The 57,671-nt window shown below is 71.5% G+C and carries 27 protein-coding genes, 1 tRNA gene and 2 pseudogenes (1 of these 30 running past the window's edge); 10 read left to right on the top strand and 20 right to left on the bottom strand.

Going from position 1 to position 57,671, the window contains the following annotated elements; genetic code table 11:
- From AB0P06_RS13555 to mca, 9 genes and pseudogenes are all read right to left on the bottom strand, one after another.
- Positions 1 to 42: the beginning of an MFS transporter gene (locus tag AB0P06_RS13555; RefSeq protein ID WP_363607479.1), read on the bottom strand. It extends 1,536 nt beyond the left edge of the window; the window shows 42 of its 1,578 coding nt (coding positions 1-42); its start codon is at positions 40 to 42; the stop codon falls past the left edge of the window.
- 374 nt (positions 43 to 416) lie between these two features.
- A complete protein-coding gene (locus AB0P06_RS13550; protein ID WP_363607415.1) occupies positions 417 to 11,894 on the bottom strand; it encodes a type I polyketide synthase in 11,478 nt (3,825 codons plus the stop codon).
- Positions 11,895 to 11,896: 2 nt separating this feature from the next.
- Positions 11,897 to 30,508 (bottom strand): type I polyketide synthase, encoded by an 18,612-nt coding sequence (locus AB0P06_RS13545; protein ID WP_363607414.1) that lies wholly within the window; start codon positions 30,506 to 30,508, stop codon positions 11,897 to 11,899.
- Between the two features lie 192 nt (positions 30,509 to 30,700).
- Positions 30,701 to 32,236, bottom strand: a complete 1,536-nt coding sequence (locus AB0P06_RS13540) for a long-chain fatty acid--CoA ligase (RefSeq protein WP_363607413.1) — start codon at positions 32,234 to 32,236, stop codon at positions 30,701 to 30,703.
- A 2-nt stretch (positions 32,237 to 32,238) separates the two neighbouring features.
- Positions 32,239 to 33,528, bottom strand: coding sequence for a 5-aminolevulinate synthase (gene hemA / locus AB0P06_RS13535; protein ID WP_363607412.1), 1,290 nt, complete (start codon positions 33,526 to 33,528; stop codon positions 32,239 to 32,241).
- A gap of 55 nt (positions 33,529 to 33,583) precedes the next feature.
- On the bottom strand, positions 33,584 to 35,167 hold the full coding sequence (locus tag AB0P06_RS13530; RefSeq protein WP_363607411.1) for a long-chain fatty acid--CoA ligase: 1,584 nt from the start codon (positions 35,165 to 35,167) through the stop codon (positions 33,584 to 33,586).
- A 1,107-nt stretch (positions 35,168 to 36,274) separates the two neighbouring features.
- A pseudogene (locus AB0P06_RS13525) lies at positions 36,275 to 36,433 on the bottom strand (DUF255 domain-containing protein); the annotation flags it as partial.
- 42 nt (positions 36,434 to 36,475) lie between these two features.
- Entirely contained in the window at positions 36,476 to 36,667 is a 192-nt protein-coding gene (locus AB0P06_RS13520) for a hypothetical protein (RefSeq protein WP_363607410.1), read from the bottom strand.
- A gap of 48 nt (positions 36,668 to 36,715) precedes the next feature.
- Positions 36,716 to 37,621 (bottom strand): mycothiol conjugate amidase Mca, encoded by a 906-nt coding sequence (gene mca, locus AB0P06_RS13515; protein ID WP_363607409.1) that lies wholly within the window; start codon positions 37,619 to 37,621, stop codon positions 36,716 to 36,718.
- Positions 37,622 to 37,894: 273 nt separating this feature from the next.
- On the opposite strand from mca, the gene AB0P06_RS13510 reads away from it, so the two are divergent.
- Both AB0P06_RS13510 and greA read left to right on the top strand, forming a co-directional pair.
- Entirely contained in the window at positions 37,895 to 38,308 is a 414-nt protein-coding gene (locus AB0P06_RS13510; RefSeq protein ID WP_363607408.1) for a DUF4307 domain-containing protein, read from the top strand.
- A 283-nt stretch (positions 38,309 to 38,591) separates the two neighbouring features.
- Positions 38,592 to 39,092 (top strand): transcription elongation factor GreA, encoded by a 501-nt coding sequence (gene greA / locus AB0P06_RS13505; protein ID WP_363607407.1) that lies wholly within the window; start codon positions 38,592 to 38,594, stop codon positions 39,090 to 39,092.
- 70 nt (positions 39,093 to 39,162) lie between these two features.
- Here the strand turns inward: greA and AB0P06_RS13500 are convergent, their stop codons facing one another.
- The 3 genes from AB0P06_RS13500 to ilvA all read right to left on the bottom strand — a co-directional run bounded on the left by AB0P06_RS13500 (position 39,163) and on the right by ilvA (position 42,531).
- Positions 39,163 to 40,020, bottom strand: a complete 858-nt coding sequence (locus AB0P06_RS13500; RefSeq protein ID WP_363607406.1) for an ABC transporter permease — start codon at positions 40,018 to 40,020, stop codon at positions 39,163 to 39,165.
- A gap of 1 nt (position 40,021) precedes the next feature.
- Positions 40,022 to 41,107: an ATP-binding cassette domain-containing protein gene (locus AB0P06_RS13495; protein ID WP_363607405.1), complete on the bottom strand. Its 1,086-nt coding sequence runs from the start codon at positions 41,105 to 41,107 to the stop codon at positions 40,022 to 40,024.
- Between the two features lie 212 nt (positions 41,108 to 41,319).
- Entirely contained in the window at positions 41,320 to 42,531 is a 1,212-nt protein-coding gene (ilvA, locus tag AB0P06_RS13490) for a threonine ammonia-lyase (protein WP_363607404.1), read from the bottom strand.
- Between the two features lie 122 nt (positions 42,532 to 42,653).
- Between ilvA and AB0P06_RS13485 the strand changes: the two genes are divergently transcribed.
- Entirely contained in the window at positions 42,654 to 43,139 is a 486-nt protein-coding gene (locus AB0P06_RS13485) for a MarR family transcriptional regulator (protein ID WP_363607403.1), read from the top strand.
- On the opposite strand, the gene AB0P06_RS13480 is transcribed toward AB0P06_RS13485, so the two are convergent.
- Complete coding sequence (locus AB0P06_RS13480) at positions 43,136 to 44,290, bottom strand: cystathionine gamma-synthase (protein WP_363607402.1); 1,155 nt, start codon at positions 44,288 to 44,290, stop codon at positions 43,136 to 43,138. The genes AB0P06_RS13485 and AB0P06_RS13480 overlap by 4 nt on opposite strands.
- A gap of 177 nt (positions 44,291 to 44,467) precedes the next feature.
- Between AB0P06_RS13480 and AB0P06_RS13475 the strand changes: the two genes are divergently transcribed.
- The 3 genes from AB0P06_RS13475 to msrA all read left to right on the top strand — a co-directional run bounded on the left by AB0P06_RS13475 (position 44,468) and on the right by msrA (position 47,156).
- Complete coding sequence (locus AB0P06_RS13475; protein ID WP_363607401.1) at positions 44,468 to 46,084, top strand: M48 family metalloprotease; 1,617 nt, start codon at positions 44,468 to 44,470, stop codon at positions 46,082 to 46,084.
- Between the two features lie 40 nt (positions 46,085 to 46,124).
- Complete coding sequence (locus AB0P06_RS13470; protein WP_363607400.1) at positions 46,125 to 46,394, top strand: hypothetical protein; 270 nt, start codon at positions 46,125 to 46,127, stop codon at positions 46,392 to 46,394.
- Between the two features lie 96 nt (positions 46,395 to 46,490).
- Entirely contained in the window at positions 46,491 to 47,156 is a 666-nt protein-coding gene (gene msrA, locus AB0P06_RS13465; RefSeq protein ID WP_363607399.1) for a peptide-methionine (S)-S-oxide reductase MsrA, read from the top strand.
- A 130-nt stretch (positions 47,157 to 47,286) separates the two neighbouring features.
- Here msrA and AB0P06_RS13460 read toward each other — a convergent pair whose 3' ends face one another.
- From AB0P06_RS13460 to AB0P06_RS13445, 4 genes are all read right to left on the bottom strand, one after another.
- Positions 47,287 to 47,778 (bottom strand): DUF1203 domain-containing protein, encoded by a 492-nt coding sequence (locus AB0P06_RS13460; protein WP_363607398.1) that lies wholly within the window; start codon positions 47,776 to 47,778, stop codon positions 47,287 to 47,289.
- A 77-nt stretch (positions 47,779 to 47,855) separates the two neighbouring features.
- Positions 47,856 to 49,193, bottom strand: a complete 1,338-nt coding sequence (locus tag AB0P06_RS13455; protein WP_363607397.1) for an Ig-like domain-containing protein — start codon at positions 49,191 to 49,193, stop codon at positions 47,856 to 47,858.
- Between the two features lie 175 nt (positions 49,194 to 49,368).
- Positions 49,369 to 49,734, bottom strand: a complete 366-nt coding sequence (locus tag AB0P06_RS13450) for a hypothetical protein (RefSeq protein WP_363607396.1) — start codon at positions 49,732 to 49,734, stop codon at positions 49,369 to 49,371.
- Between the two features lie 479 nt (positions 49,735 to 50,213).
- Positions 50,214 to 51,614 carry a cystathionine beta-synthase gene (locus tag AB0P06_RS13445; protein ID WP_363607395.1) on the bottom strand — a complete coding sequence of 467 codons (1,401 nt, stop codon included), beginning with the start codon at positions 51,612 to 51,614 and terminating at the stop codon, positions 50,214 to 50,216.
- 213 nt (positions 51,615 to 51,827) lie between these two features.
- Between AB0P06_RS13445 and AB0P06_RS13440 the strand changes: the two genes are divergently transcribed.
- The 3 genes from AB0P06_RS13440 (at position 51,828) to AB0P06_RS13430 (ending at position 55,487) form a co-directional block, all read left to right on the top strand.
- Positions 51,828 to 52,910, top strand: coding sequence for an SGNH/GDSL hydrolase family protein (locus AB0P06_RS13440; RefSeq protein WP_363607394.1), 1,083 nt, complete (start codon positions 51,828 to 51,830; stop codon positions 52,908 to 52,910).
- Positions 52,911 to 53,021: 111 nt separating this feature from the next.
- Positions 53,022 to 54,242 (top strand): acetyl-CoA C-acetyltransferase, encoded by a 1,221-nt coding sequence (locus AB0P06_RS13435; RefSeq protein WP_363607393.1) that lies wholly within the window; start codon positions 53,022 to 53,024, stop codon positions 54,240 to 54,242.
- A gap of 291 nt (positions 54,243 to 54,533) precedes the next feature.
- Positions 54,534 to 55,487 (top strand): hypothetical protein, encoded by a 954-nt coding sequence (locus AB0P06_RS13430; protein WP_363607392.1) that lies wholly within the window; start codon positions 54,534 to 54,536, stop codon positions 55,485 to 55,487.
- 100 nt (positions 55,488 to 55,587) lie between these two features.
- Here AB0P06_RS13430 and AB0P06_RS13425 read toward each other — a convergent pair whose 3' ends face one another.
- From AB0P06_RS13425 to AB0P06_RS13415, 3 genes are all read right to left on the bottom strand, one after another.
- Entirely contained in the window at positions 55,588 to 55,965 is a 378-nt protein-coding gene (locus tag AB0P06_RS13425; protein ID WP_363607391.1) for a hypothetical protein, read from the bottom strand.
- A gap of 78 nt (positions 55,966 to 56,043) precedes the next feature.
- Positions 56,044 to 56,943 (bottom strand): Bax inhibitor-1/YccA family protein, encoded by a 900-nt coding sequence (locus AB0P06_RS13420; protein WP_363607390.1) that lies wholly within the window; start codon positions 56,941 to 56,943, stop codon positions 56,044 to 56,046.
- 139 nt (positions 56,944 to 57,082) lie between these two features.
- Positions 57,083 to 57,167, bottom strand: a tRNA-Leu gene (locus AB0P06_RS13415).
- Between the two features lie 396 nt (positions 57,168 to 57,563).
- Between AB0P06_RS13415 and AB0P06_RS13410 the strand changes: the two are divergent.
- Positions 57,564 to 57,671, top strand: a pseudogene (locus AB0P06_RS13410) (ABC transporter ATP-binding protein); the annotation flags it as partial.

Genomic DNA, 57,671 nt, shown 5'->3' with positions numbered 1-57,671 from the left:
CAACTGCTGCCTGAACTTCGGCAGCGTTGGAGGCGCAGTCATGAACACCTTCGGATATCGTCGGCGGGAACTTGGCCGACTGAAATATAGGCAGGCCCCACAACACTGTCAAGCTTGGAGTTTCTCGCCAAAGCTATTGCGGCCGAACGGACTATATGCCCGTGTCGGATTTGCATAACGAGCACTTTTGTGTCTCTGGCGGATTTACGAGCAAAGGATTTCACTTCCGCCGGGTTGCGACTGAGCGGACTTTATGGCCCCGGTGGGCCGCCGCACCGCGTCGCCCGGGGGCGCCCGGGGAGAGATGCCGTGTTCGCGCAGTTTGTCCGGCACGGTTGCGCGGCCAGCCGTCCGGTGTGTCCGTCGGTCTCTCGGAGCCGTCGAGGGACCTCGACGGCTCCGAGAGACCGGATCTGTCAATGGCCGCCGAGTGAATCGAGCCAGCGCCGCAGCTGCGCGGCGGTCTCCGGAGCCTGCTCCTCGACGATCGAGAAGTGGTCTGCCTCGATGCGCTCGATCGGTCCGCGGTGTTGCCAGTCGGGGACGGGGTCGACGTCTCCGAAGCCGCTCAACGTCACGGTGGCCCGCAGGTTCAGCGTCGGCGCGGCGATCGGCTTCGCCTCGCGCTCGGGGAATATCCGCACATAACCGCCCATGGCGACCAGGCCGTGGTCGTCGACGGGGATCAGTGCGTTGTCCCGGGACAGGATCTGCCCCAGCGCGTCGGTTAGCACGAGGCGGTTGAGTTCGAGCTCTTCCGGGGAGTAGGTGTCGATCATCGCGACGCCCGCGAGCTCGGCGCCGTCGTCTTCCAGCCGCCGGGCGACCGCATGGGCGAGTGCACCACCGGCCGAATAGCCGATGAGTGCCACCGGGCTCCGATCGAGTTCCGGTGCGACGGCCGCGGCGAGGCTCTCGACCGCCGCCTCCCATGTCGCCGGCAGGTCGTCGCTCGCGCGCATGCCGGGCAACCGCAACGCACTGACCTGCCGCTCGCCGCCGAGTTCGTGAGCCAGGCGGGCGAATTGGTGAGGGCCCGATCCCGCAAGGAACGAGGGGATGCAGATCAGTGCCGGCGCCGCGGCGCCGCGCGCCAGGACCTGCGCGGCCGCGCGCTGTGCGGCGGCTTCCTCGGCGGGGTACGTGGTCATCAGAGCCGAGCTCGCGATCAGCATGGGCAACGCCCCTGCCACCTCACCTCGGCGATGCGCCGCCGACACCAGTTCGGTGATCGTGCCGCGCACACCGGCCGGTGCCTGCTCGACCACGCCGGTGTCGGATTCCTCGATCCGCGATCGCACCAGTTTCGCCACATCGGCGGCGGTCGGATGGTCGAAGATCAGCGCCGATGGCAACGTCAGCCCGGTCAGCTGTGCGAGCCGGTTCCGGAATTCGACGGCACCGAGGGAGTCGAAACCGAGCTCGGTGAACGGCGCCTGCGGGTCGACCGCATCGCCGGACAGGTGGCCGAGGACCGCCGCGGCGACGTTGCGCACCTCTCGTACGATCGCACCGTCGCGGTCGGCGTCGGGCAGTGCGGCCAGTTGCTGCGCCAAGCCGGCACCGGCACTCGCGGCGGCCCGGGGAACCCGGATCATGCCGCGCAGTACCGCGGGCAGTGTGCCGCCGCGCGCCAGGTCGGTGAGCGCCGCCGCGTCCAGCAGTGCCGTCGTCGGCGCCGCCCGATCGGTCGCGAGTGCGCTGTCGAACAGCGCCATCCCGGACTCCGGATCGATCGGGATCAGGCCCAGCCTGGCCCGGATCTGGCGGGCGTACTGCTCGGCGCCGTCCCCGCCGAGTACCCCTGCCATGCCGACGGTCCACAGTCCCCAGGCCAGTGAGTGCGCGGGCAGGCCCTCGCTGCGCCGCAGGCGTGCCAGCGCGTCCAGCGCGCTGTTCGCAGCGGCGTAGTTGCCCTGTCCTTGTCCACCGAGCAGCGGCGCCGCGGACGAGAACAGTACGAACGCCGAAAGATCCAGGTCGCGGGTCAGCTCGTGCAGGTGCAGTGCCGCATCGACCTTCGGTGCCAGCACCCGTGTCGTCTGCGCGGTGGTGAGGGTGTCGAGCGTGCCGTCGTCCAGGATGCCCGCCGCGTGGATGACGGCGGTCAGCGGGGCATCGGTGTCGATGCCGGCCAGCAGGGCCTGGACCGCGGTGCGTTCGGTGACGTCGCACGCCACGACCCGGACGTGGGCGCCGAGGTCGGTCAGCTCGGCGGCCAGTTCGGCGGCGCCGTCCGCGGCGTCACCGCGCCGCGATGCCAGCAGCAGCCGTCGTGCGCCGTGCGCCGCGACCAGATGCCGGGCGACGATCGCGCCGATGCCGCCGGTGCCGCCGGTGATGAGCACCGTGCCGTGGTCGAACGACAGTGGCACGCCCGGTTCGGTGGCCGGCAGCGGCCGCAGTCGCGGCGCCAGGAGCCGACCTTCGCGAACAGCGATGTGCGGTTCGTCCCGGGCCACGGCGTCGGCGAGTGACTTGATCGGCAGGGCGTCGCCGTCATGGTCGATGAGCAGGAACCGGCCCGGGTGCTCGGACTGTGCGCTGCGCACCAGGCCCGCCACGGCGGCTCCGACCAGATCGGGCTCCTCACCGGGAAGTCCGGCGGCCCCGCGCGTCACAATCACGAGCCGGCCGGGGTGTTCGGCGCCTATCCAGCCCTGCAACAGGGCGAGCGCCGTCAGCACGCCGGCGTGTATGTCCGCCGCGCCGGCCCCGGTTCCGCGGGGCGCCGGCCACACCACCGTGTCGGGAGCATCCTGCAGCGCGGCGAGTTCCGCGAGATCGGCACAGCATGCCGGGGGCTCGGGGGCCTCGACGGCCGCCGGGTCGCCGAGCACAACGACGCGCCCGGTGCCCGCTGTGGAAACGGCAGGCACCGCGACCCACTCAAGGTCGAACAACGGTGCCGCGCCGCGCAGCTGGGCCAGCGCCTGCCGCTCGATCGGGCGGACCCGCACCGACTCCATGCTCAGCACGAGGGCGCCGGTCGCGTCAACCGCCTCTACTCGGAAGGTGTTCGGTGCGATGCGGACGATGCGGACACGCAAGGCACCCGCGCCGGACTGCGCCAGCTGGACGCCGTCGAAGGCGAAAGGCAGTGGCACCCGACCGTCGGGCCCGCCCTCGGCAAGAGGGTCGACAGCCGCGTGGAACACCGCGTCCAGCAGTGCCGGATGCAGTCCGAAGGCGGTGGCGCGCGTCGCGGTGTCGGTGTCGAGTGCCAGGTCGGCGAACACTTCCCCGCCACGCGACCACGCGGCGCGAACACCCTGGAACGCCGGGCCGTACCCGAGGCCGAGGTCGCCGAGCGCACGGTACATCTGCTGTCCGTCGACCGGATCGCCCGCGACCGGAGGCCACACCCGGGACCAGCCCGGCGCCGCAGCCGGCGCGGCGGGCGCGAGCAGGCCACGGGCGTGCAGCACCCAGGCATCGGCGGTGCGGAAGTGGATGGCCACGGTCCGGTGCCCATCGGCGTCGGGTTCGCCCACCGCGAGCTGGACATCCGCGCCGCCATCGGTCGTGAGCATCAGCGGCGCCGTGAGCACCAGTTCCGCCAGGCGCGGCACGCCGATCCGGGCACCAGCGGCCAGAGCCAGCTCCACGAATCCGGTACCCGGCATCACGACCACACCGTGGACGGCGTGGTCGGCGAGCCACGGGTGCGTGCGCAGCGAGAGCCGGCCGGTGAACAGCCACTCGTCCTTGCCGGCGAGCTGCACCCGGGTGTGCAGCAGCGGATGGCCGGCGGAGTCGGCACCGGCGAGCGGTGCAGCCGCCTCCGCGGGCAGCAGCCAGAACCGTTCGTGCTGGAAGGGATAGGTGGGCAAGGTGATCCGTGCCTGCGGTCGAGTCCCGAAGTAGGCCGCCCACCGCACCGGCTGGCCCGCGCAGTGCGCGGTCGCCAGCGCGGTGACCAGCTGCTCGGGTTCGTCGACCGCGCGACGGGATCCCGCGACCACCGAGGCGCACGCCGCGAGGTCTGTCGCCACAATGGCGCGGGTCATGGCCGTCAGCACCGCGTCCGGGCCCAGCTCGACGAACAGGCGCACACCCGAATCGAGCAGTGACCGCACCGCCGGGGCGAAGCGCACCGCCTCGCGCAGCTGCCGTACCCAGTACTCGGGCGTGCCCACCGAATCGTCGGCGAATGCGCCGGAAACCGTGGAGCACAAGGGGATTCGTGGCTCGTGGTACGTCAGGCCCGCGGCGACCTCCGCGAACTCGGTCAACATCGGATCCATCAAGACGGAGTGGAACGCGTGGCTCACCCGCAGCCTGCTGGTCTTGACGCCCTCGGCCACCAGCCTCGACTCGAGCGCCGACACCGCCTCGGTGGTTCCGGAGAAGACCACCGCTTCGGGAGCGTTCACAGCAGCCAGCGAGAGCGCCGCGACCGCCGGACCGGCATCACCCGCCGCCAACAGCTCCACGGTCCGCTCCTCCGGCACCGCGGCGGCCAGCATGCTCCCGCCTGTCGGCAGCGCCCCCATCAGTCGCCCCCGGGCCGCAACGAGTCGGCACGCGTCCGACAACGACCACACACCAGCCACATACGCCGCGGCCAGCTCGCCGATCGAGTGCCCGGCCACCACATCCGGCGTCACGCCCAACGACTCGACAAGGCGATACATCGCCACCTCGAACGCGAACAACGCGGGCTGGGTGTACTCGGTGCGATCCAGCAGGGTCTCGGCAGTCGCGCCGTTCGCCGGCGCCGGCGCGACGAGCCCACTCGCCTCCTGCCCGGTGCCGATGGGCTGCGCGCCGAACATCACATCCCGCAGCGAATGCCCCAGGTGCGCGTCGAATTCCGCGCACACTTCGTCGAGCGCGGCCGCGAAAGCCGGGAACGCCCGGTACAGCCCGGCGCCCATCCCGATCCGCTGCGCACCCTGACCGGTGAACAGGAACGCTGTCGTGCCTGTCCGACCGGCGCCGTCGACGATGCCCGGGGCCGGCTCGTCGGCTGCCAGGCGCGCCAAGGCCGCCAGCAACGTCTCCCGGTCCGAGCCCACGACGGCGGCGCGCTGCTCAAGCCGCGCGCGGTGCAGCGCCAGCGTGACCGCGACGTCGGTCAGGTCGAGCTCCGGACGTTCGCGCAGCGCGTCGTGCAGACGGCCCGCCTGGGTCCGCAGAGCGGCAGTCGTCCGCGCGGACAGCAGCAACGGCACGGCCGCCGGGCGCGGTGGATCGACCGGCCGCGGCGGGACCGCGGGCGCCTCTTCGAGGATCACGTGCGCGTTGGTCCCGCTGATCCCGAACGACGACACCCCCGCCCGGCGCGGACGCTCCCCGGCCGGCCACGGCTCGGCCTCGGTCAGGATCCGTACCGCGCCCGCCGACCACTCCACGTGCGGCGACGGCGCGTCGACGTGCAAGGTGGGCGGCAACACCTCGTGCCGCAACGCCTGCACCATCTTGATCACGCCACCGACACCGGCAGCCGCCTGCGCGTGCCCGATGTTCGACTTCAACGACCCGATCCGCAGCGGCTCGGCGCGATCCTGTCCATAGGCGTTGATCAGCGCCTGCGCCTCGATCGGGTCACCCAGCGTGGTACCGGTGCCGTGCGCCTCCACCGCGTCCACCTCGGCCGCGGTCACCCCGGCGTTGACCAATGCCTGCGCGATCACCCGCTCCTGGGACGGACCGTTCGGCGCGGTCAGGCCGTTGCTCGCACCATCCTGGTTGATCGCGCTACCGCGGATCACGGCCAGCACCGGGCGCCCGTTGCGCCGCGCGTCGGACAACCGTTCGAGGGCGAGCATGCCGACGCCCTCGGCCCACGAGACACCGTCCGCAGCACGTGAGAACGCCTTACTGCGCCCGTCCGGTGACAACGCCCGCTGCCGGGAGAACTCCAGGAACAGCAGCGGCGTCGACATGACCGTCACCCCGCCGACTAGGACCAGAGACGTCTCCCCGGCGCGCAGTGCCTGCACCGCCAGATGCAGGGCCACCAGCGACGACGAACACGCAGTGTCCACCGTCACCGCCGGTCCTTCCAGGCCGAGGGTGTAGGACACCCGGCCGGAGACGACGCTGCCGGCCGATCCGGTCGCCAGATAGCCTTCCGCGGCACCGTCGGCGGCGTCGCGCGCCGTGTAGCCGTAGTCCTGGTACATGACGCCCGCGTAGACCCCGGTGTCGCTGCCCCGCAGTGCGGTCGGATCTATGCCGGCGTCTTCGAGCGCTTCCCAGGACGTTTCGAGCAGCAACCGCTGCTGCGGGTCCATCGCCGCTGCCTCACGGGGTCCGATTCCGAAGAAGCCGGCATCGAAATCACCTGCGGTATACAGGAACCCGCCTTCTCGGGTGTAGATCTTGCCGGGTTTGCCGGGGTCGGTGTCGTAGAGGTGGTCGACGTTCCAGCCGCGGTCGCCCGGGATCGGGGTGATCGCGTCGACGCGACCGGCGATCAGTTCCCAGAGCTGGTCGGGATTCTCGACGCCGCCGGGATACCGGCAGCTCATGCCGACGATCGCGATCGGCTCGTCGGCCCTGGGCTTGGCGCCGGTCGGGGCGGGGCGCGGTCGCGTCGGCGCCGAATCGTCGACCTGGGTACGCAGGAAGCCCGCGACGGCGGCGGCGGTCGGATAGTCGAACACCAGCGTGGACGGAAGCTGAACACCCGTGGCGGCGGTCACCTTGTTGCGGAACTCGACTCCGCCGAGCGAGTCGAAGCCCAGTTCCGCGAAGGGTGTTTCGGGGTCGATGGCCTCGGCCGACTCATGGCCGAGGACAGCGGCGGCGATCGCGCGGACCTCATGGCGGATCAGCGCCTCCCACTGGTCGGCGGGGGCGTCGAGCAACCGCTGACGCAACGGGCTGTCGGCGATCCGGCCGCGGGACGGTACATGGATCAGGTCGCGCAGCACCGCGGGCAGCGTGCCGAGCCGGCCCAGCGCGGTGAGGGCGGATGTATCGAGCAGCGCGGTCATCAGCATCGGTTCGCAGGTGGCCAACGCATCGTCGAACATCTGCATGCCGGCGGCCGGCTCGATCGGGGACAGACCAAGGCGCGTGCGGATCTGACGTACCAGGTGTTCGGCCCCCGGGTCGTTCAACGCCTCGGCCATGCCGCGCTTCCACAGCCCCCAGGCCAGCGAATGCGCGGGCAGGCCGGCGCTGCGGCGCGCCTGGGCGAGCGCGTCCAGCACCGCGTTCGCGGCCGCGTAGTTGCCCTGGCCGTGCCCACCGAGGAGTGGCCCGGCGGAGGAGAACAGCACGAATGCCGACAGGTCCATGTCACGGGTGAGCTCGTGCAGATGCCAGGCGGCGTCGGCCTTCGGGGCCAGCACCCGATCCACCTGCTCGGCGGTCAGGGTCTCGATGGTGCCGTCGTCGGCCACGCCCGCGGTGTGCACGACGGCGGTCACCGGTTCGTGCGCCGGTACGGAGTCCAGCAGCGTCGCGACCGCGGCGCGATCGCTGACATCGCACGCGGCGACGCGTACGTCGGCGCCCAGCGCGGTCAGCTCGGCGACCAGCTCCGCGACGCCCGGCGCGGCGGAGCCGCGGCGCGAGACGAGCAGCAGTCTGCGCACCCCGTACCGGGTGACCAGGTGGCGGGCGGTGACGGCGCCCAATCCGCCTGCGCCACCGGTGATCAGGACCGTGCCGGCGCCGAAGGGCTCACCGGTCGATTCGGCGGTGGTCCTGCGGATCAGCCGCGGTGCCAGCGTGGCGCCGTCGCGGATCGCGAGCTGCGGTTCGTCCGTGGCGACTGCGGCGGCGATCCGCTGGTGCAGGTCCGTGAGGTCGTCGTCGAGGTCGACCTGCACGATGCGCCCCGGATGTTCCGATTGCGCACTACGCACCAGGCCGCGGACGGCCGCTGCCGCGGGGTCCGGCGTCTCACCGGGCAGACCCGCGCCGTCACGGGTCAGCACGACCAGTGTCGAGTCGACGCAAGCCGGTTCGGCGAGCCAGTCGCGCAGCACCGCGAGGGCGTTGTGCACGGCGGTGCGGACGGTCGCGGGGACGTCGCCGTCCGCCGACGCCGTTTCGGGCGACCAGACGACGGCCACGCCGGTGCGGCCCCCGGCTGCCGCGAACGCCGCGACGTCCCCGAACGTCTCGGCGCAACCCGCGACGGGCCGGCCGAGTGCGACCAGTTGCCGGTCCGGCACCGCAGCTGCCGTCACCGGCGTCCAGTCGAGAGCGTAGAGCGGGCTGCGGGCACCGGCGAGAGCGCGCGCTTCCACGGGGCGGGCGAGCACGGCGTCGACCGACAGCACGGCGGCGCCGGTGGCGTCGCAGGCGTCGATGCGCACCTTCTCGGGCCCCGAACGGATGATGCGGGCGCGGACCGCGGTGGCGCCTCGCCGGAACACACGGACGCCGCCGAAGGAGAACGGAAGTGGCAGCCTGCCGTCGGGGAGGTCATCGGCGAGTCCATCGATGGCAGCGTGGAAGGCCGCGTCCAGCAGCGCCGGATGCACCCCGAAGCCCGCCGCCCGGACCGCTGTCGTCTCGTCCAGGGCCACCTCGGCGAACACGTCGTCACCACTGGTCCAGGCGGCGCGCGTGTTCTGGAAGTTCGGACCGTAGCCGAATCCCAGATCGGCGAGCCGGTCGTACAGGCGCGTTCCATCGACCGGCGTGCCGGCGGCCGGCGGCCAGTCGGGGTCGGCCCAGGCCGGCGTCACACCGTCGGCGGGGGCGAGAATGCCGGTGGCGTGCAGCGTCCAGTCCGGCTCGCCCGGGTCGGACGGCGCGGTGCCGGTGACGGTGCGCGAGTGGATCGACAGGCGTCGACGGCCGGTGTGGTCGGGATCGGTCACCGAGACCTGTACGTCCACGGCGGCGGCACCGTCGAACAGCAGCGGCGCCGCCAGGACGAGTTCGTCCACGACGGGCAGTTCCAGGCGGCTACCCGCGGCCAGCGCGAGATCCACGAAGCCGGTGCCGGGCAGGAGTACCGCTCCGAAGGCCGTGTGGTCGGCGATCCACGGCTGGTCGGTGATGGAAAGCCTGCCGCTGAACAGCCATTCGTCGCGACCGGCGAGCGGCGCGGCAACGCGCAGCATCGGATGATCGAGCGCGGCGAAACCGGCGCGGCCCACGTCACCGAGCGCACCGTCGTCGGGCTGCACCCAGTAACGGCGGCGCTGGAAGGCGTAGCCAGGCAGGTCGAGGTGGGTGACCGGACTTCCTGGTGACAGCGGCGTCCAGTCGACGGTGGCGCCCGAGCAGTGGGCAGCGGCGAGCAACCGCAGGAACTGGTCGGCCTCGTCGACACCGCGCCGCGACGCCGCCGCGACCAGCGAGCGGGACGCCACCTCGTCGTCCAGTGTCTGGCGGGTCATCGCCGCCAGCACCGCGTCCGGCCCCACCTCGACGAACCGGCGCACGCCGGCGTCGACGAGTGACCGCACCGCCGGAGCGAACCGCACGGCCTCGCGCACCTGCCGCACCCAGTACTGCGGCGTCAGCAGTTCGGGACCGGCCGGCGCACCGGACACCGTGGAGCACACACCGATTCGTGGCGTCCGATACACCACCGACCTGGCGACCTGCTCGTACTCGGCGAGCATCGGCTCCATCAGCGCCGAATGGAAGGCATGACTGACCGCCAGCCGAGTCGTCTTCACGCCCTCCGCCGCCAGCCGGTCCTCCAGTGCCGCGATCGCCGTCGTCTCGCCCGAGAACACCGTCGCCGCAGGCGCGTTCACGGCCGCCAACGAGACCGTCCCGGCCGCGAGCAGTTCCAGCGCCCGCTCCTCCGACACCGCGGCGGCGAGCATCGCTCCACCGGTCGGCAGCGCGCCCATCAACCGACCACGGGCGGCAACGAGCCGACACGCGTCGGCCAGCGACCACACCCCGGCCACATGGGCCGCGGCCAGCTCACCGATCGAATGCCCGACCAGCACATCCGCGGTCACGCCGAACGACTCCAACAGGCGGTACAACGCCACCTCGAACGCGAACAGCGCGGGCTGCGTGAATTCCGTCCGGTCGAGCGGGGCCATGCGCTCGATGTCGCCGACGCCGTTCCCGGCACCACCGGTCCCGCCGAACATGACGTCGCGCAGCGACACCCCCAACAGGGCGTCGAGTTCCGCGCACACCTCGTCGAGGGCGGCGGCGAACACCGGGAACGCGGTGGCCAGCCCCGCGCCCATGCCGACACGTTGCGCGCCCTGACCGGTGAACAGGAAGGCCGTCTCGCCGGTGGCGGCAACACCTGACACGACATGCGGGGAGGCCGAACCCGTGGCCAAGGCCGTGAGGCCGGCGAGCAGACCGGCCCGGTCGGCTCCGAGCACCGCGCCGCGCCGACCCAGCCGAGCACGCGCAGTGGTCAGGAAGGCAGCGACATCGGCGTCAGCCACCTCGGGGTGGTCAGTGATCCAGGCCAGCAGCCGGCTCGCCTGTGCCCGGAGCGCGGTCTCCGACTTGGCCGAGAGCAACCACGGTGCCGGCCACGTCGATGTGCCCGACTCCGGCTGTCGGACAGCAGCATCCGGTCCCGTCGCCGGATCGACGGGACGGTCGCGCGGCGCCTCCTCGAGGATCACATGAGCGTTGGTCCCGCTGATCCCGAAGGACGACACACCCGTCCGACGCGGACGATCGAGCTCCGGCCACTGCCGGGCTCGCGTCAGCAGTTTCACCGTGCCCGCCGACCAATCGACCTCCGGGGTCGGCTCGTCCACGTGCAAGGTCGAGGGCATGACCCCCTCGCGCATCGCCATGACCATCTTGATCACGCCCGCGACACCCGCCGCGGCCTGCGTGTGGCCGATGTTCGACTTGACGGAACCCAGCCACAACGGGTTGTCGCCCCCACGGGCCTGGCCGTACGTGGAGAGCAGCGCCTGCGCCTCGATCGGATCACCCAGCCGCGTACCCGTACCGTGCGCCTCCACGACATCCACCTCGGACGCCGACAGCCGCGCGTTGGCCAATGCGGCCCGGATGACCCGCTCCTGCGAAGGCCCGTTCGGCGCGGTCAGCTGGCTGCTCGCACCGTCCTGATTCACCGCGGAACCCCGGATCACCGTCAGCACCCGGTGCCCGCGGCGCTCCGCGTCCGACAGCCGCTCCAACGCCAGCAGACCCACGCCCTCGGCCCAGCCCGTACCGTCCGCCGACGACGAGAAGGCCTTGCACCGCCCGTCCGGCGCCAACCCGCGCTGCCGGGAGAACTCCACGTACGTGCCCGGTGTCGCCATCACCGTCACACCACCGGCGAGCGCCATCGAACACTCACCCTGACGCAGCGACTGGGCGGCGAGATGAAGCGCGACCAGCGAGGACGAACACGCGGTGTCGACCGTCACCGCGGGCCCCTCCAGCCCGAAGGTGTAGGCCACACGACCCGACGCGACGCTGCCCGCGCTTCCGGTCAGCAGGTAGCCCTCGAAGCCCTCGGGTGCGTTGGGGATCCGGGAGCCGTAGTCGTCGTACATGACGCCCACGTACACCCCGGTACGGGTGCCCCTCAGCGCGGTCGGGTCGATGCCCGCGTGCTCGAAGGCCTCCCACGCCGTCTCCAGCAGCAGCCGCTGCTGGGGATCCATCGCCGCCGCCTCGCGAGGACTGATGCCGAAGAACTCGGCATCGAACCGGTCCGCCTCGTACAGGAAGCCGCCTTCGCGGGCGTACGAGGTCCCGAGGTGGTCGGGGTCCGGGTCGTACAGGTTGTCCAGGTCCCAGCCTCGGCCCTCCGGGAAGGGACCGACCGCGTCGCGTTCGGCGCCCAGCAGCTCCCACAGGTCGTCCGGGGAGGCGACACCGCCGGGAAGTCGGCATGCCATACCGACGATCGCGATCGGCTCGTGTGCGCGCTCCTCCAAGTCCTGCACACGCTGACGGCTCTCCCGCAGGTCGACCGTTGCCCGCTTGAGGTAGTCGCGAAGTTTCTGCTCGTTGTTCATGTCTACCTGCCGAGTTCGTTGTCAAGTGCCGCGAAGAGTTCATCGTCGGTCGCCAGTTCGATGTCGGCGCCGCCGGGGCCGCCGTCCACCGTCCGGAGCAGGCCGCGCAGTCGCGCGGCGTACGGTCCTGCCAGTCCGTCGCCGCCCGACGGGCCGGCGGCCGAGAGAGCGGCCTCAAGGGCGTCCAAGGCTGCCTGGATCGGGTCCGCCGCTTCGCCGGCCAGCTCGCCCCGCAGGTATTCGGCGACGGCTTGGGTGGTCGGGTGGTCGAAGACGAGCGTGCTGGGCAACCGCAGTTCGGTGATGGTGTTCAGCCTGTTGCGCAGTTCGACCGCGGTGAGGGAGTCGAGGCCCAGGTCCAGCAGTCCGCGCTGGACGTCGATCGTCCGCGGGGCCGGGTGGGCCAGGACGATGCCGACCTGTTCCCTGACGACGTCGAACAGCAGCTGCCGCTGCTCATCCGCGTCCAGGCCCATGAGCCGCCGCGCCAGCGGGATCTCCGCCGGCGCGGCGGTGCGCCGGCCGGCTCGGCGCTCGGTGCGCACCAGGCCCCGATACAGCTCGGGCAGTGCTTCCCCGAGGCTCCGCAGTGCCGCGAGGTCGAGTGCCACCGGCGCGAGCACCGGCCGGATCTCCGCCTCGCCGTCGGCTTGCAGCGCCTTGGCTCCGGCCAGGGCCGTGTCGAGGGCCGCGAGGGCCCGGTCGGTCGGCATCGGCAGGATCCCGTTGCGTGCCAGCCTGGCCCGGTCGGCGTGGTCGAGGTCGCTCGCCATCCCGTCCTGCCACATGCCCCAGGCGAGGGACACGGCGGGCAGGCCCTCGGCGCGCCGGTGTTCGGCGAGCGCGTCCAGGAAGGTGTTGCCGGCGGCGTAGTTGGCCTGTCCGGCGTTGCCCACCAGACCGGCGACGGAAGAGAAGAGAACGAAGTCCGTCAGCTCCAGTCCGATGGTCAGCTCGTGCAGGTTCCAGGCGGCTTCCACCTTCGGCCGCAGGACCCGGGAGAGGCTCTCCGGGCTCATGGCCTCCAGCGTGGCGTCCTCGATCACTCCGGCCGCGTGCACGACCGCGGTGAGCGGGTGCTCGTCCGGGATCGTGGCGAGCAGCCCGGCCAGCGCGTCGCGGTCGGCCGCGTCGCACGCCACGACCCGTACGTCCGCGCCGAGCGCCGTCAGTTCGGCGACCAGGTCCTCCGCCCCGCCCCGCCGACTGGTGAGCAGCAGGCGACGGGCGCCACGGCCGGTCACCAGGTGCCGGGCGACCTGGGCTCCGAGTGCGCCCGTGCCACCGGTGATCAGCACCGTGCCCTCCGGGTCGAACGCGTCGTCGGCGTCCGGGGTCCGGGCCGGGTGCGGGACCTTGGCGAGCCGGGTCACGTAGGCCTGTCCCTCGTGCAGTTCGAGTTGCGGTCGGGGATCGGCCAGGGCTGCGGCAAGCAGTTCGCGGCCGGCCGGCAGGCCGTCCGCGATCACGTGCTGGAAGACTCCCGGGTGTTCCGACTCGGCGGTCCGCATCAGCCCGGAGAGTGCGCTGTGCGCCAGTTCCCCGGTGCTGACCACGGCGAGCCGCGCTCCGGCCGGCGCGTCGGTCGCGAGCCACTGCCGCAGTACCGCCAGCACCTCCCCGGTAACCCGGCCGGTCTCCTGCGGAGTGGCCGGGCGTACCGGAAGGACGACCACGTCGGGTGCGGCCGCACCGTCCGCCGTCAAGGCGGCCAGGTCGGCCAGGTCGGCGTGGTGCTCCGCGGCGAGTCCGAGGTCGGCCTCGCCGAGGACCACGATGGTCGTGACACCACCGGTGGGAAGTTCCACACCGACCCGCTCCATCGCGTACACGTGCTGGTCGGAGGGGCGGGTCAGCGCAGTCCCCGCCGGCAGGGCCCGCAGGGCGAGTGATGCGACGGTGGCGACCGGTGCGCCCGTCTCGTCGGCGATGCCGACCGCGACCGTTCCGTCCGGACCGGCCGACAGCTTGACCCGCAGGGTGCCGCTCCGGGACCCGGTCAGTTGGACGCCACCGAAGGAGAAGGGCAGCCGCAGTTCGGCCGGCTCCTCCAGGAGCAGTGCGTGCAGCGCGGCGTCGAACAGTGCCGGGTGCAGGGCGAATCCATCAGGGTCGACGGACAGCCGCACCTCGGCGTAGAGGTCCTCGCCCGAACGCCATGCCGCCTGGAGGCCCTGGAAGGCGGGGCCGTAGTCGTAGCCCCGGTCGGCGAGGCGGTCGTACAGATCCTCGACCGGCTGGATTTCGGCGCCGGCCGGAGGCCAGGACGCGAGGTCGGGTTCGGGGCCGCCGGAAACGGCGGCCGTCACGGTTCCGGTGGCGTGCCGGTTCCAGACGTCGCCTTCCTGGTCCCCGCGCGAGTGGACGGCGAGGGACCTGCGGCCTTCTCCGTCGGGGCCGCCCACGGTGATCTGGAGCTGGAGCGCACCCTCGTCGGGAAGGACCAGGGGTGCCTGGAGGGCGAGTTCCTCCAGGCGCTCGCAGCCGAGTGCGGCGCCCGCGTGAAGCGCCATCTCCACCAGGGCCGTGCCCGGGATCAGCAGGGTCCCGGCGATGGCGTGGTCGGCGAACCAGGGGTGGCTGCGGGCCGAGATCCGACCGGTGAACAGGACACCGTCGGAGTCGGCGAGCGCGATCGCGGCCCCGAGCAGCGGGTGCCGTGCGGAGTCGAGTCCGGCTGAGGTGACGTCGCCGCCGGGCCCCTCCGTGAGCCAGTAGCGCTGGCGCTGGAAGGGGTAGGTCGGCAGGTCGGCAGCCGGTCCGGCGTCGTCGCCAAACAGCGCGCGCCAGTCCACCGGCACGCCCCGTACATGGGCGTGGGCCAGGGCGGTGACGACGGTGTGCGGCTCGCGGCGCCCGCCGCGCAGCACCGGGACCAGAAGCGATCCCGCGTCGAGGAAGTCCTGCCCCATCGCACTGAGCACGCCGTCCGGGCCGAGCTCCAGGAAGGTCCGTACGCCTTCGGCTTCCAGGGTGCGTGCCGCGTCCAGGAAACGCACGGGCTGGCGGGCGTGCCGGACCCAGTACTCGGGCGTGGTCAGTTCCTCGGCGCCGACCAGCTGCCCGGTCAGGGCGGAGACGATCGGGATGGCGGGCGCGGCGAAGGTGAGCCCCTTCGTGACCGTTTGGAATTCGTCCAGCATCGCGTCCATGTGCGGGGAGTGGAAGGCGTGGCTGACGCGCAGTTGCCTGGTCTTGCGTCCCTGGGCGGAGAGTTCGGCCCCGATGGCCTCGACGGCTTCGGCGTCGCCCGAGAGCACCACGGAGGTGGGGCCGTTGACGGCGGCGATGCCCAGCTGGTCCTCCCGCCCGGCCAGCAGCGGCAGCAGCTCCTGCTCCTCGGCCCGCACGGCGAGCATCGCGCCGCCGCCGGGCAGTGCCTGCATCAGCCGGCCGCGAGCCGCGACGAGTTGTGCCGCGTCCGCCAGCGAGAGGACGCCGGCGACGTGCGCGGCGACCAGCTCACCGATGGAGTGGCCCGCGAGGAAGTCCGGCCGTACGCCCCAGCCTTCGAGGAGGCGGAAGAGCGCGACCTCGGTGGCGAACAGGGCGGCCTGCGTGAAGCCGGTCTGGTCCAGCGGCGCCGGGTCCTCACCGAAGAGGACGTCGAGCAGCGGCGTCTCCAGCCATCGGTCGAGCTCTTCGCACACCGCGTCCAGGGCCTCGGCGTAGGCGGGGTAGGCGGTGTACAACTCCCGGCCCATGCCGAGCCGCTGGCTGCCCTGACCGGTGAAGAGGAAGGCCGTGCGACCGTCCACGGGTGTACCCCGCACGGCCAGTTCCGCGAATCCGTCGACCGCTTCGGTGGCCGTGGAGGCCAGCACCACGGCGCGGTGCGGCAGTCCGGCCCGTCCGACGGCCAGGGTCCGGCCCGTCGATGCCAGGTCCTGCTGCCCGGTGTCGGCGAGGGCCGCGCCCACCTGGTCGGCCAGCGCCAGCAGGGCCGCGTCGTTGTGCGCGGACAGCAGCAGCGGCACGACCGGAATCGGCTCGGCCGGCGGGACCGTCCCCTCGGCCGGCATCTGCTCCACGATGACGTGGGCATTGGTACCGCTGATGCCGAAGGAGGACACGCCTGCCCGGCGCGGCCGCCCGGACTCGGGCCACGGCACCGCCTCGGTGAGCAGTTCCACCTTGCCGGCGGACCAGTCCACATGCGGGCTGGGCTTGTCGATGTGGAGGCTCTTGGGGAGCGTCCCGTGCCGCATCGCCATGACCATCTTGATGACGCCGGCCACACCGGCGGCGGCCTGGGAGTGCCCGATGTTGCTCTTCAGGGAGCCCATCAGGAGGGGGGACGGGCGCTCCTGCCCGTAGGTGGCGAGTACGGCCCGGGCCTCGATCGGGTCGCCCAGCGTGGTGCCGGTGCCGTGTGCCTCCAGCGCGTCCACGTCCGCGGTGGTCAGGCCCGCGTTGGTCAGGGCTTGGCGGATCACCCGCTCCTGGGAGGGGCCGTTGGGGGCGGTGAGGCCGTTGCTCGCACCATCCTGGTTGACCGCGGTTCCGCGGATCACGCCGAGGATCCGGCGGCCGTTGCGTCGGGCGTCGGAGAGCCGCTCCAGCAGGAGGATTCCGGCGCCTTCGGCCCACGCTGCCCCGTCCGCCCGCGCGGAGAAGGACTTGCACCGGCCGTCCGGTGCCAGGCCGCGCTGCCGGCTGAACTCCACGAACAGGGTGGGCGCTGCCAGTACGGTCACACCGCCGGCCAGGGCCAGCCCGCATTCGCCGTTCCGCAGCGCCTGGGCGGCGAGGTGTATGGAGACGAGCGAGGAGGAGCAGGCGGTGTCGACGGTGATCGCCGGTCCTTGCAGGCCGAAGGTGTAGGCGACGCGGCCGGAGGCGACACTGACCGTGCTGCCGACCGCCAGGTAGCCCTCCAGAGCCTCAGGAGCGTCCTTCAGGCGTGCCGCGTAGTCGTTGGCCATGACACCGGCGAACACACCGGTCTGGCTGCCCTTGAGGGAGGTCGGGTCGATGCCCGCGCGCTCGAAGGCCTCCCAGCAGATTTCCAGCAGCAGGCGCTGCTGCGGGTCGATGGCGGTGGCCTCCCGGGCGCTCACCCCGAAGAGTTCGGGGTCGAACTGCGGAGCCTCGTAGAGGAATCCGCCGTGCCGGGTGTACGAGGTGCCCAGGTGGTCGGGGTCCGTGTTGTACAGGCCGTCCAGGTCCCAGCCGCGGTCGTTCGGGAACGGGCCGATGGCGTCCCGCTCGTCGGACAGCAGCGCCCACAGCTCCTCCGGGGAGCTGACCTCGCCCGGGTAGCGGCAGGCCATGGCGACGATCGCGATCGGCTCGTCGGAGGCGCCGACGACCGGTCCGGCCTCGGCTACCGCGGCGGCCGCGCCGAGCAGTTCGGTCCGCAGGAAGCCGGCCAGCTCGGCCGTGCTCGGGTAGTCGAACACCAGCGTCGCGGGCAGCTTCAGACCTGCGGCCGCGTTCAGCCGGTTGCGCAGTTCCACTGCCTTGAGCGAGTCGAAGCCCAGCTCGTTGAAGGCCCGGTCGGACGCCACCTGGTCGGCGTCGGTGTGCCCCAGTACGGAGGCGACCACGCCGCGGACCAGTTCCAGCAGCGCGCGTTCCTGGTCCTGGAGGGCCAGGAACGCCAGGCGTTCCCGAAGGGAGTTCCCGCCCGCCTGCTCGCCGACGGCGGCACGCCGCGCCGGACGCACCAGGCCGTGGAAGAGCCCGGGCAGCGTACCGTCCTCGCTCTGTGCCCGCAGTCCGGTGTAGTCCAGCAGCGCCGGAACGAGCACCGGCCGACGGGTCGCGAGGGCCGCGTCGAACAGCGCCAGCCCCTGCTCGCTGCCGATCGGGGCGATGCCGCCCCGGGACATCCGGGCGAGATCGGCGTCGGTCAGGTGACCGGTCATCCCGCTGCCCTCGGCCCACAGGCCCCAGGCCAGCGACGTACCGGGCAGGCCCAGGGCCTGGCGGTGGTGCGCGAGGGCGTCCAGATAGGTGTTGGCCGCAGCGTAGTTGGCCTGTCCCGCGGTGCCGACCGTACCGGCCAGCGAGGAGAACAAGACGAACGCGTCCAGCTCCAGGTCGGCCGTCAGCTCGTGCAGGTACCAGGCGGCATCGACCTTGGGACGCAGGACGGTGTCAAGTTGCTCGGCCGTGAGGGCGTGCATCGTGCCGTCGTCGAGGACGCCGGCGGTGTGCAGGACCGCGGTGAGCGGGTGCTCCGAGGGGATCGCGTCCAGCATCGCGGCGACCGCCATGCGGTCTGCCGTGTCACAGGCGACCACGGACACGTCGGCTCCGTGGGCCGCGAGTTCAGCCTCCAGCTCCGCCATGCCCGCCGCGTCCCGGCCGCGGCGGCTCGCCAGCAGCAGGTGCCGTACGCCGTGTTCGGCGACGAGGTGGCGGGCGAACAGCCGGCCCAGGGTGCCGGTGGCGCCCGTGATGAGCACAGTGCCCTCCGGGTTCAGCGCGGGCACGGTGTCGCCCGTCGTCGGCGACTTGACCAGCCGCGGTACGAGCAGTGCCCCGTCCCGCAGGCTCACCTGCGCGTCCGGTACGGCCAGCGCACGGCCGAGCTCGGTCTCGGAGAGGTCCCAGTCCGTCAGGTCCAGCAGGCCGAACCGATCGGGGTTCTCGGTCATGGCGGTACGCACCAGCCCCCAGACGGGAGCCGAGCCGAGTCCGTCCTCCGTGCGGGCGGTGGTCGCGTCACGGGTCACGAAGACCAGGCGCGAGTCGGCGAACCGCTCGTCGACGAGCCACTCCCGGGCCAGCCGCAGGGCCCGGTGTGCCACGGCGCCGGGGCCGTCCTCGCCGGAGAAGGGGACCACGACGAGCGGCGGGGTTCCGACGATGCCGGCGAGGTCCGAGTAGCTGCCCAGAGGGGCGGGCAGACCGTAGCCGAAGTCGTCGAGGACAGCCCATCCCGCGGCCGGGGCGGCCTCCGGGGCGGTCGTCCACTCCACCTGGAGCAGCGGCTGGCGGGGGGTGCCCGATCCGGCCAGCTGCGCGGCGTCCACGGCCCGCAGGCTGAGCGTCCTCACCGACGCGATCGGCGCACCGCTCGCGTCGGCGAGGGACAGGGCGACACCCGAGCCTTCCGGGGTGATCCGCACACGCAGCATGCCGGCGTTCACCGCGTGCAGCCGAACGCCGGTCCATGCGAACGGCAGCGCCAGGCGACCGTCCTCCGCGAGCGCCAGCGGGTGCAGGGCGGCGTCGAGGAGGGCCGGGTGGATCCCGAACTCGCCCGGGGTGACGTCCTTCGGGAGCGTGACCTCGGCGAACATCTCCTGGCCGGCTCGCCACAGCGCCCGCAGGCCCTGGAAGCCGGGTCCGTACTGGAAGCCCCGCTCGGCGAGCGTGTCGTACGCCGCCGTCAGGTCGACCGGCTCGGCGCCGGCCGGGGGCCAGGCGGTGTCGGCCGGGGGCCAGGCGGTGTCGGCCGGTACGCCCGCACGCCCTTCCGCGTGGCCCAGTACGCCGGTGGCGTGCAGGGTCCACGGGTGGATCACGGCGTCGTCGGACTCGGGCTCCGGGCGGGAGTGGACCGACAGCGCGCGCCGGCCCTCCTCGTCCGGAGCGTCGACCACGACCTGGAGCTGCACTCCGCCGCGGCCGGTCAGCACCAGCGGTGCCTGGAGGGTCAGCTCGTCGAGCTGGTCGAGACCCGTGTGGTCACCCGCCCGGATGGCGAGGTCCACGAAGGCGGTGCCGGGGAGCAGCACGGTGCCGGCCACGGCGTGGTCCGCCAGCCAGGGCTGCGTGTTCAGGGCGATCCTGCTGCTCAGGACCAGCCTGTCCGCGTCGGCCATCCAGAGCGCGGCGCCGATGAGCGGGTGCCGCTCGGCGGCCATGCCGAGCCCGCCCGCGTCCCTGGCCGGCGCCGGGCCCTCCAGCCAGTAGCGCCGGCGCTGGAAGGGGTAGGTCGGCAGGTCGACGACCGCGCCGGGGCCGCCGACCACGGCAGCCCAGTCGAGCGGGGCGCCCGAGACGTGGGCCTGCGCCGCGGAGGCGAGGAAGTCGTCGAGTCCGCCCTCGTCGCGGTGGAGCGAGGGCACGGTGACGGCGCTGTCGTACGACGTGTCGTCGATCGTCTCCTGGAGCGCGATGGTCAGCACCGGGTGGGCGCTGGCCTCGATGAAGACGCGGTGGCCCTGGTCGAGCAGGGTCCGGGTGGCCTCCTCCAGCTGGACGGTCTGGCGGAGGTTGCGGAACCAGTACGAGCCGTCGAGCTCCGTGCCGTCCAGCGGCTGCCCGGTGACGGTGGAGATGAAGGGCACGTTGACGGCGCGCGGGGTGAGCGAGGACAGGACGTCGAGAAGCTCGTCCCGCAGGCTTTCGACGTGCGCGGAGTGGGAGGCATAGTCGACCGGGATGCGCTTGGCGCGCATCTTGTTGCCCTTGCAGTGGGCGACCATCTCCTCAAGAGCGGTCACCTCTCCGGCGACCACCACGGAACGCGGGCCGTTGTGTGCGGCGATGTCGATCGCGCCGCCCCAATGGGCGATGAGCTCGCACACCTCGTCGACCGGCAGGGCCACCGAGACCATCCCGCCTGTACCGGCCAGCTTCACGATCGCCCGGCTGCGCAACGCGACGACCTTCGCCGCGTCGTCCAGCGACAGCGCCCCCGACACCGCGGCCGCCGCGATCTCACCCTGCGAGTGGCCGATCACCGCATCCGGCTCGATGCCCACCGAACGCCACAACGCCGCCAGGGACACCATCACCGCCCACAGCGCCGGCTGCACCACATCCACCCGGTCGAACCCGGGCGCACCCTCCGCACCGCGCAACACGTCCAGCAGCGACCAGTCCGTGAACGGCGCCAGAGCCCGCTCACACTCCACCAGCCTGGCGGCGAACACCGGGGAGGAGTCGAAGAGTTCCAGAGCCATGCCCTGCCACTGCCAGCCCTGGCCAGGGAAGACGAACACCGTCCTGCCCGAGCCCGTGACCGCGCCCTGCACCAGGTTCGCCGCGGACCCACCCGAGGCCAGCGCCTCAAGACCCGCCAACAGCTCATCCCGGCCAGCGCCCGAAACCGTCGCCCGGAAGGGGAGGTGCGGGACCCGGGTCGCGAGAGCCGAAGCCACCCGCGCCGGGTCGACGTTCTCCGAGGCCAGCAGCTCACGCACCTGGCCCGCACGCGCCGCCAGGGCCGCCTCGCTCTTCGCCGAGACCACCAGCGGAAGCCCCGCAACCACCGGTTCACCGGACACGACCAGCTCCGGGCCCTGCTCCAGGATCACATGCGCGTTCGTACCACTGATACCGAACGAGGACACGGCCGCGCGACGCGGACGCGTCACCTCCGGCCACGCCCGGCGCTCGGTGACCAGCTCCACCGCACCCGTCGACCAGTCGACGTGCGGCGTCGGCTCGTCGACGTGCAGCGTCGCCGGAAGCTCCCCGTTACGCATCGCCATCAGCATCTTGATGATGCCCGCGACACCCGCGGCAGCCTGCGTGTGACCGATGTTCGACTTGATCGATCCCAGCCGCAGCGGTTCTTCGCGGTCCTGGCCGTAAGTGGCCAGCAGCGCGTTGGCCTCGATCGGGTCACCGAGCCGGGTACCGGTGCCGTGCGCCTCGACCGCGTCCACCTCGTGCGGAGCGAGGCGGGCGTTGGCGAGGGCCTGACGGATGACACGTTCCTGCGAGGGCCCGTTGGGGGCGGTGAGACCGTTGCTCGCACCGTCCTGGTTGACCGCGGAACCACGGATCACCCCAAGGACGTTGTGCCCGAGCCGCTGGGCGTCCGACAGACGCTCCAGCACCAGCATGCCCGCGCCCTCGGCCCAACCCGTACCGTCCGCCGAAGCCGCGAACGACTTGCAGGTCCCGTCCGGCGACAGACCGCGCTGACGCGAGAACTCGACAAAGGTCGTCGGCGTGGACATCACGGTGACACCGCCGGCGAGTGCCATCGAGCACTCGCCCTGGCGCAGCGCCTGAGCGGCCAGGTGCACTGCTACCAGCGACGAGGAGCACGCCGTGTCCAGCGTCACCGCCGGCCCCTCGAAACCGAACGTGTAAGCCACCCGGCCCGACAGGACACTCCCGATCGTGCCCGTCAGCAGATGTCCCTCGAAGCCCTCCGGAGCACTCCCCAGCCTCGACCCGTAGTCGTTGTACATCACACCCGCGTAGACACCGGTCGAGGAACCGCGCAGCGACGCGGGGTCGACTCCCGCCCCCTCCAGCGCCTCCCACGCGACCTCCAGCAGCACACGCTGCTGCGGGTCGGTCGCGATCGCCTCACGCGGACTCAGACCGAAGAACCCGGCATCGAACTCCGCGGCCTCGTGGAGGAATCCGCCCTTGCGCGTGTACGACTTGCCGATCTTCTCGGGGTCCGGGTCGAAGAGGCCTTCCACGTCCCAGCCGCGGTCGGACGGGAACTCGTCGATCGCGTCCCGGCCCTCCGCCACGAGCCGCCACAGGTCCTCCGGCGAGGAGACCCCGCCCGGGTAGCGGCAACCCATGCCGACCACGGCGATCGGCTCGTCCAGTCCGGGGGCGTGGGCGGCCGCCGACGGGACGGCGGCCGTTCCGGTCGCGGCGAGCCGGTCCAGCAGGAAGTCCGCCACCGCCTGGGGCGACGGGTGGTCGAACACGAGGGTGGTGGGCAGTCGCAGCCCGGTCACCGAGTTGAGCCGGTTGCGCAGTTCGACACCCGTGAGGGAATCGAAACCGGTGTCCTTGAACGCCTTGGCCGGGTCGATGTCGGTGTGGGCTCCGTGCCCGAGAACCAGCCCCACGGTCTCTCGTACGGTCTGGAGTACGGCCTGCGCCCGCTCCTCCGCGGCCAGCGCGATCAGCCTCTGGACCCACGACGAGTCGGCGCCGCGGGCGGCGCCGGCCGCCTGCCTGCGGCGGACGCGGACCAGGCCGGTGAACAGCTCGGGGAGCGCGTTCTCCTCGGCCCGGGCGCGCAGGGCGCCCAGGTCGAGTTCGGCGGGGACCAGCAGCGGCTCCGCCGAGGAGAGCGCCGCGTCGAACAGGTCGAGACCCAGTTCCGGGGTCAGCGGGACGATTCCGCTCCGCTTCCACCGCGCGACGTCGGCGTCGGCGAGGGTTCCGGCCATGCCGTCGGCGCTGTCCCACAGGCTCCACGCGAGGGAGGTGGCGGGCAGGTTCCGGGCGCGGCGGTGCTGCGCGAGGGCGTCGAGGAAGGTGTTCGCGGCCGCGTAGTTGGCCTGGCCGGCGTTGCCCATGAGACCCGCGATGGACGAGAACATGACGAATGAGGCGAGGTCGAGGGACTCGGTCAGGCGGTGGAGGTTCCAGGCCGCGTCCACCTTCGGACGCATCACCCGCTCCAGATGACCGGCCGACAGCGAGGCGACCGTCGCATCGTCCAGGACACCCGCGGTGTGCACCACGGCAGTCAGCGGACGCTCAGCCGCGACCTCGTCCAACAGACCTGCCAGCGCGTCGAGGTCCGACACGTCACACGCCGCCACCCGGGCCCGCACACCCGACTCCGCCAGCTCCGCCACGAACTCGGCAGCACCCGGGGTCTCACCACCCCGACGTGACACCAGCAGCAGGTGTCGCGCACCGTGATGCGTCACCAACCGGCGCGCCACCAGACGGCCCAACGTGCCCAGAGCACCGGTCACCAGGACCGTGCCCTCCGGATCCAGCCCCTCCACCACACCCGCCACGACACCCGCGGCACGCGCCAGACGCGGCACGAACAACCCGCCACCCCGCACCGCCACCTCGGGCTCACCCGAAGCCAGCACGGCGGGCAGCAGCTCCGGACCGCCCTCGTCCACGTGGGCGAGGACCAGCCGGTCGGGCTGCTCGGTCTGCGCGGTACGGACCAGGCCCACGAGCGGGGCCGTGTGCAGCGCGCGGTCCGGCACCATGAGGACGAGGCGGCTGTGGGCGAATTGCGGGGCGGCCAGCCATTCCCGCACCGTCTCCAGCCCACGCACCGCCGTGGCGTGGGTCTGGTCGAGCACATCACCGGTGGTGCCGGCGACGAGCTCCCGCTCGTCGATCACCACGAAATCCGGTACGGCGGATCCGGCATCGACCGCGGCGCTGAGCGCGGCGAGGTCGGCGTAGGGCGACTCGCCCAACCGGACCCACCGCTGGTCGGCGACCGGCTCGGCCGCCGGGACGGCCTCCCAGGCCACCCGGTACAGGGACTCCGCGGCCGGGCCGGCAACGGCGAGCTGATCGCGGGCGATCGGCCGCAGGGCGACCGACTCGATCGCCGCCACCGGAGCGCCGGCGCCGTCGGCGAGAGCGAGACGGGCCGTGTCGTGGCCGGTACGGGTCCAGCGGACGCGCAGCACCGTGGCACCGACCGCGTGCAGCACGAAGCCCGAGAACGAGAACGGCAGCCGGATCGTGCTGTCGTCCTGCGCCGAGGCCGTGTCCTCCAGCACCAGCACGAGCGGGTGCAGAACCGCGTCGAGGGCTGCGGGGTGCACTCCGAAGCGCGCGGCTTCGGCGTGGAGTTGGTCGGGCAGGGCCACCTCGGCGAAGAGGTCGTCGCCGGCGCGCCAGGCGGCGCGCAGGCCGTGGAAGGCCGGCCCGTAGTCGTAGCCCAGGTCGCCGAGGCGGTCGTAGACGCCGTCCAGCGGGATGGGGGTGCCCTCGGCCGGGGGCCACTGTTCCAGGGAAACGCCCGGCGAGGGGACGGATGACGTGAGCAGGCCAGCCGCGTGGGCGGTCCACTGCTCTTCGTCGGTCCGCGAGTACACGGTGAACTGACGATCGCCGCGCGCGTCGGCCCGGTCGACGGTCAGCCGTAGCTGGGCGCCCGTCTTCTCCGAGAGGATCAGGGGTGACTGGAGGGCGAGCTCCTCGACGGTGGCGTAACCCAGCTGCTCGGCTGCGGCGCCCGCGAGCTCCAGGAACACCGTCCCCGGAACCAGGACCCTCCCACCGATCGCGTGATCAGCCAGCCAGGGATGCGAGGACAACGACACCGAAGCCGAGAACTGCACCGCATCGCCATCGGGCTCCGTGATCATCGCGGCCAGCAACGGGTGGTCCACAACCGTCAGACCCAGGCCCGCCGCATCACCGGAACGCGGCGCGTCCAACCAGAAACGCTCACGCTGGAACGCGTACGTCGGCAGCTCCACCACACCGGAACCCGGCAGGAACCCCTCCCAGTCCACCTCCACACCCTGTGCGTGCACAGCGCCCAGGGCGGTGAGGAGGGAACGCTTCTCGGCACGGTCCTTGCGCAGCACCGGAACCACGACGACGCCCTCGGTCTCGGCCAGGCACTCGCCCGTCAGACCCGCGAGCGTCCCGTCGGGGCCAAGCTCCACGAACGCCGTCACACCAAGACCGGCCAGCGTGGCGATGCCGTCGGCGAAACGGACCGCCGAACGGGCCTGAGCAGCCCAGTACTCGGCGGTGAACCCCTCGACCAGCTCACCGGTGACGTTCGAGACGACCGGGATCCGGGGAGCCGAATGGGTGAGTGTCCGGGCGACCTCGGTGAGCTCCGCCAGCATTCCGTCCATGTGCGCGGAATGGAAGGCATGGCTCACCTTCAGCCGCGTCGCCTTCACGCCCTCCCCGCGAGCCAGCTCCAAAACTTCGAGCACCGACGTCTCGTCACCCGAAATAACCGTGCTGGCAGGGCCGTTGAACCCGGCCACCTCGACACCGGAACGACCTTCGAGCCACCCGGCAACGCGCGCTTCACCCGCGTTCAAGGCAACCATCGCCCCACCCTCGGCAACACCCTCCATCAGGCGCGCCCGCGCACAGACCAGACGCGCGGCATCCTCAAGGGACAGCACGCCCGCCACATGGGCCGCCGCCAGCTCGCCGACCGAATGACCCACCAGGTAGTCCGGGGTCACCCCGTAATGGGACAGCAGACGGAACAGGGCCACCTCGACCGCGAACAACGCCGGCTGGGTGAACACCGTCCGCTGGAGCAGTTCCGGCTCACCCTCGATCACCCCGGCGAGCGAGCGGTCCAGGTTGACGTCCAACGCCCCGACAACCTCGTCGAACGCGGCTGCGAACACCGGCTCCGCCGCATACAGCTCACGGCCCATGCCCACACGCTGACTACCCTGCCCGGAGAACAGGAACGCCACCGGTTCCGCCGGGACCGCCGGGACCGCCCCGCCCGGGGTCAGCGCCCGCAGAGCGTCCAGGAGTTCCGCACGGGTCTCCCCCACGACCACCGCACGGTGGTCGAAACGAGCACGCGACACGGCCAGCGAACGACCCACGGCCACGACGTCCGACTCCGGCCGCTCCTCCAGAAACGACACCAGCCGATCCACCTGCTCCGACAGAGCGGCCCCGGACTTGCCCGACACCACCCACGGCACCGGACCCGGCACCGACAGCTCCGCCACCGGAGCTTCGGTCTCCGCGACCTGCTCGACAATGAGGTGTGCGTTGGTGCCGCTGATGCCGAAGGACGAGACGCCCGCCCGGCGCGGACGGCCGAGATCCGGCCAGTCCTGGGCCTGCGTCAGCAGTTCCACCGCGCCAGCCGACCAATCGACGTGCGGGGTCGGCTCGTCCACGTGCAGCGTCGCCGGGAGAACCCCGTGACGCATGGCCATGACCATCTTGATCACGCCCGCGACACCGGCCGCGGCCTGCGTGTGACCGATGTTCGACTTCAGCGAGCCGAGTCGGATCGGCTCTTCGCGGTCCTGGCCGTAGGTGGCCAGCAGCGCCTGCACCTCGATCGGGTCGCCCAGCTTGGTGCCCGTGCCGTGCGCCTCCACCACGTCCACCTCGGACGCCGACAGGCGGGCGTTGGCCAGCGCGGCGCGGATGACCCGCTCCTGCGAAGGCCCGTTCGGGGCCGTCAGACCGTTGCTCGCACCATCCTGGTTCACGGCGGAACCACGGATCACCGCGAGCACCCGGTGTCCGTTGCGCTCCGCGTCCGACAGCCGCTCCAGCACCAGCAGACCCACGCCCTCGGCCCAGCCCGTACCGTCCGCCGACGAGGAGAACGCCTTGCAACGCCCGTCCGGCGACAGCCCGCGCTGCCGGGAGAACTCCACGAACATGCCGGGCGTGGCCATGACGGACACGCCGCCAGCGATGGCCATGGCGGACTCGCCCTGGCGCAGCGACTGCGCGGCGAGGTGGAGCGCGACGAGCGAGGACGAGCAGGCGGTGTCGACCGTCACCGCCGGGCCCTCCAGCCCGAAGGTGTAGGCCAGCCGGCCCGAAGCCACACTGGCGGTGTTGCCCGTCAGCAGGTAGCCGTCGTATCCGCCGGACGGCTCGTGCAGCCGCGGCCCGTACTCCTGTGCCATCGCGCCCACGTACACACCGGTGCGGGTGCCGCGCAACGCGGCGGGGTCGATGCCCGCCTGCTCGAAGGCCTCCCAGGCCGTCTCCAGCAGCAGCCGCTGCTGGGGCTCCATCGCCGCCGCCTCGCGGGGACTGATGCCGAAGAACTCGGCGTCGAAGCGGTCCGCATCGTGCAGGAAACCACCCTTGGTGGCATAGGTCTTGCCGGGGCTTTCCGGTTCGGGGGAGAAGAGCGAATCGAGGTCCCATCCCCGGTTGGTCGGGAATCCGTCGACCGCATCGACCCGGCCGCTCACCAAACGCCACAGGTCCTCCGGAGAGGCGACCCCTCCCGGCAGCCGACACGCCATGCCCACGATCGCGATCGGCTCGTCAAGGGCCGTGGCCTCGTACGCATCGTCGTCCTGGCTCTGGTCCAGTCCGAGGAGATGACCGGCGAGGTGTTCGGCGAGTACGGCCGGGGTCGGGTAGTTGAAGAGGAGGCCGGAGGGCAGCGAGAGCCCGGTGGCCCTGTTCAGCGCGTTCCGAAGCTCGACGGCCGAGAGGGAGTCGAAGCCCAGGTTCTTGAAGGTCGTCTCGATGTCCACGTCGCGCGCCGATCCGTGGCCGAGCACCGCTGCCACGTGCGCACGCACCAGCTCCAGCTCATCGCCCCGCGGCGCGGACCGCTTCGGACCGCTCCGCCTTGCCACGGCGGTCCGGACCTGGACCGGCCCGATCGTCGAACCATCCAGCCAGTAAGGCTGACGCTGGAAGGCGTACGTGGGCAGATCCACCAGACCCGGCCCCGGCAGGAACTGCTCCCACTCCACCACCACACCGTTGGCGTGCGCCTCGGCGACCGAGGCCAGGAAACGATCCCATCCACCGTCGTCGCGCCGCAGCGATCCGACGACGACGGTGCCTCCGACGCCGGCCTCGTCGGCCGTGTCGCCGAGGGCCGAGGTGAGCACCGGGTGGGCACTGACCTCGATGAAGACGCGGTGTCCGTCGCCGAGCAGAGCACGGGTGGTCTCTTCCAACCGGACGATCTGGCGGAGGTTGCGGAACCAGTACCCGCCGTCGAGCTCTTCACCGTTCAGCGGCTGCCCGGTGACAGTGGAGAAGAACCGGATGTCACCGGTACGCGGCGTGACGCCGGCCAACTGCGCACGCAGCTCATCCTCCAACAAGTCGACGTGGGCGGAGTGCGAGGCGTAGTCGACCGGAATGGTGCGGGCCCGGTATCCCTTGGCCTCGCTTTGGGCAACGAGGTCGGCCAAGGCCTCCGGGTCACCGGAGACGACCGTGCTCACGGGGCCGTTGTGTGCGGCGATGTCGATCGCGCCGCCCCAATGGGCGATGAGCTCGCACACCTCGTCGACCGGCAGGGCCACCGAGACCATCCCGCCTGTACCGGCCAGCTTCACGATCGCCCGGCTGCGCAACGCGACGACCTTCGCCGCGTCGTCCAGCGACAGCGCCCCCGACACCGCGGCCGCCGCGATCTCACCCTGCGAGTGGCCGATCACCGCATCCGGCTCGATGCCCACCGAACGCCACAACGCCGCCAGGGACACCATCACCGCCCACAGCGCCGGCTGCACCACATCCACCCGGTCGAACCCGGGCGCACCCTCCGCACCGCGCAACACGTCCAGCAGCGACCAGTCCGTGAACGGCGCCAGAGCCCGCTCACACTCCACCAGCCTGGCGGCGAACACCGGGGAGGAGTCGAAGAGTTCCAGAGCCATGCCCTGCCACTGCCAGCCCTGGCCAGGGAAGACGAACACCGTCCTGCCCGCACCACCCGGCACCGCACGGCCCGACACCACACCAGCCGCGGGCAAACCCTCGGCCAACGCCCGAACACCCGCCAGAAGCTCCTCGCGAGTCTCCCCCACGACCACCGCACGGTGATCGAACCGAGCACGCGACACCGCGAGCGAACGGCCCACCGCCGCGGCATCCAGCCCCGGACGCCCCTCCAGGAAGGACACCAGCCGCCCCGCCTGACCGGCCACAGCCTCAGCCGACTTGCCCGACAGCACCCACGGCACCGCACCCGGGCCGGACCCGGCGCCGGGCGACTCCTCCTCCGCCGCCGACTCGCTGCGCCAGTCCGACAGCACGACATGGCAGTTCGTACCGCCCACGCCGAACGAGCTGACACCTGCGTAGAGCGGCTCGTCCGGACGCGGCCACGGTTCGAGGCTCCGCTGTACGGCGAGCTTCAACTCGTCGAACGCGATGGCCGGGTTGGGGGTTTCGAAGTTCAGGCTCGGCACGAGCTCGCGGTGACGGATACAGAGCGCCGCCTTCAGCAAGCCGACGATGCCGGCGGCTCCCTCAAGGTGTCCGACGTTGGTCTTCACCGAGCCGACTCGCAGCTCAGCCCCGTCCACGCGGCCGTCACCGAGCACCGCGCCCAGAGCCGACGCTTCGATCGGGTCGCCCAGCTTGGTACCCGTGCCGTGCAATTCGACGTACTGCACCTGCTCCGCGGACACCTGGGCACGCTCGTACGCCTGCCGCAGGACGTCCTGCTGGCCGGCCGGACTCGGTGCGGTGAAGCCCTCGGTCGTCCCGTCGTTGTTCATTGCGCTGCCGTGCAGCACGCAATAGACCGGGTCGCCGTCCGCGATGGCGGCGTGCAGCGGCTTGAGCACCACGAACGCGCCGCCCTCGCCGCGTACATATCCATTCGCCCTGGCGTCGAAGGTGAAGCTGAGACCGTCCGGTGACAGTGCGCCGAGTCGCTCCGCGCTGATGGTGCTGTCCGGCACCAAGTTGAGGTTGACACCGCCGGCGATGGCCATGGCGGACTCGCCGCGGCGCAGGCTCTCGACTGCCAGGTGCACAGCGACCAGCGAGGAGGACTGGCCGGTGTCCACGGCCGCACTCGGTCCGTGCAGACCCAGGGTGTAGGAGATCCGGTTGGCGATGACGCCGCGGTTGAGACCGGTCAGGGTGTGGCGGGTGATGCCTTCGTCCCCGTGCTGATGGGTGAGGGCGGCGTAGTCGCCGGCGATGACGCCGACGAAGACACCGGTCCGGCTGGCGGCGAGATCGGACGGGAGGATCCTGGCGTCCTCCAGTGCCTCCCAAGCGAGCTCAAGCATGAGCCGCTGCTGCGGATCCATCGACGACGCCTCACGCGGACTGATGCCGAAGAAGCCCGCATCGAAGCCGCTGACATCCTCCAGGTAGCCCCCCGGCCGAGAGGGCAGTTCGGGGCGGCCTGCCGGGGGTGCGCCGATCGCGCTGCGGCCGTCGCGCAGCAGCTGCCACAGCTGCGCCGGGTTCTCCGCATGCGGCAGTCGGCAGGACATGCCGACGATGGCGATCGCCTCGGTCGATATCGACGTGTCAGCTTGGAATTCAACCATGGTCGGGCTGCCCCCTGTTGTTGCGTACGATGCTTGAGCGGCGGTGTAGCACCCGCAGCTGTGCCGCGGGTGCTACACCGATGTGATTCTGTAACGGCCGGCCACATGAGGGACTGGACAGTCCGAATTCAGCTCCGAGAGTGAGGGCCCCGCCGGATTCCGGACAGCACCTCAAAGGCCTTTCGTCAGCGGCTACGAGCCAGCGGTCGACCCGTATTTCTCGACGAGAATCCGCTTGAGGACTTTTCCGCTGGGCCCCATCGGGAGAGCGTCCGTGAACTCGACTCGACGGGGGTACTTGTATGCGGCGAGACGCTGTTTTACCCATTCGATGATCTCTTCATCCGATCCCGCGGCGACGTCCTCCGGCCGGGCAGGCACAACAATCGCCCAGACCTCCTCGCCGAGCACCGGGTGCGGCACACCGATCACCGCCACCTGCGCCACGGCCGGATGCCCGACGAGGATCTCCTCGATTTCGCGCGGATACACGTTGTAGCCACCACGCAGGATCAAGTCCTTCTTACGGCCCACGATCGAGAGGTAACCGTCGCCGTCCAGCCTGCCGAGATCGCCGGTGCGGAACCAGCCGTCGACCAGCACCTCGGCGGTGATGTCCGGGCGGCCGAGATATCCGGCCATGACGTTCGGACCGCGCACCACGATCTCGCCCACCTCACCGACGGGCAGGAGATCGATCCCGCCGGCATTCGACCGAGCTATACCGACGGTGATGTCATTGATCGGAACACCGGCTGTTCCGGACCGGAAAGGCAGGCCGGGGTACTGGTAGGCGATGCCGCAGGAGGTCTCGGTCGACCCGTAGCCCTCGTACACAGGACATCCGAACGCGCTTTGGACGTCTTCGAGGGTCTTGACCGGCAGCGCCGCTCCCCCGCTGTACAAGCGGTCGAGCCGGGGAACCTGCTCTCCCCGGGCCACCGCATCGAGCAACTTCACATACATTGTCGGCACGCCCATGAACACCGTGCACCGGTGTTCCGTCATCAGCGCGAGGGCCTCCCGTCCGGAGAACCTCGGCATCATGACAATGGATATGCCGGCGCGGAAGCCGGCCAGCATGACGCAGATCTGACCGAAGCCGTGCGCCAACGGCAGACACCCGAGCAGCACGTCGTCGCTCCGGAACGCGTACGGGGTGGTGACCATCCTGTCGACGTTGTACAGAATGTTCCGGTGGGTGAGCATCACCCCCTTCGGTTCCCCCGTCGTGCCGGACGTGTAGAACACGACCGCGACGTCGTCGGGTTCCCGCGCTGCCTCATCGCCGATCGGCGCCGCGTCCTGTGCCGCGTCCTCCAGGTCGACGGTGCCCGCGGGGCCCGGGCCGACGATGAGGAGCACCGTGCCGTGCGGTTCCACCGCCTCTCTCGCCTGGGCGAGCAACGAGGCGGTGCACACCAGGAAACGGGCATCGGCATCGGTCAGTACGTGATCGATCTCCGACGTCGTCGACATGGCACTCAACGGGATCACCACGGCGCCGGCCGCCAGCACGCCGAAGTACACAGCGGGAAACCGCGGGGTGTCGGCCAGGAGCATGGCGACCCGGTCTCCGGGCCGTACCCCGTTGGCCCGCAGCACGGAGGCGAAGCGACGTGCCTGGTCCCACAGCCACCCGTAGGTGAAGTGCCCGGACTCGTGGATCACGGCGGAGTGGTCGGGCCGCTGCGCCGCCGTGTCGGCCAGCACGTCGGCAACTGACATGGTCACTGCGACAGCAGTTCGTCTTCCGCGGCGGTGCGGGCACCGCCACCGCGGAGCCCGGACGTGGACCAGTCCCGGGCACTCGCGGTCGGGATGTTCAATTCCTTCCAGATTCCCTGGAGAGCGCGGGCGAAGTTCTCGACATCGTTCTGATCGTGCACGGCGGACGGAGCGATCCGCAGGATCTCCTCGCCCGCGGGCACACTGGGGGCGTTGATGGACTGGACGTAGATCCCGTGCTGCTCGAACAGCAACTGGGACGCCCGCTTGCACATCTCGTCATCACCGACGAAGGCCGACACTATGTGGGAGTCCGTCGAGATGAACGGGATGTCAGCCGCGATCAGCAGGCTGTGCAGATGCCGCGCGTTCTCCGAGAGGGTCTTCCGCTCGGCATCGGAGGACCGCAGGTACTGGACCGACGCCAGCGAACCGGCCGCGACCGCCGGCGGCAGCGAGGTGGTGAAGACGAACGAGCGCGCATAGGTCCGCACCGCGTCCACGAGGGCCGCCGGTCCCGCGATGTAGCCGCCGACCGTTCCGAACCCCTTCGCCAGGGTGCCCATCACCACCGTGAACCGGTCCGCGATGCCTTCCCGCGCGGCGACACCGGCGCCCTGCGGGCCGTACATGCCGACCGCGTGGACCTCGTCGATGAAGGTCGTGGCACCGTACCTGTCCGCGATGTCGGCAATCTCGGCGAGCGGCGCGACGTTACCCGACATGGAATAGACCGATTCCACCACGATGAGCTTCGGGCAGTCGGCGGGAGCGGCCGCGATCAACTCTTCCAGGTGGGCGGTGTCGTTGTGCCTGAAGACGTGCTTCTTCGCGCCGCTGTGCCGGAGACCGTCGATGATCGAGGCGTGGTTCTTCGCATCAGAAAACACGACGGTGTCGTTCGGCATCCCCGCCAGCACGGTAAGAGCGCCTTCGTTGGCCGTGTAGCCCGACGTGAAGAGGAGCGCGGCTTCCTTGCCGTGCAGGTCCGCCAGCTCGTTTTCCAGGAGGACGTGGTAGTGGTTGGTTCCACCGATGTTCCGGGAACCTCCGGAGCCGGCGCCATGGACATCGATCGCGGACTGCATGGCCTTGATGACCTGGCGGTTCTGGCCCATTCCCAGATAGTCGTTGCTACACCAGACACTTACTTCCGAATCCACCCCGTCGCGCCGCGCGGTGGCCGCGGGGTAGCTACCGGAACGACGACCGATCTCCAGGAACTCGCGCTTGCTCCCAGCGAGATCGTCAGCGGTTTCCCCACTCCGGTACGATTCCAGGTGAACGTTCATCGACTCGCCTTCTCGACGTAGCAGTTGGATTGACACACGAACCGAAGAGTCCGCGCTAGACGAACTTCGACCGCAGGAGCCCCTTGTCGGGCTTGCCGTTGCTGTTCATCGGCATGGCCCGCACGACATGCACCTTCTCTGGCACGTGGATCGGAGACAGCGTCTCGGCAATTCCCGTGCGGATGTTTTCCACTTCGACCACCTCGGCCGGATCGCATTCGATTGCGGCGTGGATGTGCTCGCTGCCATCCTCGTCCCGCACGCCGTAGACGGCGGCGTGCCGGACACCCGGATGGGAAAGGATTTCCGCCTCAAGAACTATCGGATGAACCTTGACGCCACCGACCTTGATGACGTCGGCCACCCGGCCCAAAAGGGTCAGATATCCTCGCTCGTCGAAACAGCCGATATCTCCGGTGAAATACCAGCCGTCACGAAGAACTCGTGCGGTCAGTTCCGGGTCGCCGTTGTAGCCGTCCATCATCTGGGGCGAGCGGGCGCGAACCTCACCGATCTCCCCCGCCGCCAGCGGCTCACCCGAATCCGAGTTGCAGACGACGACCTCCGCCTCGGGGAAGGGTCGCCCGACGGTGGCCGCGAGCTCCGGGTCGCCGTGCTCCTGAGGTGACAGGGTCGTGATTCGACCGCTCTCACTCGTGGCATACCCCTGTGCCAGAACAGGGCCGAAAAGCCGAAAGGCCTGTGCGATCCTCGCGGGTGCCGCGGGGCTGCCGCCGTAGGCGATCAGCTTCAGCGAGGACAGGCCCGCGGCTTCCACGGCGTCCCTGTCGCGGATCCCCCGCTCAAGCAGGTGGTCGATGAGCTGGAACACGTGCGTTGTCGCCAGGAACGTCCACGAGATCTCCTTCTCCACGGAGACGGTGCGCACGAATTCCTCGACGTCGAAGCTCTCGTGGAGATGGACCGCTCCGCCCAGGGCGAGGGCCGCGTCCGCGAGCGGGGCAACGGCATGGCTCAGAGGGGTCGTCAGCAGTATCGACTCGCAGCCGGCTTTACGACCCTCCCCCATCCATTCACGCATGAGGGCCTCCCACGCGCGGCCCGGCAGCCGGATGCCCTTGGGCTGTCCCGTGCTGCCACTCGTGAAGTTGATGACGGCCAGCGCATCCGAATCCCATGACACGGCGTCCGGGGCACCGGCAGCACCGACCTGGCCGGCCTCACCGCGCTCCCCGAACTGAAGCCGCGTCACCCGGATCCCGCTGCCATCAGCCAGCTCTGTCGCGCGCTCCGAGCTTTCGGCATCGGCATAGACGGTCACTGCTCCGGTGTCGCGCAGGATCTGGATCTGGTGATCCAGCGGAAGGACCGTTGCCTTGGTGCCGGGATTGGTGGTCCGCAAGAAGCACACGGCGCCGCCGAGCAGATGTGTCGCGTACCGCACGGTGAGCATTTCGGGGCTGTTGGGTGCGACCAGAATCGCCACCACATCCCCCTCACCCACCCCGCAATTGCGCAGAGCAAGGAACGTGTCAGTCACGGACCGGACCAGGTCACCACCGGAGAAGGCTTCGCCACGCCAGTAAACGACATCTCGATCCGGCGCGGCTGCGAGCAGCGAGAGGATCTCGGAGACATAACTTTCACTTGCACTCCACCAATGCCCGGGCAGGGTCATGGGACCTTCCTTTGATTTCGCCGAAATATAGCGACGTTATCCGATGGGGCGGTTCGATCCTCGCTGCGCAATTGAAGTAGCGGTAGATCGTTCGACTGGCTACAACGGAGCATCGGAAGATATCCCGATCGGGGTAGCCGTTCGGTGCGCGCCGAACGGCTACCCCGGGCCGCCGGCGCGACCCGGGGAGATGTCTCTTGGTGTACGGACGGGCAGGTCCGCCCTTGGCGAGAGGAGGCGGTGCCGGTGGCGTCGCCACCCGATGCGATCGATGCCGAGGAGGCTGCGACCCGCCGAAGCGTGAACAACTCGCCTCCTGGGTAGCGCAGTTGACGGTGCGAGTGAGGGCCGGGTGGCGAACGGCCACCTCGGCCGGTGATCACGCGGGGAGACGGTCGGCGACCTTCTCGCGAGGACGGCCGGCGGCGATCCGGGGAAGACTGTGCGGGAGGCGTTCCGCATCGAACCGGCTCCGACTTTCCCTGCCAGAGACTCTGTTGGCGAATCATCAGGTGATCTTGGACGCATCGCCGGGGGCCGCGGCCTGCTGCGAGGATGAACACCTTCACGCGGCTCGCTCGCCCGCCAACTCCCGCACCACAAGGGACGAATCGGGCCCCGGAGGCCCGCAGAACGAGAAAGCCGGTGGCGGCTGTGGAGCATCTGCCGTTACATAGATTTGCGGAGACGCCCGACGTTCGTCTCGGACTTCCAGCTGTCCAGCGAGTCCGCGGGTCTCAACACAACAACCCTCACCCCTGGACGGCAGAGACGCTGTGCACGACTGCGGGCGTGGGCGCCTCGTGAGAAGCGTTTGCCGTTCCCCTGTGCACGACGGTCAGGAAGTGGCAGCGGACCGACGAGCGATCCCGGGGCTGCGACCGGGCCCAACCCCTGAACCTCCTAGAAAGGGCACGGTCGACTTCACCTGCAGCCAGCGACAGCTCCGCCCCCCTCGATGCGGCTGGTGTCGGATGCCCTGCCACAACCGTCAGCCGACGGTCCGCTTGGTCTCAATCCCCAGCTGGCCGCCACCTCCTGACTGTGGCGCCCTTGTGTCTCAGATAGACGTGAGAGCTGCGGACTACTCGGTTGACGAGTTCACTGGCACCAGTGACACGCGGCATACCCGACCGAGAGCAGCACCGGCACCCCGCGCCGCCGTGCCTCCTCGAACGCCTCCACTCCCCACGGCCACCAGTCGACCGGGTTCTCGGCGTGCTGCAGCAGATACGGCGAGGTCGCATCGGCGAGGCGGTTCGGCATGCCCCCATCCTCGCGCATCGGCGCCGGTACGGGGGCGGTGTCTCACTCCTTCGGCGGCTCCGGCTCCTCGACGAAGTTGACGCGCTTGAACTGCCGGTTCATCGATTTGGCCAGGAACCAGGTGGCCACGCCGAGGGCGGCGAAGACGACGAAGCCCAGCAGGCCGGGGGTCACCTTGGCGTCGTCGACGGCGAGCGAGGCGGCGAGGTGGGTGAGGTTCACGGGGGTGCTCATCTCTCCATGGTGGCCCGGCTCACGACGAGCCGGGCCACCGGGGGTGGGTCAGTCGCGCGTGTCGGCGGCCTCGACCGCCATGGAGGGGGTGCGCAGGCCGGCGAACAGGTCGTCCTCCGGCAGGTCGGCGTCGATCAGGGTGCGGGCCAGCTCGTAGTCCTCGGTCGGCCAGACCTCCCGCTGGACGTCCAGCGGGACACGGAACCAGGGCCCGTCCGGGTCGATCTGGGTGGCGTGGGCGATCAGCGCGCGGTCCCGGGTGCCGAACCAGTCGCCGCAGTGGACCCGGGTGGTGATCTCGCGCTCCTTGCGGCCGCTCTTCTCCCAGCCCTCGATCCACTCGCCGTACGGCGACTCGTGGCCGTGCTCGGTGAGGTAGGCGTGCAGCGCGCGGATCCGGCCCATCGGGAAGCCGTGGTTGTAGTAGAGCTTCAGCGGCTGCCAGGGCTCGCCGGCCTCCGGGTAGGCGTCCGGGTCACCGGCGGCGTCGAAGGCCAGCATGGTGATCTTGTGGGTCATGATGTGGTCGGGGTGCGGGTAGCCCCCGTTCTCGTCGTAGGTCGTGATGACCTGCGGCTTGAACTCGCGGATCAGCCGGACCAGCGGCTCGGCCGCCTCCTTCACGTCCTGCAGGGCGAAGCAGCCCTCGGGCAGCGGGGGCAGCGGATCCCCCTCGGGCAGGCCGGAGTCGACGAAGCCGAGCCAGGCCTGGGTGACCCCGAGGATCGCGCGGGCCTCGTCCATCTCCTTGCGCCGGACCTCGTGGATGTTCTCCTCGATCTCCGGGCGCCCCTGCAGCTTGGGGTTGAGGACCGACCCGCGCTCACCCCCGGTGCAGGTGGCCACGAGCACGTCCACCCCCTGGTCGACGTACATGGCCATGGTGGCCGCACCCTTGCTGGACTCGTCGTCCGGGTGAGCGTGCACCGCCATCAGTCGCAACTGCTCAGTCAACGCCAGCGTTCCTTCCACAATGTCTGGGCCTTCCGCGAAGTCCGGTCTGCCCATCGTCCGAGCCGCTCAGTTCGGGACCGCGTCACCGCGGGACCGGCCGGGCATGGCGCCGACACGGCCGAGCCCCGCCCCCGCCGGACCGGCCGCGGGCGTGCCCCTCCTATAGTGACGGACTGGAGGACCCTTCCATTCCCCCGCACCACCCCTGGCCCCTGGGGGTACCCTCCGGCCGCCGGGCCGGGGGACGCCCTCCCCAGGAGAGGACTGACCCCGATGAGCGCAGGCACCACCACCCCGCAGCTGCCCGAGGGGCGCTACGGCCGGCGCGGCGACCGCGAGGCGGACCGCCGTCTGAAGGTGGTGGGCGCGGCCTGCGGCGTGCTGCTGCTGGGCCTGGTGGCCTGGCTCGGCGGCTCCTACCTGATCCGCGAGACGAAGATCAACGGCACCGTCCCGTCCTTCGAGGCGGTCTCGGACTCCGAGATGCGGCTGCACCTGGCGGTGCGCAAGGGCGACGGCACGGCGGGCAGCTGTACCGTCCGCTCGCAGGGCGAGGACGGCGCCGTCGTCGGGGTGGCCGACTTCGCCGTACCGGCGGACGGCTCCAGCTACGACGCCGTGGTGAGCCTGCGGACCACCGCCCGCGGCACCACCGCCGAGCTGCTGGGATGCACCCCCGCCAAGTGACCCCCGGCGGTTGCGGCACGCCCGGGCGCATATTCGATCGCGGGAGCGGGAATCCGTAGAGGAGCCCCGCACCATTGCTGTACACCTTGGCGCAATGCTGTCGTCAATGGCGCGCCAACGACCCTCCCGCTTGTCGGCGGGAGTTGTTAGGCTCGTGATTTCGCCCCTTCCGCACCGGATGGTACGGGAGCGGGCGTTGCTTTGTAGTTAAGACCGAAATCACCACCACCCCGGCTGACGACTCACACCCTCAGCACAGCCCCAGCACCTACGAGGAGCACCTGTGACCCAGACCAGCGAACACGTGACCTGGCTCACTCAGTCCGGCTACGACCAGCTCAAGGCCGAGCTGGACCACCTGACCGGCCCCTGGCGCATCGAGATCGCCCAGAAGATCGAGGCGGCGCGCGAAGAGGGTGACCTCAAGGAGAACGCCGGTTACCACGCGGCCAAGGAGGAGCAGGGCAAGTACGAGCTGCGCATCCGACAGCTGACCCAGCTCCTGGAGCGCGCCAAGGTCGGCGAGGCCCCGGCGGACTCGGGTGTGGTGGCTCCGGGCATGGTCGTCACGGTCGCCTTCGACGGCGACGAGGACGACACCATGAAGTTCCTGCTCGGCTCGCGCGAGGTGGCCGGCGACGACGACCTGGACATCTACTCGCCGCAGTCGCCGCTGGGCCGCGCGATCGACGGCAAGACGATCGGTGACGACGCGACGTACGAGCTGCCGAACGGCAAGCAGGCCTCGGTCCGGATCATCGAGGTCAAGCCGTACGCCGGCTGATCACCCGCACCTGACGAGGGCGGCCGCGGAGAGTCTCCGCGGCCGCCCTCGCGGCTGCTCCGGCGGGGGTTCAGGCGCTGGCCGAACGGTACTTGCGCACCGACAGCCAGGAGAACACCGCGGTGATCACCAGCGACCAGAGCACCGACACCAGCGTCGCGTGCTGCATCGGCCAGGCGCTGTCCACCGGGCCGACCTGGTTGCCGAACAGGTCGCGGCAGGCCTGCACGGTGGCGCTGAACGGGTTCCAGTAGGCGATCCCCTGCAGCCAGCCCGGCATGCTGCCGATCGGCACGAAGGCGTTGGAGATGAAGGTCAGCGGGAACAGCCAGATCAGCCCGGCCGAGGTGGCCGCCTCGGGGCTGCGCACCGAGAGGCCGATCAGCGCGCCGATCCAGGAGAAGGCGTAGCCGAGCAGGAGCAGCAGCCCAAACGCGCCCAGCGCCTTCAGTACGCCCTCGTCGGTCCGCCAGCCGACCAGCAGCGCCACCATCGCCAGGACGACCAGCGTGAACGCGGTCTGGCAGAGGTCCGCCAGGGTACGGCCGACCAGCACCGCCGAACGGGCCATCGGCAGCGAGCGGAACCGGTCCACCAGGCCCTTGGTCATGTCCTCGGCGATACCGGCGGAGGCGCCGGCCGTCGCGAAGGTCACGGTCTGGGCGAAGATGCCCGCCATCAGGAACTGGATGTACGTGGACGAGCTGGCCTGCGTCCCGGGGATCTGGATCGCCCCGCCCATGACGTACGAGAACAGCAGCACGAACATCACGGGCTGCATCAGCCCGAACACCACGATTTCGGGTATCCGGGTCATCCGGCGCAGGTTCCGCCGGGCGACCACCCAGGAGTCGTGGAGGATCGCGGCCGCGCCCCGGCGCTGCCGGGGTACCGCTCCGCCGATGGCGTGCTCGGTGGCGGTCGTCATCTCACAGCTCCTTACCGGCCGCGACGGCCTGCTTGTCCGGGCCGGGGCCGGGGCCGGGGCCGTCCCCGCCGCCCGCCGTGCCCCTGCCGCGGCCGCCCCGGCCCCGGCTCCTTTCCCCGCCCTCGACGCCGTTCTCCTCGCCCTCGGCCGCGGCGGCGTGGCCGGTGAGCGAGAGGAAGACGTCGTCCAGGGTCGGACGACGCAGGCCGATGTCGTCGATCTCGATCGACCGGGCGTCCAGCTCGCGGATCGCGTCCGCGAGCACCCGGGCGCCGCCGCTGACCGGGACGGTGATCTTCCGGGTGTTCCTCTCCAGCACCGGCTCGCCCTTGGCGTACCCGGCCAGCGCGGCGACCGCGTCGCCGACCAGTTCGGCGCGGTGCACCACGACCTCGATCCGCTCGCCGCCGATCTGTGCCTTGAGCTGGTCGGCGCTGCCCCGGGCGATCACCCGGCCGTGGTCGACCACGGCGATGTCGTGGGCGAGGCGGTCCGCCTCCTCCAGGTACTGGGTGGTGAGCAGCAGCGTGGTGCCCTGCTCGACCAGGGTCTCGATGACCTCCCAGAGGGCGAGCCGGTTGCGCGGGTCGAGGCCGGTGGTCGGCTCGTCCAGGAACATCACCGGCGGCCGCACGACCAGGGCGGCGGCGAGGTCCAGCCGGCGGCGCATACCGCCGGAGTAGGTTTTGGCGGTGCGGTTCCTGGCCTCGGTGAGGTTGAACCACTCCAGCAGCTCCAGCGCCCGCGCCTTCGCGTCGCGGGCGCTCATCTGGTAGAGCTCGCCGACCATCTGGAGGTTCTCGAAGCCGGTGAGGTACTCGTCCACCGCCGCGTACTGGCCGGAGAGGCCGATCAGGCTGCGGACCTGGTTGGGGTGCTTGAGCACGTCGACGCCGGCCACCACCGCGCGGCCGGAGTCGGGGCGGAGCAGGGTGGTGAGGACGCGCACGGTGGTGGTCTTGCCGGCGCCGTTCGGGCCGAGCAGCCCGAGCACCGTGCCCTCGGGGACGTCGAGGCTGACGCCGTCCAGGGCTCGTACGTCACCGAAGGTCTTGACCAGATTCTCGGCTTGGATGGCTGGCGCCATGGGCCTGTCTCATCTCCTCGAACGACATTCGGACGATGGTGAGTGATCTGCCCCACTCTGCCCGTGTTCGGGCATGGGGGCGACTCGGTTTCGGCGCCCTCGGTCCGCCGGGCCCCAAAACACGATGTATCGCGAGTCTGGCAGCTCGCGATATATCGCGTCAAGGGAGACGGCTCCGCCCTGAGTTCCCTCCGGATCCCGCCCGGCCGGCCCTACTGCGAGACCACGTACCCGGCGTCCCGCAGCTCGCCGATCACCAGGGCGCAGTGCTCCGGCCCCTTGGTCTCCAGGTGCAGGTCCACCTCGACCTCGGTCAGCCCCAGCCGCGGGTCGATCCGCACATGTGCCACGTCCAGCACGTTCGCGTCCACCTCGGTCAGCACCGCCAGCAGGTTCGCCAGCGAGCCCGGCCGGTCCGCCAGCCGCACCCGCAGCGACAGATAGCGGCCGGCCGCCGCCAGGCCGTGCCGCAGCACCCGCTGCATCAGCTGCGGGTCGATGTTGCCGCCGGAGAGCACCGCCACCACCGGCCCCTCGAACGAGTCCGGCTGCTCCAGCAGCGCCGCGACCGGGCTGGCCCCGGCCGGCTCGACCACCAGCTTCAGCCGCTCCAGGCTCAGCAGCAGGGCCCGCGAGAGCGAGTCCTCGGAGACCGTCCGGACGCCGTCCGCCAGGGTGTTGACCACCTCGAACGGGATGTCCCCGGGCCGGCCGACCATGATCCCGTCCGCCATGGTGGCGATGTGCTCCAGCGACACCGGCCGCCCCGCCGCCAGCGAGGGCGGGTACGCGGCCGCGCCCGCCGCCTGCACCCCGATCACCCGCACGTCCGGGCGGAGCGGCTTGACCGCCGCCGCGATCCCGGCCAGCAGCCCGCCGCCGCCCACCCCGACCAGGATGGTGCGCACCTCGGGGCACTGCTCCAGGATCTCCAGCCCGACGGTGGCCTGGCCGGTGACCACGTCCCAGTGGTCGAAGGGGTGGATGAACACCGCGCCGGTCGCTTCCGCGTAGCGCTGCGCGGCCTGCAGCGCCTCGTCCACCGTGGCGCCGTGCAACCGGACCTCGGCGCCGTACTCGCGGGTCGCCGCGACCTTGGGCAGCGGCGCGGCCACCGGCATGAAGACGGTCGACCGGACCCCGAGCAGCGAGGCCGCCAGCGCCACCCCCTGCGCGTGGTTCCCGGCGCTCGCCGCGACCACCCCTCCGGCCCGCTGCACCGGCGAGAGTCCCGCGATCCGCACATACGCCCCGCGCAGCTTGAACGAGCCGGTGCGCTGGAGGTTCTCGCACTTCAGGTGGACCGGCGAGCCGATCAGCGCCGAGAGGTGCCGGCTGCCCTCCATCGGCGTCACCCGGGCGACCCCGACGAGCATCTTCTGGGCACCGCGGACGTCGTCGAGGGTGATCGGCCAGCTCTGCATAACGCCAGCCTACGGCCGCCGCGGCGGCCGGCCGGGGACGCCGGGCCTGTTCCCGGGCCCGCCCGGCCCGCGTACGCTGCTGCCTCTGAGCCTCTCTCACCGCACGACGATCGTGAGCCGCGATGACGACGACCTCGCCCCAGGCCACCGACCGCACCGACCCCGTGCACGCCCAACTCCAGTACCATCTGGCGGTGTTCGCCCGCCGGATGGAACAGGTCCGGACCTCCGACGGCGTCGGCGCGCTGGACCGCGCCGCCTATCTCCTGCTCGACCGCCTGGAGCGGCACGGGCCCGCCAATGTGAAGGCGCTGGCCGACGCCCTGGGCGTCGACTCCTCCACGGTCACCCGGCAGGTCGCCCCGCTGGTGGCGGCCGGCCTGGTCGGCCGGGTCCAGGACCCGGCCGACCGTCGTGCCGTACGGCTCGCACTGACCCCGCTCGGCGCCCGCCGGCTGGCCGAAGTGCAGGACGGACGGGCCGAGTTGACCCGCCGCCTGGTGGCCGGCTGGCCACCCGAGGAACAACGCGCGTTCTGCGCCCTGCTGGCCCGCTTCAACCACGCGATGGAGTCGTACACCGCGGACCGGCCAGGGCGGCAGGACTAACCCAGCGCCTGCCGGAGGTCCGCCAGCAGGTCGTCGATCGACTCGATGCCGACCGAGACGCGGACCAGGTCGGCGGGCACCTCCAGGGCCGAACCGGCCACCGAGGCGTGCGTCATCCGGCCCGGGTGCTCGATCAGCGACTCGACGCCGCCCAGCGACTCACCGAGGGTGAACAGCTCCGCGCGGTTGCAGACCTCGACCGCCGCCTCCTCGCCGCCCTTGACGCGGAAGGAGACCATGCCGCCGAACGCCTTCATCTGCTTGGCGGCGATGTCGTGGCCGGGGTGCTCGGGCAGGCCCGGGTAGAGCACCTGGCTGACCTCGGGGTGGCCGGCCAGCAGCTCGGCGACCTTCTCCGCGTTGGAGCTGTGCCGGTCCATCCGCACGCCGAGGGTCTTGATGCCGCGCAGCACCAGCCACGCGTCGAACGGCCCGGAGACCGCGCCCATCGCGTTCTGGTGGTACGCGACCTCCTCGCCGAGGCCCGCGTCGGCCAGCACCAGCGCACCGCCGACCACGTCCGAGTGGCCGCCCATGTACTTGGTGGTGGAGTGCACGACCGCGTCCGCGCCGAGCGAGATCGGCTGCTGCAGGTACGGGCTGGCGAAGGTGTTGTCGACCACCAGCAGCGCGCCGGCGCCGTGCGCGATCTCGGCGAGCGCGGCCAGGTCGGTGATGCCCAGCAGCGGGTTGGACGGGGTCTCCACCCAGACCGCGCGGGTGTTGGGGCGCAGCGCCTCGCGGACGGTCGCCAGGTCCTGGGTGTTGGCGACGGAGAACTCGACGCCCCAGCGGGTCAGCACCTTGGCGAAGAGCCGGAAGGTGCCGCCGTAGGCGTCGTTGGGGATCACGATGTGGTCGCCCGGCTTGAGGACGGTGCGCAGCAGGGTGTCCTCGGCGGCCAGGCCGGAGGCGAAGGCGAGCCCGCGCGCGCCGCCCTCCAGCGCCGCGAGGCACTCCTCCAGCGCGGTACGGGTGGGGTTGGCGCTGCGGCTGTACTCGTAACCGCCCCGCAGGCCGCCCACCCCGTCCTGCTTGTAGGTGGACACCTGGTAGATCGGCGTGACGACGGCCCCGGTCTGGGGGTCTGCTTCCTGACCCGCGTGGATGGCGAGAGTCTCGAAGCCCTGGGGAAGCTGGTGCTCGGTCATAGCACTGAGGGTAGTGCGCAAATGCGTCGAAGCCCGGTCAGAGCGAAAGCCCGGTGCAGCTCGTCACACCCGGCCGCTACGATCTGCACGCACCGTACACATGTTCACCAGCGCCGCACCCTGCGGCACCCTTCGGGGGAGGACCACCGCATGGGCGCGCCCCAGCATCCCACCGGCATGAGCACGTCCACCAGAGCCCTGACCGCCGTGGTGATGCTCGCCGGCTTCTACCTGCTCGCCCTCGGCATCGTCGTGGGCCTGATCGTTCTCGACATCGGCCTGTACCAGGCCGCCGGCCACGTGAACCCGGGCGTGCTCAAGATCTGGGCGCTCACCGCCCTCGTCGCCTACCCCGTGGTCCGGGCGGTCTTCCTGACCCGTAGTCGCGAGGACGGCGGGGAGCTGCCCGGGGTGCCCGCCGACCGCGAACAGCAGCCCGCGATCTGGGCCGTGGTGGACCGCGTCGCCGAGCGGACCGGCGTCCGCGGCCCGGCCGGGATCCGGCTCGTCCCTGACGTCAACGCGGGTGTGCTGGAGGAGACCAGGCTGCTCGGCCTGCTGCCCGGCAAGCGCCATCTGGTGATCGGCACCCCGCTGTTGATGGGCCTCACCGAGGGCGAGCTGGAGGCCGTCCTGGCCCACGAGTTCGGCCACTACAGCAACCAGGACGTCCGGCTGGCCGGTATCACCGTGGCCGGCCGTACCGCGATCCTGCGCGCCGTCGGAGACCTGCACCAGAGCGCCGACGCGCACAAGGCCGAGGAGGCCGCCAAGCTCCAGGCCAAGGCCGAGAAGCGGATCGCCAAGGGCCGCAAGCCGTCCGAGGAGAAGGCCACCGGCGGCGTCGACCGGGTGCTGGCCAAGCTCTTCACCCTGTACGCGAAGCTGTACTTCCGGGTCTCCGAGTCGGTCAGCCGCCGTCAGGAGTACGCCGCCGACCTGGTGGCCGCCCGGCTGGCCGGCCGCGAGGCCACCGCCTCCGCGCTGCGCAAGGTCCCGGTGCTGGACGCCGCCCAGGGCTTCTACCTCAACGGCTACGCCACCCTCGGCTGGGGCGCCGGTCTGCTCCCGCCGCCCGGCCAGTTCTACGGCGGCCTCGCCCACCTGCTGAGCGACCCGAAGCGTCGCCAGGAGCTGGCCGATCTCGCCCTCGGCCTGCCCGAGCACGAGCCCGACCCGTACGACTCGCACCCGCCGATCGACCGCCGGGTCGCCGCCGTCGAGGCACTGCCCGACGACGGCCGCGGCGCCGGCGCGACCGGGCCCGCCTTCGCCCTGCTGCACGACGCCGAGCGCGTCCTCGTCGAGCTGGAGGTCGTCAGCCTGGTCCCGGAGGCCGCCGGCAAGCAGCGGGTGGAATGGCCGGAGCTGGTACGGACGGCCATGCTGGCGCACGCCCGTGAGGCGGCCGGTCCGGCCTGCCGGGCGCTGACCGGGCTGGGCCTGCCGCCCACGGTCCACGGCCTGCTCGACGCCGTCGACGGCGGCCGGGCGTGGGAGTTCACCGACCTGCTGCCGAAGAGCGAGCAGGCGGCCGCCGCCACCGGCCGGGCCGCCCGCGAGTTCGCCCGCCCCGTGCTGCGCGAGGAGCTCGGCCACGCCTTCGTGGTGGCCCTCGTCGAAAGCGGCCTGGCCTCCTGGGAGTTCTCCTGGTCGCGCTCGGCCGAGCTGCGCCTGCCCGAGGGCATGGCCGACGCCCTCGACCGGGCCCTCGACTCCGCCTGCGCCGACCGGCCGGACACCGCGCCGCTGCGTGCCCTGCTCGCCGGCGCGGCCGAGCCCGCCTCGGCCTGACCGTTCCGCCGTCCTTTCCCCGCTGTCCGGAAGAACATCTGTGATCGGCATCATCGTCCTGGCCTTCGTCGGACTGGCCCTGCTGTTCCCCGTGGTCATGACCCGGCTCGCCAAGCGCAAGCTGGCCCAGCTGGAGCGGGCCAGGGCCGCCATCGCCCGCCACGAGGGGCGGCTCGCCGAGGAGGAGCGCGCCGGCAACACCATCACCCCGGCCGAGCACGGCCTGCTGCTGGGCAGCGAGCTGGTCGTGGAGGGCGAGCCGGGCCCCGAGGAGCTGGCCTCGACGAAGGCCGCCGGGGCCTCCGCCTGACCCCCTGCCCCACCCGCTCGCGGCCGCCTCCGGAATCCGGTGGCGGCCGTCGGCGTTGGACTGTCTGCCATCCTTGCCGACCAGTTGGAGCAGGCCGTGCTGTTCAACCGTCACAAGACCTCGCTCGTCCCTCCCGACCAGGCGCTGCCCGGCCGGCCGGAGCCGTCCTTCGCCCTGCGCGAGCCGCACACCGTGCTCGGGCACCCGCTCACCGGGCCGTACCCGGACGGGCTGGAGGTGGCCGACTTCGGGCTCGGCTGCTTCTGGGGCGCCGAGCGGACGTTCTGGCGCCTGCCCGGCGTCTGGACGACGCTGGTCGGCTACCAGGGCGGGTACACCCCCAACCCGACGTACGAGGAGGTGTGCAGCGGGCTGACCGGGCACACCGAGGCGGTCCGGGTGGTCTACGACCCGGCGGTGATCTCGTACGAGCGGCTGCTGAAGACCTTCTGGGAGTCGCACGACCCGACGCAGGGCAACCGCCAGGGCAACGACGTGGGCACCCAGTACCGGTCCGCCGTCTACACCCACTCCCCGGCCCAGCAGGAAGCCGCGACCGCCACCCGGGACGCCTTCCAGCCGGCGCTGACCGCGATCGGCCTCGGCCCCGTCACCACCGAGATCGCTCCGGCCGGCCCGTTCTACCCGGCCGAGCCGTACCACCAGCAGTACCTGTCCGACGCCAAGAACCCGAACGGCTACTGCGGCCTCGGCGGCACCGGCGCGAGCTGCCCGATCGGCGTCGCCCGCACCGGGGGCTGACCGGGCGGCCCGGGTGACGTCATGGTCTGCCCGGCCGGGCACGACGCCCGGGTGGTCGGCGACGAGCCCTGCGTCTTCATCGACCGGCAGGGCTTCGCCGACTACGCCGAGCGCTGATCCACCGGCCGGTTCAGGCCCTCCGGACCTCGTGCAGGAAGCAGCCGAAGTGCAGTGCCCGGACGTGCGCCACGGCCACCTCCGGGTCGGCCAGCAGCTCGGTGGCGGCGGCCTCGGCGGTGTCCGGGGTGACCGGCACACCGCGCAGGATGTGCCCACGCCGGTCGTAGGCGCGCAGCACCCGCTCGCCGCCGTGGAAGGCGGCCGGCCAGGCGTCCCCGGCCCCGGGGCACGGTCCGGCGTGCACGAAGACCGGACCGGTCTCGTCGTACGGGCCCGGGTCGGCACCGGTCTCGGCGGCCCAGCGGCGCAGCGGCGCGTAGCCGGTCAGCAGGATCGCCTCGCCGGGCCTGGCCCGGGTCAGGCAGCAGCGCAGCGGGGCGCCGCCGTCCTCGTTCCCGGCCGGCACCGGCGGGCGGCCCGCGTCGTCGCGCTCCCGCAGCGCCGCGAGGACGGCCGGGTCGATCGGGCGGACGGCCAGGGCGGGTGTGGTGGTTGTGGTCATGCCTCCACCCTGGCGCCCCGGCCGCCCGGAGTCCGGCGGGTTTCGGCCGTGGCGTTCGCCGTCCGCCCGGAGCGCGGTCAGATCGCGCTGCCGGCCTTCCAGGCGGCCCAGCCCAGGTTCCAGCCGTTGAGGCCGTTGGACGGCTCGACGGTCTTGTCGCCGGAGTTCACGACCTCGACCACGTCACCGATCATCGAGCTCTTGTAGAACTTGTAGCCGTCCTTGGCGGCGTCCTGGCCGCCCTGGGCGTCCCGCAGGCCGACGCAGCCGTGGCTGGTGTTCTGGCCGCCGAAGATCGTCGACGGGGACCAGTAGTTGCCGTGGATGAAGGTGCCCGAGGTGGTCAGCCGCTGGGCGTGCGGCACGTCGGCGATGTCGTACTCGCTGCCGAGGCCGACGGTCTGCGAGTTCATCCGGGTCTGCTGGAACTGCTCGGAGATGACCATCTTGCCGCCCCAGGTGCGGAACTCGGGCGCGCCGCCGGAGATCGCGTAGACGGCGCTGACCTGGCCGTCGGTGGTGACGGTGAGCTTCTTGGTGGCGAGGTCGGCGACGCTGGTCTGCGCCCGGCCGATGGTGAAGCGGACGTCCTTGGACTGGGTGCCGTAGACGCCCTTGGCGCCCTGGACGTCCTTGAGCCGGAGCTTGACGGTGACCTTGGTGCCCTTGGCCCAGTAGTCCTGCGGCCGGAAGTCGAGGCGGGTGCTGGAGAACCAGTGCCCGACGATCTCGACGCCCGGCTCGGCTATGACGGTGATCGCCTGCTGGACGGTCTTGCGGTCGGTGACCGGCTTGCTGAAGTTGATCGACACCGGCATGCCGACGCCGACGACGGAGCCGTCCTCGGGGGTGAAGTAGCCGACGAAGGTGTTGGCCGGGGTCGCCGTGGTGAAGGCGGCGTTGGCGTTCGCCTCGCGCTTGTCCTTGTCGGTGGCGGTGGCGGCGACGGTGTACTTGGTGCCGCTGGCCGGGGCCGCGGCGGAGGTCCAGCTGGTGCCGTCGGAGGAGAGCTGGCCGGCCAGCGCCTTGCCGGTGGAGTCGGTGACCGTGACCGAGCCGAGGGTGCCGTCGGCGACGGTGACCTTGACCGGCTCGCTGAAGCTGGCCCCGGTGGCGCCGTCGGCGGGGGTGACGGTGATGACGGCCGCCGAGGTCTTCGGCGGGGTGCTGGCGCTCGCGCTGGTGGCCGGGCTTTCGGTGGTGCCGGTGCCGCCGGTACCGCCGGTGCCGCCGGTGCCGTCCGCGGCCGGGGTGCTCCCGCCTGCGGCGTTCCCGCCGGTGGTGGCGTTCCCGGTGCTCTTGCTGTCGTTGCAGGCCGCCAGCAGCAGGACCGGCGCTCCGATCAGGCCCGCCAGCACGCCGCGCCGACTCCAGTTTCCGCCGCCTGCCCGGCCCTGCGCGTCCCGTGCCGTCACGTCGTCTTCTCCCTGCTGATCATCCCGGGCATTACGGATACAGAAACGCAATCCGCCCCTTCACGGTTCCACCACCGACGGGTAGCGATCGTATGAGACGACTCAATTTCCCGCCAAATATGGGCAAAACGCCCGGTCTGCGGTGAGCAGACCGGGCGGTCACACGTCGTGACGACTACTCGGCGGACTCGGCGGACTCGCCGGACTCGCCGGACTCGTCCACCGTGTACTCGTCCCAGCCGTCCCCCTCGGGGTCGAACTCGGTCTGCGCGGACTCCCAGGTCGCCGAGGCGAGCTCCACGCCCGGGACGTCGCCGAGGAGGGCGACCGGGTCGATGAAGTGGGCGAGCGAACCCGACGGGTCCACGTCGATGGCCTCGACGGACTGGGCGCGCTCCTCGTCGTCGAGGTACTCGTCGTCCGCCACCTGCTTCAGGGCGGCGTTCTTGAGCGCCTGCTCGTCGGTGATCTCGGCGATGAGCTCGATGCTGAGCCGGACGTAGCGCGGTGCGTCCTGGCCGGTCGTTTCAGTGCTGGTCATGCGTGCGAGGGTACGGGAAGGGCCGGCCCCTCCGGAGAGGGACCGGCCCTGCCGCCTCCGTCTGGGCTCCCCCACCCGGGAGCCGCGGAGACGCGCCGGACGGCGCGGTGGATGCCGCGGGAGCCGCCGCACCCTGTCCACCGGCCGAAGCCGGACAGGGGCGGGACGACGGCGTCTCCCACGGTGGCCCCTCCTTGCCCGATGCCGGGCGAGGAGTGGGCCCCTCCTGCCCGATGCCGGGCAAGGAGGGCCAAGGACACAGCCGGCCGGGTCAGGGCCGACCGACGTGTCCGGAGCCGACCGCGGTCGCCGGGGAGCCGCTCCCGGACGGTTGCCGTCGCCTCGTGCGGCGTCTTGCCGTTGACACCACCATGCCTGACCCTTGTTAACCACGTGCTGCGGGCAGGTGACGCCGGTGTACCACGTGGGCCGTGGACGAATCTTCAGCCGACCGGCCCAGTCCCCGGGGTGACCGCGCGTCAGTGCGCGGCGCGGCCGGTGAGGAAGCCCAGCAGGTCCTGGCGAGTGACGATGCCCTGCGGCTTGCCCTCCACCAGCACCACCGCCGCGTCGGCCTTCTCCAGCACCGTCATCAGGTTGGTGACGGTCTCGCCCGAGCCGACCACCGGCAGCGGCTTGGACATCACCTTGTCCAGGGTGTCGGTCAGCGTGATCTCGTTCGCGAAGACGCCCTCCAGCAGCAGCTTCTCCACCACCGAGCCGATCACCTCGCCGGCCATGATGTCGGGGTGCCCGGCGCCCGGGGAGACCACCGGCATCTGCGAGACGCCGTACTCGCGCAGCACCCGCACCGCCTCGGCGACCGTCTCGTTGGGGTGCATGTGGACGAACTGCGGGATGCCCTCGTGCTCGATGGCGTTCTTGCGGGCCAGCACCTCGCTGATGTGCGCCTCGTCGGTGGACGACGGCAGGAAGCCGTAGTCGGCCATCCAGTCGTCGTTGAAGATCTTGGACAGGTAGCCGCGGCCGCCGTCCGGCAGCAGCACCACGACGACGTCGTCCGGGCCGAGCTCCTTGGCCACCTCCAGCGCGGCGACCACGGCCATCCCGCAGGAGCCGCCGACCAGCAGGCCCTCCTCCTTGGCCAGGCGGCGGGTCATCTGGAAGGAGTCCTTGTCGGAGACGGCGACGATCCCGTCCGCGACGCTGCGGTCGTAGGCGGTCGGCCAGAAGTCCTCACCGACGCCCTCGACCAGGTACGGCCGGCCGGTGCCGCCCGAGTAGACCGAGCCCTCCGGGTCGGCGCCGATCACCTTGACCTTGCCGCCGGAGACCTCCTTCAGGTAGTTGCCGGTGCCGGAGATGGTGCCGCCGGTGCCGACGCCCGCCACGAAGTGGGTGATCCGCCCCTCGGTCTGCTCCCACAGCTCCGGACCGGTGGAGTGGTAGTGCGAGGCCGGGTTGTCCGGGTTGGAGTACTGGTCCGGCTTCCAGGCGTTGGGCGTCTCACGGACCAGCCGGTCGGAGACGTTGTAGTAGGAGTCCGGATGCTCGGGCGCGACGGCGGTCGGACAGACCACCACCTCGGCACCGTACGCGCGCAGCGTGTTGATCTTGTCGGTGGACACCTTGTCCGGGCAGACGAAGATGCACTTGTAGCCCTTCTGCTGGGCCACGATCGCCAGCCCGACGCCCGTGTTGCCGGAGGTCGGCTCCACGATCGTGCCACCCGGCTTCAGCGCGCCCGAGGCCTCGGCGGCCTCGATCATGCGCATCGCGATGCGGTCCTTCACCGAGCCGCCGGGGTTGAAGTACTCGACCTTCGCCAGCACTGTCGCGCTGATGCCCTCGGTGACCTTGTTCAGCTTGACCAGTGGCGTGTTGCCGACCAGGTCGATGATCGAGTTGTGGTACCGCACGGGGGTCCTCCCGGTCTGTGGGCATGCGAGTGCATTCGGTACCCAAAGCGTAGGGCCCCGGAATCACCACGTCCGCCCGCAGCGCGTGGCCGCCGGCCGGCCCCGGATGGACGCCGCCGGCCGATAGCGCGCGGCCGGCGGCGGGTAGAAGAGGTGTACAGGCGCTGGAGTGGCCCCGTCGGGGGCGGCACGAGGACGCGAAGGGGGCACCGGATGCCAGGGGCACAGGAGTCGCGGGCCCGGGTGGCCCGGCGGATCGCCACCGCGGCGGCGTACGGCGGAGGCGGGCTCGGCCTGCTGGGCGTGGGGCTGGTGGGGGTGCTGCTGACCGAGAGCAAGCTGGCCGTCCAGGCCATCGGCGTCCTGGACACGAACCCGCCCAAGGCCGACGGCGTGTACGGCGAGGCCTTCGCGGACGCCGCCGCCGGGCCGCGGCCACCGCTGGTGCTCGCCTTCCTCGGTGACTCCACCGCCGCCGGGCTCGGTGTGCTGCGCGCCCGCGAGACCCCGGGGGCGCTGCTCGCGGCGGGCCTCGCCTCGGTGGCGGAGCGGCCGGTCCGGCTGGTCAACGTGGCCCGCCCGGGCGGGCGCTCGGCCGATCTCTCCGGCCAGCTGGAGCAGGCCCTGCCGCACCGCCCCGACATCGCGGTGATCATGGTCGGCGCCAATGACGTCACCCGGCACAGCCCGGCCCAGGCCTCGGTGCGCCAGCTCGGCGAGGCGGTCGCGGCACTGCGGGCCAACGGGTGCGAGGTGGTCGTCGGCACCTGCCCCGACCTCGGCACGATCAAGCCGGTCCGCCCTCCGCTGCGCTGGGTGGCCCGCCGGCTGAGCCGGCAGCTGGCCGCCGCGCAGACCATCGCGGTGGTGGGGGCGGGCGGCCGGACGGTCTCGCTGGGCTCGCTGCTCGGGCCGGAGTTCGCGGCCCGGCCGGAGATGTTCGCCGCCGACCGCTACCACCCGTCGGCCCAGGGCTACGCGACGGCCTCGATGGCCGTGCTGCCCTCGGTCTGCGCCGCGCTCGGCCTCTGGCCCGAGAAGGAGCGGCCGGCCGGGACGCTCCCGGGCGCGACGGTGCTGCCGGTGGCGGTGGCCGCGGCGGCCGCGGCGGGCCGGGCCGGTTCCGAGGTGGCGGCCGTCGGCGCCGAGGGCGCGGCCCGGCGCTGGGCGCTGCTGCGGCAGCGGCTACGGGTCGGCCTGCCCGGCCCGTGGGCCGCCGAGGAGCCGCGGGGCGGGCCCGGGCCGGACACCGGGAACACGTCGGCCAGCTCACACGCCGGGGCTGGTGACGCCTGAACTACCAGACGGTAACTTTCCTCCCGGACGTCCACCCGGACCGTCCCGGCCACCCGCCGGGCCACCGCCCGGGCGGCCGCAGCCCGAAGGTCACTCAGCGAGGAGCCCGCCATGCCCGAAGCCGTCATCGTCAGCGCCGCCCGTTCGCCGATCGGCCGGGCCTTCAAGGGCTCGCTCAAGGACGTCCGCCCGGACGACCTGACCGCGCACGTCATCGGCGCCGCACTGGCCAAGGTCCCCCAGCTCGACCCGCGCGAGATCGACGACCTGATGCTCGGCTGCGGCCTGCCCGGCGGCGAGCAGGGCCACAACCTGGCCCGGATCGTGGCCGTGCAGATGGGCATGGACTACCTGCCCGGCACGACCGTCACCCGCTACTGCTCGTCCTCGCTGCAGACCACCAGGATGGCGCTGCACGCGATCAGGGCCGGCGAGGGCGACATCTTCGTCTCGGCCGGCGTGGAGACCGTCTCGCGCAGCGTCCACGGCACCTCGGACGGCATGCCGGGCACCATGAACCCGCTCTTCGACGAGGCCCGGGCCCGCACCGCCAGGCGCGCCGAGGAGGGCGGCGGCGAGTGGCACGACCCGCGCGCGGACGGCCTGCTGCCGGACGCCTACATCGCGATGGGCCAGACCGCCGAGAACCTGGCCGCGCTCAAGGGCATCACCCGGGCCGAGCAGGACGAGTTCGGCGTCCGCTCGCAGAACCTCGCCGAGGCCGCCGTCAAGGCCGGCTTCTGGGAGCGCGAGATCACCCCGGTCACGCTGCCGGACGGCACCGTGGTCAGCGCGGACGACGGCCCCCGCGCGGGCGTCACGCTGGAGGGCGTCTCGGGCCTGAAGCCGGTCTTCCGGCCGGACGGCACCGTGACCGCCGGTAACTGCTGCCCGCTGAACGACGGCGCCGCCGCGCTCGTCGTCATGTCCGGCACCAAGGCCCGCGAACTGGGCATCACCCCGCTCGCCCGGGTGGTCTCCACCGGCGTCAGCGCCCTCTCCCCGGAGATCATGGGCTACGGCCCGGTCGAGGCGTCCCGACAGGCGCTCAGGCGCGCCGGGCTGACCATCGGTGACATCGACCTGGTCGAGATCAACGAGGCCTTCGCGGCCCAGGTCATCCCGTCCTACCGGGATCTGGGCATCGACCTGGACCGACTGAACGTCAACGGCGGCGCGATCGCGGTGGGCCACCCCTTCGGCATGACCGGCGCCCGGATCACCACGACGCTGATCAACTCCCTGCAGTGGCACGACAAGCAGTTCGGCCTGGAGACCATGTGCGTGGGCGGCGGCCAGGGCATGGCGATGGTCGTCGAGCGGCTCGGCTGACCCTCCGCCGTCAACCCCCAAGGGTCCAGACCACCCATTTGGAGTGACGCAGAGTAATTGAGGGCCGGATCACATTCAGAGGTCGATCCGGCCCTCGATTCTGTCGTTTTGGGCCCGGAAATCGACAGTGCGGAGCGGATCAACTCCGCAGCGTAGAACGGTGTTACCTAACAATTTGAGGACAAAGGCGAAGGTCATGGACAAATTGGACATTCGCCCCTGCGGTAACGGCCCCGCATGCGGCAGTGTGGAGAGGTAACCCCGTTCCGCTCCTCGCTAGGAGTACGTTCCGTGAGCGCCGTCTACACCATCCTGCTGCTGATCCTGATCGCCGTGTCGACCGCCGTGCTGCTCCGTCTCCGAGGGCTCTCCCGCCGGTTGGACGCGCAGGCCACGGCCGTACCCGCGCCGGTCGACGAGGCCGCGATACGCCGGGCCGTCGCCGAGGCGCTCGCCGCCGACCGCGAGCGGGAGATCACCGAGGCCCGGGCGTTCTGGGCCGAGCAGGAGGCCCGCGCGGCCGAGGACGCGCCACTGTTCGACCCCCCCTTCGCCGGTGTGCTCGGCGGCACCGACGAGTGGCCGCTCTTCTTTCCCCGCCCCACCGGGCCGCAGGACGCCGCCGACCACTCGGGCACCATGGACCCGGAGTTCGGCGAGGCGTTGCGCTCCGCGCTGGAGGACCTGATCAACGAGGGCGTCGTCGGACCGGTCGCCGCCGGCCCCGACACCGAGGGCGGTGCTCCGCTGCGCCCGGGCCACCCGGCCGGTGCGCCGTCCGGCGAGGCCGGCGGCGACGCCCGGGCCCGCCGGGAGGCCGACCTGCTGGCCACCGGTCTGGAGGCCGGGCTGCTGGACGCCGAACCCGCCGTCGAGGACGCGCCGGTGACCATGCCCGACCCCCGCCGCCACCCCTCGCACCCCGACTTCGTCCCCAGCCAGGCGCCGTCCCGCGAGTGGACCGACACCCGACTGACCACGCTCGCCGAGGAGGGCGTCGCACTGGTGGACGTCCGCCCCGGCCCGCTCGGCACGCTGGACGTGTACGCCTTCGCCGACGGCACCACGCTCTGCGTCGCCCCCGGCGACCGGGAGGCGGCCTACCGGCTGATCGACGCGGTCCGGGCGGGCGAGGACGTCCGGCTGCTCGGCGGTTCGCGGTTCTCCGGCTCGTACTCGCTGACCTTCTCCACCGACGAGGACGCCGTGTACGTGCTCGCCGACCGGGTGGTCGCGAGCATCTGACCGCACACCAGAAGGCCGGCCGGGTCATGGGGTTACCGACCCGGCCGGCCTTCGGCCTGTCCGGGTCCGCCCGGGTCCGGTACCGCCCGGGCCGTACGCCTCAGGCGCAGAGCGCCGCCGTCGCCGCCACCGCGGCCAGGGTCTCGGCCAGCACCACCGGGACGGGGGCAGGCCCGGCCGCCGGTGCCGGGAGCGGCACCCCGGCACCCTCGGGCAGGGCGGCCAGCGCGGCCGCCAGATCGTGCCCGGCCACCGCCAGCTGGTCCCCGACGGCGAACGCCCCGGCGTCCGGGAACTCCCGCGCCGGCCCGCCCTCCGCCGCCAGCGCCACCGCCGCCAGCCGCCGGGCCAGCGCCAGTCCGGCGGCCGCCCGCGAGTCGTGGCCGGGCACCGCGCCCAGCAGCCGGCTCTGCGGCATCGAGCGGAAACGATCCGCCAGGGAGTCGACGACTTCGGTGAGAGAGGCTGCTTCGGGCATACCGCGAGCCTAACGAAAGCCGCCGGGCCCGGAGCGGGAGGCTCCGGGCCCGGCGGCAGTGCGCGGGTGCGGCGGGGATCAGTCGTCGCCGCGCAGGATCGCGATCAGCCGCAGCATCTCGACGTAGATCCAGACCAGCGAGAGGGTGAGCCCGAAGGCGGCCCGCCAGGACTCCTTCTGCGGAGCGCCCTGGGCGATGGCCTCCTCGATGGCGGCGAAGTCCAGCGAGAGGAAGAAGGCGCCCAGGCCGATGCCGACCAGGCCGACCACGATGCCCAGCGGGCCGGAGCGCAGACCCATCTCCGCGCCGAACATCGACGCGACCATGTTGATCACCATCAGCAGCACGAAGCCCATGGCGATCGCGATGCCGATCCGCGTGTAGCGGGGCGTGACCCGGATCCGGCCGGTCTTGTAGGCGATCAGCATCGCCGCGAAGACCGCCGCGGTGCCCAGCACCGCCTGGATCGCGATGCCCGGCCAGAGGGTGTTGAACACCTTGGTCACGGCACCGAGGGCAAAGCCCTCCAGACCCGCGTAGAGCAGGATCAGCGGCGGGCTGACGCTCCGCTTGAAGGAGACGACCATGCCGACCACGAAGGCCACCAGGCCGGCGCCCACCGCGTAGCCGTAGTTCTCGCCCGGCAGCGCGAACCAGGCCACCGCACCGGCGGCGACCAGGGTGAGCAGCGTCATGGCGGTACGCGCGACCACGTCGTCGAGCGTCATCCGACCCGTCGCCAGCGGACCGGCCGACGGCGCCCGGTACATCTCGACCAGCTGCTCGTCGGTCAGCGGCCCCTGCCCCTGCGACTGCTGGGCGTACGGGTTGTTGCCGTACGGATTGCTCTGGTTGTGGGGGTCTGCGGCGTACGGGCTCCCGGCCGGCGGGGCCTGCGTGGTGGTGCCGAAACCCGCGTAGCCGGGCTCGCGGGTGAAGGACCCCTCCCGCGAGAAGACCGGGTTGCTGCTTCTCATTGCTCATTCCCTCCGTGGCGGCACAGCGCCGCCCGACCACCAGGGTAATGGCTTGGCAAAGAAATCGGGATACGCCGCGAGGATGATCCGCCGGAGGACGCCCGGCGGGGGCGCCGGAAGGCGCCCCCGCGACGTCGAGTGGTGCCCGGAGCCGGACTCGAACCGGCACGGCCTCGCGGCCAAGCAGTTTTAAGCTGCCCGTGTCTGCGTTCCACCATCCGGGCCTGCGGACCTGCCCGAGCCCGGCCGGAGGTGGTGCTCCACCCCCGTGCAGGCCACCCCTGAGCCTAGTCTCCCGCCTCCCTCTTTCGCATGTTCCCAGCCAGGGAAGTTGTCATGTTTCCTTGCCATCTGACGAACAGTTCGTGATTTGGCCACCCAGGGCGTGCGATCCGGCCACCGGTCCCCGGTCAGGGTCCGTGTCATACCGAAGGATGAGGGCCTTACCAGGGAGTACGCCCAGCGGTGGTCAGGCCAACCGTCCGGCGGAGCGACGAGAAACCATGATCACGCAGCGGAGCATGGAGGTACGGCCGGAACCCCCCGGGGCCCGGCCGGCCGGCTGCCTCCCGGCGCCCCGGCACCTCCCCCCGCATCCCGCGACCCCAAGGAGCACCCCCGTGACCACGTCGACCGCAACCGCCGTCCGTACCGGCCGGGCGGCCGCCCGCGCCACCGGTCTGAACAAGGTCTACGGGGAGGGGGAGACCCGCGTCGTCGCCCTCGAC

This window comes from Kitasatospora sp. NPDC088351 (assembly GCF_040685575.1).
Taxonomy (GTDB): domain Bacteria; phylum Actinomycetota; class Actinomycetes; order Streptomycetales; family Streptomycetaceae; genus Kitasatospora.
This window is presented reverse-complemented; position numbering and strand designations above follow the sequence as displayed.

Coding starts and splice junctions, on each gene's coding strand:
- ilvA (WP_363607404.1), bottom strand. CDS start 42,531: ATGCAGAGCTGGCCGATCACCCTCGACGACGTCCGCGGTGCCCAGAAG.
- AB0P06_RS13420 (WP_363607390.1), bottom strand. CDS start 56,943: ATGAGAAGCAGCAACCCGGTCTTCTCGCGGGAGGGGTCCTTCACCCGC.
- AB0P06_RS13450 (WP_363607396.1), bottom strand. CDS start 49,734: ATGACCAGCACTGAAACGACCGGCCAGGACGCACCGCGCTACGTCCGG.
- AB0P06_RS13495 (WP_363607405.1), bottom strand. CDS start 41,107: ATGGCGCCAGCCATCCAAGCCGAGAATCTGGTCAAGACCTTCGGTGAC.
- AB0P06_RS13545 (WP_363607414.1), bottom strand. CDS start 30,508: ATGGTTGAATTCCAAGCTGACACGTCGATATCGACCGAGGCGATCGCC.
- AB0P06_RS13435 (WP_363607393.1), top strand. CDS start 53,022: ATGCCCGAAGCCGTCATCGTCAGCGCCGCCCGTTCGCCGATCGGCCGG.
- AB0P06_RS13440 (WP_363607394.1), top strand. CDS start 51,828: ATGCCAGGGGCACAGGAGTCGCGGGCCCGGGTGGCCCGGCGGATCGCC.
- AB0P06_RS13425 (WP_363607391.1), bottom strand. CDS start 55,965: ATGCCCGAAGCAGCCTCTCTCACCGAAGTCGTCGACTCCCTGGCGGAT.
- AB0P06_RS13485 (WP_363607403.1), top strand. CDS start 42,654: ATGACGACGACCTCGCCCCAGGCCACCGACCGCACCGACCCCGTGCAC.
- AB0P06_RS13520 (WP_363607410.1), bottom strand. CDS start 36,667: ATGAGCACCCCCGTGAACCTCACCCACCTCGCCGCCTCGCTCGCCGTC.
- AB0P06_RS13460 (WP_363607398.1), bottom strand. CDS start 47,778: ATGACCACAACCACCACACCCGCCCTGGCCGTCCGCCCGATCGACCCG.
- hemA (WP_363607412.1), bottom strand. CDS start 33,528: ATGAACGTTCACCTGGAATCGTACCGGAGTGGGGAAACCGCTGACGAT.
- AB0P06_RS13530 (WP_363607411.1), bottom strand. CDS start 35,167: ATGACCCTGCCCGGGCATTGGTGGAGTGCAAGTGAAAGTTATGTCTCC.
- AB0P06_RS13510 (WP_363607408.1), top strand. CDS start 37,895: ATGAGCGCAGGCACCACCACCCCGCAGCTGCCCGAGGGGCGCTACGGC.
- AB0P06_RS13475 (WP_363607401.1), top strand. CDS start 44,468: ATGAGCACGTCCACCAGAGCCCTGACCGCCGTGGTGATGCTCGCCGGC.
- AB0P06_RS13550 (WP_363607415.1), bottom strand. CDS start 11,894: ATGAACAACGAGCAGAAACTTCGCGACTACCTCAAGCGGGCAACGGTC.
- AB0P06_RS13480 (WP_363607402.1), bottom strand. CDS start 44,290: ATGACCGAGCACCAGCTTCCCCAGGGCTTCGAGACTCTCGCCATCCAC.
- AB0P06_RS13540 (WP_363607413.1), bottom strand. CDS start 32,236: ATGTCAGTTGCCGACGTGCTGGCCGACACGGCGGCGCAGCGGCCCGAC.
- AB0P06_RS13500 (WP_363607406.1), bottom strand. CDS start 40,020: ATGACGACCGCCACCGAGCACGCCATCGGCGGAGCGGTACCCCGGCAG.